Source organism: Streptomyces sp. NPDC050147 (genome assembly GCF_040660195.1).
In the GTDB taxonomy this organism is placed as follows: Bacteria; Actinomycetota; Actinomycetes; order Streptomycetales; family Streptomycetaceae; genus Streptomyces.
Genome location: NZ_JBFALJ010000004.1, coordinates 344,189 through 391,832, shown reverse-complemented (window position 1 = coordinate 391,832; position 47,644 = coordinate 344,189). Strand labels below are relative to the sequence as shown.

The following is a 47,644-nucleotide window of genomic DNA, read 5'->3' as shown; positions in this document are numbered from 1 at the left end:
GTCAGCCCACCCCCTTGCGGATACCTCATATGACCGGCCTACTGCGAAAACCAAGACTTGTCAGCCCTCGCGACATCACGCCAACAAGGTCAGTAACCCGGCAGGCGGGCCAGTGCCGCGGATGCCGCCGCCGCGAGGCGCGGGAAACCGCATGCCTGCGTCAGGACGGGCCGGGCTCGCGGATCCCCCAGCGCGCCGAGGCCCTCCACACAGGCAAGCGCGATTTTGCCGTACGGATCGTGCGGGGCGAGCCTGCGCCCCAGCGTGGTGATGAGGGCGGGCGCCGATTCGGGCGCGCGCAGCTCGGTGAGCAGACGCACGGGGTAGAGGGCGTAGGCGACGCGCAGCTCATTGGTGGCCAGGGCCGCTGCCGCCCGTGCCGTACGTGGATCACCCAGCCTGGCCAGCGCGTACGCGGCGGCCGCGCAGCGTGAGGGGTCCCGGTGGTTGAGGAGCAGCACGAGCGACTCGAAGGCGCGGCTGTCCCCCGCGGTGCCGAGCCGGACCGCCGCCAGCTCCCGCGCCCACAGTGGCTGACCCGCCGCGGCGAGCACCTCCGCGAGTTCCTCCACATCGCCGGTCGCGACCAGCCTCTCGTAGCTGTCCGAGACTCCCGCCTCGCGGCGTAAGCGTTCCGTCACCGTGCGCAACTCCACGTCCATGACGGGAGCCTATCCGCGATACAGATCACAAACCCTGGGGACTGGCGCGCTCGTTACTCGCCGGTTAATCTCATGTGAGCGGGGCACACTCCCCGTCAGCAGTATCTGAACCTCGCAGCGGCCTGGTGACGCAGCCGGTGCGAGCGAGTGTTTGTCGGTTCGGTGCTTCGAGCACCTCAGCTCCACCCAGTACGACGTGGCTCCGGGACAGAGCCGGTCGACTCCTCACGGGCGTGCGCGCTTCGCCGCCCGATCACGACACACAGCAGCTCACTTTCCGTACGTCGCGCCGCCGTTGCCGCGCACCGCGTGCGCCCCTCAGTCGTCACTCACTTCCTGGAGTCCACGCATGGACACTCCCTTGAACACCGTCGCCGTGATCGGTCTCGGCACGATGGGCACCGGCATCGCCGAGGTCCTGGCCCGCGCGGGACGCGAGGTCATCGGCATCGACATCAGCGAGGCCGCGGGCGCCCAGGCCGTCGCCGCCATCGAGTCGTCCACCGCGCGGGCCGTGCGCCGTGAGCAGCTCACCGAGGACGAGCGGCGTGACGCGCTCGCCCGTGTCCGCACCTTCACCGACCTGCAGGCCGCGGCCGACGCCGACCTGGTGATCGAGGTCGCCCCGGAGTCGTACGAGATCAAGCAGCAGATCATCCGTGAACTCGACGGCGTCGTGCGCCCCGAGACGATCATCGCGACCGGCACGAACGCGCTGTCCGTGACCCGTCTGGCCGCCGAATCGCAGCGTCCCGAGCGGGTCCTCGGGCTGCACTTCTTCAACCCGGCCCCGGCGATGAAGCTGGTCGAGGTGGTGTCGTCCGTCCTTACCGCGCCCGCGGCCGTCGCCTCCGTCACCGACCTGGCGTACGCGCTCGGCAAGGAACCCGTCGCGGTCGGCGACCGTCCCGGATTCATCGCCGACGGCCTGCTGTTCGGCTACCTCAACCAGGCCGCCGCGATGTACGAGGCGAAGTACGCCTCCCGGGAGGACATCGACGCGGCGATGCGTCTTGGCTGCGGCCTTCCGATGGGCCCCCTGGCCCTGCTCGACCTGATCGGCGTCGACACCGCCCGCACGGTCCTGGACGCGATGTACTCGGAGTCCCACGACCGCCTGCACGCACCCGCCCCGATCCTCAAGCAGCTCAGCGAGGCGGGCCTGACCGGACGCAAGGCGGGGCGCGGCTTCTACACGTACGACGAGGCAGCGGCGCCGGGCGGTTCGGTCGTCGTGCCGGACGCGCTGACCCCGCCGGAGGGCGGGCGGCAGGGCGGCGGGCGCACCGTCCGCTCGGTCGGTGTCGCGGGATCCGGGACCATGGCGTCCGGGATCGCCGAGGTCTTCGCGAAGGCCGGCTACGACGTGGTGCTCGCCGCGCGCAGCGAGGAGAAGGCGCAGAAGGCCAAGTCCCGTATCGCCAAGTCCCTTTCGCGCTCCGTCGACAAGGGCCGAATGACGGCGGAGACCGCGGCCAAGACGCTGGACCGGATCGTTCCGGCCGGTACGTACGACGCGTTCGCCGACGTCGATCTGGCCCTGGAGGCGGTCGCCGAGGATCTGGAGATCAAGCAGCAGCTGTTCGCGGCTTTCGACAAGGTCTGCAAGCCGGGCGCGATCCTGGCGACCACGACCTCGTCCCTGCCGGTCGTCGCCTGCGCCCGTGCCACCTCGCGTCCCGGTGACGTGATCGGCATGCACTTCTTCAACCCGGCGCCGGCGATGAAGCTGGTCGAGGTGGTCCGCACGGTCCTCACGGACGACGACGTGCACGCCACGGTGCGGCAGGTCTGCGCGACCATCAAGAAGCACCCGGTGGACTGCGGCGACCGCGCCGGTTTCATCGTGAACGCGCTCCTTTTCCCCTACCTCAACAACGCGATCAAGATGGTCCAGGAGCACTACGCGACGCTCGACGACATCGACGCCGCGATGAAGCTCGGCGGCGGTTACCCCATGGGCCCGTTCGAGCTCCTGGACGTGGTCGGCCTCGATGTCTCCCTCGCCATCGAGAAGGTCCTGCACCGCGAGTTCCGCGACCCGGGCCTCGCTCCAGCCCCTCTGCTCGAACACTTGGTGGCCGCGGGCTGCCTCGGCCGCAAGACCGGCCGCGGCTTCCGCGAATATGCCCGACGGTAGGCCGGAAGCGGACGGGGGCACGCCTGACGGCAGACCGCGCACCGACTGGGGCGGGCTGCTCGAACCGTCGGGCGGCCCCGTCCCGCAGGAGCACCTGGCTGCGCATATGCAGTACGTTCGGGTCATGCCCAAGGCCGCCAAGTCCTCACGTACGCCCGCTACGCCCGACGCTCCCGAGAGCGCGGCCGGCAGCCGCGCCGCCGCCCAACGCCTCAAGATGCGCAGGGAACTGGCGGCCGCCGCGATGGAGCTCTTCGCGTCCAAGGGGTACGAGGCGACGACGGTCGACGAGATCGCCGCGCAGGCCGGTGTCGCGCGGCGCACCTTCTTCCGGCACTTCCGCTCCAAGGAAGAGGCGATCTTCCCGGATCATGACGACACGCTGATCCGGGCGGAGGCGGTCCTGAACGCGGCGCCGCCGCACGAGCACCCGCTCGACACGGTGTGCCGGGGCATCAAGGAAGTCATGAAGATGTACGCGGCGTCGCCCGCCGTGTCCGTCGAGCGGTACCGCCTGACGCGCGAGGTCCCCACGCTGCGCGAGCGGGAGATCGCCTCGGTGGCTCGCTACGAACGGCTCTTCACGCGCTATCTCCTGGGCCACTTCGACGAGCAGGCGCACCACGACGGGAACGACGACCCGCTCCTGGCTGAGGTCGCCGCCTCGGCGGTGGTGACAGCCCACAACCACGTGCTGCGCCGGTGGCTCCGCGCGGGCGGCCAGGGCGACGTGGAGACCCAGCTTGACCACGCCTTCGCCATCGTCCGCAGGACCTTCGGTTCGGGCATCGGAGCGGGGCGTGACACCACCACCGCTCCGGCGGCCTCGGTGAGCACCGGAGGCGATGTCCTGGTCACCGTGGCCCGGACGGACGCACCGCTGGACGAAATCATGCGGACGATCGAGAAGGCGCTGCGGGAGCGGGACTCCTAGGACACTCGGGGGCTCGCTAGGCCCCCTTTTCCACCCTTTCGTCCTCGGCTTTTGAGGGGGCGCTACCCACCGGTAGCGCCCCCTTCTTCATGCCGTCACACCCTCTGACCTGCACTGATCGATCATCTATCAAAAATTGCTGGCACTCAGTGTCTTGCCGACTGGCACGCGGTGTCATACGTTGATGTTGTCCGGGCGGCCGGCGTGCAGAGAACTTCCGTACGCCGGCTGTCCCCACAAGCCACGGCTTGTGCGCCCGGACGCCTGCGTCACAGGCAACCTCCCGCGCCACACCAAGCGCTGCCGAGCATCACCCTTCGCCGAACCGACGGCACACCTCCACCACCTGCACCAGCAGCACCCGACGTAACCCTCAAGAGCGTGCTCCCCTCAAAGGGGGCATGAACTTCGCCGGAGGCATCACCGTGAAGGAAATCCTGGACGCGATCCAGTCGCCGGACACCTCGTCCGCCGACTTCGCCGCTCTTCCGCTCCCCGACTCGTACCGCGCGATCACCGTGCACAAGGACGAGACGGAGATGTTCGCCGGGCTCGAGACCCGCGACAAGGACCCCCGCAAGTCGATTCACCTGGACGACGTGCCGGTCCCCGAACTCGGCCCGGGTGAGGCCCTGGTGGCCGTGATGGCCTCCTCGGTCAACTACAACTCCGTGTGGACCTCGATCTTCGAGCCCGTGTCCACCTTCAGCTTCCTGGAGCGTTACGGCCGCCTGTCGGAGCTCACCAAGCGCCACGACCTGCCGTACCACATCATCGGCTCCGACCTCGCGGGCGTCGTGCTGCGCACCGGACCCGGCGTGAACGCGTGGAACCCGGGCGACGAGGTCGTCGCGCACTGCCTGAGCGTCGAGCTGGAGTCCTCCGACGGCCACAACGACACGATGCTCGACCCCGAGCAGCGCATCTGGGGCTTCGAGACCAACTTCGGCGGGCTCGCCGAGATCGCCCTGGTCAAGTCCAACCAGCTCATGCCCAAGCCGGACCACCTGAGCTGGGAGGAGGCCGCATCGCCCGGCCTGGTGAACTCCACCGCCTACCGCCAGCTGGTCTCGCGCAACGGCGCCGGCATGAAGCAGGGCGACAACGTCCTGATCTGGGGCGCGAGCGGCGGACTCGGTTCGTACGCCACCCAGTTCGCCCTGGCCGGCGGCGCCAACCCCATCTGTGTCGTCTCCAGCGACCAGAAGGCGGACATCTGCCGCGCGATGGGCGCCGAGGCGATCATCGACCGCAACGCCGAGGGCTACAAGTTCTGGAAGGACGAGCACAACCAGGACCCCAAGGAGTGGAAGCGCTTCGGCAAGCGCATCCGCGAGCTGACCGGCGGCGAGGACGTGGACATCGTCTTCGAGCACCCGGGCCGCGAGACCTTCGGCGCCTCGGTCTACGTCACCCGCAAGGGCGGCACCATCGTGACCTGCGCCTCGACCTCGGGTTACAACCACGAGTACGACAACCGCTACCTGTGGATGTCCCTGAAGCGGATCATCGGCTCGCACTTCGCCAACTACCGCGAGGCGTGGGAGGCCAACCGCCTCATCGCCAAGGGCAAGATCCACCCCACCCTCTCCCGCGTCTACTCGCTCGAGGACACCGGGCAGGCCGCCTACGACGTGCACCGCAACCTCCACCAGGGCAAGGTCGGCGTCCTCGCCCTCGCGCCCCAGGAGGGTCTCGGCGTGCGCGACCCGGAGATGCGGGCCAAGCACATCGACGCCATCAACCGCTTCCGGAACGTCTGAGGCTGAGGGTTCGCACATGACAGAGCGTCAGAAGGACCGGCCGTGGCTCATGCGTACCTATGCCGGTCACTCCACGGCCGAGGCGTCCAACGAGCTGTACCGGCGCAACCTGGCCAAGGGCCAGACGGGCCTGTCGGTCGCGTTCGACCTGCCCACGCAGACCGGCTACGACCCGGACCACATCCTCGCCCGCGGTGAGGTCGGCCGGGTAGGCGTCCCGGTCTCGCACGTCGGCGACATGCGGCGCCTGTTCCAGGACATCCCCCTGGACCAGATGAACACCTCGATGACGATCAACGCCACCGCCATGTGGCTTCTGGCGCTCTACCAGGTGGTCGCGGAGGAGCAGGGCGTGGACATCACGCAGCTCCAGGGGACGACGCAGAACGACATCGTCAAGGAGTACCTCTCGCGCGGGACGCACGTCTTCCCGCCGGTGCCCTCCCTCCGCCTCACCACCGACATGATCACGTACACGGTGGCGCACATCCCCAAGTGGAACCCGATCAACATCTGCAGCTACCACCTGCAGGAGGCCGGGGCCACTCCGGTGCAGGAGATCGCGTACGCGATGTCCACCGCTGTCGCCGTCCTGGACGCCGTGCGCGACTCGGGCCAGGTGCCCGAGGAGAAGTTCGGTGACGTCGTCGCCCGTATCTCCTTCTTCGTGAACGCGGGCGTCCGCTTCGTCGAGGAGATGTGCAAGATGCGGGCGTTCGGCCGCATCTGGGACCGGATCACGCGCGAGCGGTACGGCATCACCAACCCCAAGCAACGCCGGTTCCGCTACGGCGTGCAGGTCAACTCGCTCGGCCTGACCGAGGCGCAGCCCGAGAACAACGTCCAGCGCATCGTCCTTGAGATGCTGGCCGTCACGCTCTCCAAGGACGCACGCGCGCGTGCCGTGCAGCTTCCCGCCTGGAACGAGGCCCTGGGGCTGCCCCGGCCGTGGGACCAGCAGTGGTCGCTGCGCATCCAGCAGGTGCTCGCCCTGGAGAGCGATCTCCTGGAGTACGAGGACATCTTCGAGGGCTCGCACGTCATCGAGGCCAAGGTGGAGTCCCTCGTCGAGGAGTCGCTCGCCGAGATGGACCGCATCGAGCAGATGGGCGGCGCGATGGCCGCCGTCGAGTCCGGCTACCTGAAGTCGCAGCTGGTCTCGTCGCACGCCGAGCGCAGGGCGCGCATCGAGTCGGGTGAGGAGAAGATCGTCGGCGTCAACGCCTACGAGTCGACCGAGCCGAACCCGCTCACCGCGGACCTGGACACCGCGATCATGACGGTCGACCCGGCCGTCGAGAACCGCGTGGTGAACGCCCTCAAGCACTGGCGCGACACCCGCTACCAGCCGCCGTTCAACCACCCGCGCCCCTGCAAGGCCCTGGAGCGGCTCAAGGAGGTCGCCGCCGGCACGGGCAACCTCATGGAGGCCACCCTGGAGTGCGCACGCGCCGGTGTGACGACCGGGGAGTGGGCGGGTGCCCTGCGGGAGGTCTTCGGGGAGTTCCGGGCGCCCACGGGCGTCTCCAGCGCTCCGGTGACCGTCACCGCGGAGGCGGGCACGCCGCTGGCCCTGGTCCGCGACAAGGTCGCCAAGACCGCCGCCGACCTCGGCACCGGCAAGCTGCGCTTCCTGGTGGGCAAGCCGGGCCTGGACGGGCACTCCAACGGGGCCGAGCAGATCGCGGTGCGTGCGCGTGACGCCGGCTTCGAGGTGGTCTACCAGGGCATCAGGCTCACCCCGGAGGAGATCGTGGCCGCCGCGATCGCCGAGGACGTGCACGCCGTGGGCCTGTCGATCCTCTCCGGCTCGCACGCGCAGCTCGTACCGGACGTCCTCGTGCGCCTGCGCGAGGCGGGCGCGCCCGACATCCCCGTCATCGCGGGCGGCATCATCCCCAACAGCGACGCCGAGGACCTGAAGGCGGCGGGTGTGGCCGCTGTCTTCACCCCCAAGGACTTCGGCATCACCGAGATCATCGGCCGTATCGTCGACGAGATCCGGAAAGCGAACCAGCTCGACCCTCTGGAGGTCCCCGCATGACCGCGCCTATCAACCGTCTCCGCCCCCGTCGTTCCTGTCTGGCGGTCCCGGGGTCGAACCCGCGCTTCCTGGAGAAGGCCCAGGGCCTCCCCGCCGATCAGGTCTTCCTCGACCTGGAGGACGCCTGCGCGCCGCTCGCCAAGCCGGAGGCCCGGCACACCATCGTGAAGTTCCTCAACGAGGGCGACTGGACGGGCAAGACGCGGGTCGTGCGCGTCAACGACTGGACGACCGAGTGGACGTACCGCGACGTCGTCACGGTCGTCGAGGGCGCGGGCCAGAACCTCGACTGCATCATGCTGCCGAAGGTGCAGAGCGCCGACCAGGTCGTGGCGCTCGACTTCCTGCTCACCCAGATCGAGAAGACGATGGGCTTCGAGGTCGGCAAGATCGGCATCGAGGCTCAGATCGAGAACGCGCAGGGCCTCAACAACGTCAACGCGATCGCGCAGGCGTCCCCGCGCGTCGAGACGATCATCTTCGGCCCGGCCGACTTCATGGCATCGATCAACATGAAGTCCCTGGTCGTCGGCGAGCAGCCGCCCGGCTACCCGGCCGACGCCTACCACTTCATCCTGATGAAGATCCTGATGGCCGCCCGCGCCAACAACCTCCAGGCGATCGACGGTCCTTACCTCCAGATCAAGAACGTCGACGGTTACCGCGAGGTCGCGAACCGCGCCGCCGCGCTCGGCTTCGACGGCAAGTGGGTCCTGCACCCCGGCCAGGTCGACGCCGCCAACGAGGTCTTCTCTCCCTCCCAGGAGGACTACGACCACGCCGAGCTGATCCTGGACGCCTACGACTTCTACACCTCCGAGGCGGGCGGCAAGAAGGGCTCCGCGATGCTCGGCGACGAGATGATCGACGAGGCCAGCCGCAAGATGGCGCTCGTCATCTCCGGCAAGGGGCGCGCCGCCGGCATGACCCGTACCTCCAAGTTCGAGATCCCGGAGGCCTGAGATGCAGTTCGGCCGCACCTACGAAGAGTTCACCGTCGGGGACGTCTACAAGCACTGGCCCGGCAAGACGGTCACCGAGTACGACGACCACCTCTTCTGCCTCCTGACGATGAACCACCACCCCCTCCACATGGACAGCAACTATGCGGAGAAGACGACCGACTTCGGGAAGAACGTCGTCGTGGGCAACTACATCTACTCGCTGCTTCTGGGCATGTCCGTGCCGGACGTCTCGGGCAAGGCGATCGCCAACCTGGAGGTCGAGTCGCTCAAGCACGTGGCGCCGACCTTCCACGGCGACACGATCTACGGCGAGACCACGGTCCTGGACAAGACCCCGTCCAAGTCCAAGTCCGACCGCGGGATCGTCCACGTGGAGACCAAGGGCTACAAGCAGGACTCCACGCTGGTCTGCGTGTTCCGCCGCAAGGTGATGGTCCCCACCGAGACGTACATCAAGGAGCGCGGCGGCGAGCAGCCCGGCCGCCCGGAGCTCAAGTCCCAGGAGAAGTGAAGCCATGAGCCGACTCGCGCAGACCGCAGGTCTCACCGACATCCAGCAGGAGATCCTGGCCACGGTCCGGGACTTCGTCGACAAGGAGATCATTCCGGTCGCCACGGAGCTGGAGCACCGTGACGAGTACCCCCAGCAGATCGTGGACGGTCTCAAGGAGTTGGGCCTCTTCGGGCTCATGATCCCGGAGGAGTACGGCGGTCTGGGCGAGTCGCTGCTCACGTACGCCCTGTGCGTCGAGGAGATAGCGCGTGGCTGGATGTCGGTCTCCGGCATCATCAACACCCACTTCATCGTCGCCTACATGCTCAAGCAGCACGGGACGCAGGAGCAGAAGGACACCTTCCTGCCCCGGATGGCGGCCGGCGAGGTGCGCGGCGCGTTCTCCATGTCGGAGCCCGCACTCGGCTCCGACGTGTCGGCGATCACGTCCAAGGGCGTCAAGGAGGGCGACGAGTACGTCCTGAACGGTCAGAAGATGTGGCTGACGAACGGCGGAACGTCCCATCTCGTCGCCGTGCTGTGCCGGAGTGACGAAGGACACCCGGAGGGCACGGCGCCCCACAAGTCGATGACGACCTTCCTCGTCGAGAAGGAGCCCGGCTTCGGGGAGGTCCGGCCCGGCCTCACCATCCCGGGCAAGATCGACAAAATGGGATATAAGGGGGTGGACACCACCGAACTCATCATGGACGGACTGCGAATTCCAGCCAATCGCGTGCTCGGCGGGACCACCGGCCGAGGGTTTTACCAAATGATGGACGGTGTCGAAGTCGGCCGCGTGAATGTCGCGGCTCGTGGTTGCGGTGTCGCTCAACGTGCATTTGAGCTCGGCGTCTCTTACGCCCAGCAACGTCACACTTTCGGCAAGGCGATCGCCCAGCACCAGGCGATTCAGTTCAAGCTGGCCGAGATGGCTACCAAGGTCGAGGCCGCCCATGCGATGATGGTGAATGCGGCACGCAAAAAGGACTCCGGGGAGCGAAACGACCTCGAAGCAGGGATGGCGAAGTACCTCGCATCCGAATACTGCAAAGAAGTCGTAGAGGACGCGTTCCGGATTCATGGCGGTTACGGCTTCTCGAAGGAGTACGAGATCGAGCGTCTGTACCGTGAGGCTCCGATGCTGCTGATCGGCGAAGGTACCGCCGAGATCCAGAAAATGATCATTGGACGCCGACTGCTCGAAGAGTATCGATTCCAGGGCTAGATGCCCGTTTTGGGATGATTTCTTCGAGAAGAAGGTCACACCCTGTCAACACTCTTCGGCCGTCGACTCCGCTTCTTGGCTTGCCCAGTTGTGGCTCGCAACCGATACCATCCGGAAAAAGCCGCCGTCCCCCGTCAACTGCGCGGCATCATCCGCTACGAAGGTCATCCATGCCCCACAGCCAAACCTCTGCACCACGCGACAGCCTCGCTGGCGTACGCCTTGCGCGCGGAGCATCGCCGTGGCTCCTGCCGACTGTCGCCACCGCGGCACTCAGCCTGGTGCGTGCGCGTCGTGCTCCCAAGCCGGGGGTTGCCGCGGCCGTCGCCGTGCCCGCCACCGCTCTGGCGGCGGGCATGCTGTGGTTCTTCCGCGACCCCGAGCGCGACATCGCCCAGGGCCGGGTCATCTCCCCGGCCGACGGTGTGGTGCAGAGCATCATGCCGTGGAAGGACGGACGCACCCGCGTCGCGATCTTCATGAGCCCGCTGAACGTCCACGTCAACCGAGCGCCCCTCGCGGGCACGGTGACGTCCGTGGAGCACATCCCCGGCGGGTTCGTCCCGGCGTTCAACAAGGAGAGCGAGAACAACGAACGTGTTGTCTGGCACTTCGACACCGAGCTCGGTGACATCGAGATGATCCAGATCGCGGGCGCTGTCGCGCGGCGCATCGTTCCTTACGTGCCGCAGGGCACGAAGGTGGAGCAAGGCGAACGGATCGGCCTGATCCGCTTCGGCTCTCGCGTCGACATCTACCTCCCCGAGGGTGTCGACGTGGACGTCGAGGTCGGTCAGAAGACCGTGGCTGGGGTGACTCGCATTGACCGTGGTTGATCCCGAGACACAAGCGGGCTGGGTGCCCGAGGCGGCCGAGGACGAGGCCGACGAGGAGATGCCTCTCTCACTGCGCCTCTCGATAGCGGACACCCTCACGCTCGGTAACGCCACCTGCGGCTTCATGGCGGTGTACTTCACCACCACCGGCATCCTCATCCCGCACCTGCAGGGCAGCAACGAAAGCGGCATGGCGCGGCACTCCGCCGCGACCGCCGTGATCCTGATGCTCTGCGCGGCCGTCTTCGACCTCTTCGACGGGCTCGTGGCGCGCAAGCTGCGGTCCTCGCCGATGGGCGCGGAGCTCGACAACCTGTCGGACCTGATCAGCTTCGGTCTGGCCCCCGCGTACTTCGTGCTCGTCTACGGCATGGTCGCCGACGACGCGCACCAGAGAGTGGCCGCGGTCGGAGCGATCGTCGTGCTGTTGGCGGTGGTGCTACGGCTTGCGCGGTTCAGTTGCGTGACCGTGAAGGACGGCACCTTCCAGGGGATGCCCTCGCCCTTCGGCGCGCTCACGGTCGTCTCGATCGTGCTCCTGGAGCTGCCCTTCTGGGCGACGCTCCTGGCGATCACCGGCACGGCCTGGCTCATGGTCAGCCGCGTCGAGTACCCCAAGCCGCGGGGTCCGCTCGCGGTGGCCATGCTCGCGTGGATCGTCGCGGCCATGGGGCTGCTCGCGGCCTGGGCGTTCGACGCCCCGGGCGGTCTGCTGCTCCTGCAGACCGGCTGCGCGCTCCAGGTCGTTCTCGGTGCGGTGATCCCCCTCTTCGCCACGGCTCGGAGGGTGAACAACTTCCGGGACAATCGGCGTGAGGCACGGGCGGCGCAGTTGCCGTAGCGGTTTCTGTACGTTGCCAGAAGGGGCCCGAACCAATTGGTTCGGGCCCCTTCTGGTTGTTCGTTCGTTCAGGCACTTCTCAGGCGCCGGGTGTGTATCCCTCGGCCGCTGCCGCCGCTTCCGGCTCCCTGGCGACCTTCATGCCGCCCGTCACGCCCTTGTCGGGGCGCAGGATCACGCTCTCCTTGGAGGAGGGCGCCTTCGGGTCGCTGAAGTCCTGCTTGACGCCGAAGCCCGTGTCGTAGGCGTCGATCGTCAGGAGGGCCTTGTCCACGCCCTCACGGGTCAGGTCCTTGCTCTCGCACGCCTTCTTCAGGGCCTCGCCGAAGACGGACGCCGCGGTCCAGCCGGCCGTGACGCCGTTGTCCAGGGAGTCCTTGGGGTACGCCTTCTTGTAGTCGGCGACCAGCTTCTTCGCCGCGGGGGTTTCCGCGCCGATCGGGAGGGTCGGCGAGGCCACGTAGTAGTTCGCGGCCAGGGCCGGGCCCGCCTGGGTGCCCAGGAGCTGGGGGGAGAACGCCGAGTTGTTGCCGATGATCGGCACGTCGAACTTGCCCGCCGCCGCGACACCCACCAGCGAGGCCGCCTGCCGGGGGCCCGCGCTGAGCACCACGGCCTTGACCCCGGCCTTCTTCAGGGCGGCGACCTGCGCCGTCATGTCGTTGTCGGTGGCCTTGATCTTCTGCTCCACGACGGTGAGCCCCGACTCCTTCGCCATGTACTGCGAGCCCTTCAGGGCGTTCTCGCCGTAGTCGCCCTCGAAGTAGACATGGCCGAGCTTGTCGCCCTTCTTGAGGCCCTTCTCCTTCATCAGGAAGTCGATCGCGTTGATCGTCTCCAGGTCGTACGTCGAGCCGACGACCCGGACGTACGGGCTGCCGAGCAGGTTCGCCGACCAGGCCTGCGGCAGTACGAGCCCCTTGTTGGAGTCGACCCGCTGCTTGACCGCGGCGACGAACGGGGAGCCGATGAACTGGGCGAAGCCGAGGACGTCCGGCTCCAGCTCGGTGTACGCGGCGACCGCCTTCTGGGGGTCGTAGCCGTGGTCGCGGACGGTCAGCTTCAGCTTGCGGCCGCAGATGCCGCCGTCGGCGTTGGTCTGCTTGACGTAGAGCTGCTGGGCCTGTGTGACGCTCTTGCCGAGCGTCGCGTAGACGCCGGTCATGTCGGTGAGCACACCGAGGTTGATCGTCTTGGCGGAGACGCCGACACCGGACTTGACCCCGCCCGCATCCTCCTTGTCGCCCTTGTCGTCCCCCGCCTTGGAGCTGCAACCCGCGACCGCGAGCAGCGCGGCGAGCGCCGTCGCCGTCGCCGTGGTCCTTTTCAACCTGCGTGAACTCATTGTTCCTCCCCTGGAGTGTGGCCGGACTTCGGCCTGGAGCGCCGGGCGGTGATGCTGGCCAGACCGCCGGGCAGGAACAGCACCACCGCCACGACGGCGGCGCCGTACAGATACCGGGATGCCTCACCCGGTGTGATCCCGCCACTGCCGGGGGCCGCGACCAGGGGCAGCGCGTCGCTGTACCGGGTCAGGAGCTGCGGCAGCAGGGACACCACGGCGGCGCCGGCCACCGCGCCCGCGACCGAGCCGAGGCCGCCGATGACGATCATGGCGAGGAATTCGAGGGACAGCGTCATGCCGAAGTAGTCCGGCACGGTGCGCTGGAAGATCAGGGCGAGCAGGACGCCCGCGAGGCCCGCGTACATCGACGACAGGATGAAGACGCCGGCGCGGTAGCGGGCGACGGGCACTCCGATGACACCCGCGGCGATGCGGTGGTCGCGGATGGCGTTCATGGCGCGTCCGGGGCGGCCCCGCAGCACGCCGCGGGCGAAGAGGCCGCAGCCGAGCAGCAGGACGAGCCCCGCGTACCAGAGCTTCTCCGAGGCCCCGAACGGCACGGCGGCCACCACGAGCTCGCTGTCGTCGAAGGTGATGCCGAAGACGCTCAGCGGCGGCACGTCGCGTCCGTTGGAGCCGCCCGTCAGGTCGTGGGCGTTGAAGAGCACGTGCTGCCCGATGAAGATGAGCGCGAGGGTCGCGATGCCGAGGTAGGCGCCGCGCAGGCGTCCCGCGATGGGGCTGAAGAGCCCGCCCGCGATCCCCGCGACGACGACGGCCAGGGCGGCGGCGATCCAGGTGGGGAGCCCGAGGCCGCTCAGGCCGTCCTCCCCGTCCCCCGCGAAGACGCAGTATCCGTACGCGCCGATCGCGAGGAAGAAGGCGTGTCCCATGGAGAGCTGGCCGGTCGCGCCGGTGAGGAGGTTGAGGCCGATCGCGCCGATGGCGGCGGCCATGGCGAAGAGGCCCGCCTGGAGCCAGAACCGGTCGAGGTAGAAGGGCAGGGCGAGCAGGAGCACGGCGCCCGCGATCCAGACGTACGTGCGGTGACGGCTCAGCCTCGTACGGCCTCGGGAGCGCAGTCCCCGTCCACGGGCCAGGACTTCAGACACGGGCGAGCTCCTTCGTGCCGAAGAGTCCGGCGGGCCGGATGAGGAGGATGACGGTCATGACGAGGTAGGGCGCCAGGTCGCCGAGGCCCCGGCCGAGGAAGGTGAGTTCGCTCTGGTAACCGGTGGCGAGCGACTCCGTGACCCCGACCACGAGCCCGCCGACGAGCGCTCCCGTGGTGGAGTCGAGGCCGCCGAGGATCGCCGCGGGGAACGCCTTCAGCGCGGCCAGTGAGGTGGCCCGTTCGAGCCCCGGGGTCGGGAAGACGGTGAGGAAGAGCGCCGCCACCGCGGCGAGGCCGCCCGCCACCGCCCAGGCGCCGAGCGAGACCCGGCCCAGGCGCACGCCCATCAGGGCCGCGGTCTCGGGGCTCTCGGCGGCGGCCCGCATCGCCACGCCCCAGGAGGTGTAGCGGAAGGCGAGCAGGAAGACGGTGATCAGGAGCGCGGCGGCGACGAACGCGGCGATGCGCGTGTGCGCGATGGAGATCGACCCGAGGGTGAGCACCGAGTCGCCCCAGGGATCACCGAGCGCCAGCACATCGGTGCCCAGGCGCCGGGTGAGTTCGGTGATGAGCAGGATGTCGACGCCGATCGTGACGATGGCGAGAACGCTGTGGTCCGAGCCCCGGTAGCGCCGCATGACCAGGAAGTCGATGGCGGCGCCGACGACGGCGGCGCCCGCGATGCCGACGAGCAGCGCCGGCCAGAAGCCGATGTCGTCGTGGAGGGACGCGGTGACGTAGCCGCCGGCCAGGAGCAGTGAGGCGTGCGCGAAGTTCACGACTTCGGTGGCCCGGAAGATGACGACGAAGCCGAGTGCGATGAGGGCGTAGACGGACCCCATCGAGAGGCCGTTGAGGAGAAGCTCGACGAAGGTGGTCACGAGGCCGCCTCCTCTCCCAGGTAGGCGCGTACGACCGCGGGGTCGTTCTGTACGGCCGCCGGGCTGCCGTCCGCTATGCGCCGGCCGAAGTCGAGTACGGTCACCGCGTCAGCGAGCCGCATCACCACCCCCATGTCGTGTTCCACCAGGACGATCGAGATTCCGAGGCTGTCGCGGACGCCCGCGATGACGGCGGCCGTGCGTTGCCGCTCGTCCGCGGTCATGCCCGCGACGGGTTCGTCGAGCAGGAGCAGCCGGGGCTCCATGCACAAGGCGCGGGCGAGTTCGGCGAGTTTCTGCTGCCCGTACGGCAAGGAGCCGGCCGGGGCGTGCAGTTGATGTTCGATGCCGACGAACGCCGCTATCTCGCGGACCCGTTCGCGGTGGTCGCGCTCCTCGCGCGCCGCCGACGGCAGGCGTAGACCCGCGGCGAGGAAGCCGGTGCGGGTCAGCCGGTGGCGACCGAGCATCAGGCTGTCGGCGACCGTCGCGCGCGGCGGCAGGGCGAGGTTCTGGAAGATCCGGGCGACGCCGAGATCGGCGATGCGGTGCGGAGGCATCGTCGTCAGCTCGTGCTCGCCGAAGCGGACGCTGCCGCCGGTGGCGCGGTAGACGCCGGACAGGACGTTGAAGCAGGTGGACTTTCCCGCGCCGTTGGGGCCGATGATGGCATGCACGGTGCCTGGCCGTACGGTGAAACTGATGGCGTCGAGCGCGGTGAGGCCCGCGAAGCGGACGGTCAACTCCCTGACGTCCAGAGCGGGTACGTCGTCTTCTCGTGCTCGCGTCACATCTGCCGTCGGGTGGTTCTCGGTCATCGTCGGCCCGCCCATCGCTGTAGCACCGGCAGCGCGCTGACGCCGCGCGAGGCGTCGGCTGCGGCGGTCTCGTCGACCACGCCGAGGTAGCGGCGGCGTACCTCGTCGGATGCGGACAGCTCGTCCGCGGGGCCCGCGAGTGCCACTTCGCCCACGTCCAGGACGTACGCACGCGACGCGAGGCGCAGTGCGAGCGCGGCGTTCTGTTCGACGAGGAGGACCGAGGTGCCCTGGGCGTTGATCTCCTGGATGGTCTCGGCGATGCGTGCCGCCATCAAGGGGGCGAGCCCCAGGGAGGGTTCGTCCAGGAGCAGCAGTTTCGGTTCGGCCATCAGCGCCCTGCCCACGGCGAGCATCTGCTGCTCGCCGCCCGAGAGGAGCCCGGCCCGCTGGCCCGCGCGCTCGGCGAGCACCGGGAAGAGTTCATGGACACGGCCCAGGGCCCTGGCCTTCGCGGCCCGGCTTCCGGCGGAGCCGAGGGCGCCCGAGCGCAGGTTGTCGGCGACGGTCATTCGAGCGAAGACCCTTCTGCCTTCCGGCACTTGGGATACCCCGGCGGCGACCACCCGGTCCGCGTGCAGAGAGTCGATGCGCCGTCCGCCGAAGTGGATGGAGCCGGTGGTGAGCGCCCCCCGGTGAAAGGCGAGGGTGCGTGAAATGGCGCGCAGGAGCGTCGACTTGCCCGCGCCGTTGCCGCCGAGGACGGCGACGACGGCACCGTCCGGTACTTCGAGCGACACCTGGCGCAGTGCGCGCACCGGCCCGTATCCGACCGACGCGTCCTGTACGACCAGTCCGGAACCACCCACCTGGGACCCCCTGTCCTCTGCCTGCTCTGTTCGTGTCGCTTCGGCCCGCCCGTGCCGCTCGGCCCGCCGCGTGGCGCTCAGCCCAGCACCGCCGCGCCCGCCCGTCCACGGCCTGTGTCCGAATCGCTGCGGGTGACCAGCGGGACCGGCCACCGGTTGTGCACGGGCACAACACCCCGTGTCAGGGGCCTGCCAGGGGTGGCCGAGCGGTGGCATCCTCCGCAGGACAGAGGCAGGGCGGGCGGCGGCGATGGGGGGATCCATGAGCGGGCGCAGGCCACGAACGGGCCACGACTGGAAGGTGCTCGAGGAGGCGTGCGTGGCGCTGAAGCCCCGCATTCCCGAGCTGGTGGACGAACACTTGCGGCAACTCTTCGAACACTCTCCGGTGTACGCGCGGGTGCTGCCGTACGACCAGCAGTGGCGGGAGGCGGAGGAGGCGATGCGCATCGGCATCGAGACCATCTCGGCGCCGCGCGCGTCACCGCGCCGCGATCTGGAGTACGCGGAGGAGGCGGGCCGCCGCCGGGCCCAGCAGGGTCTTCCGCTCGATCTGGTGGTGCACTCGTACCGCAACGCGGGCTACCTGGTCTGGGACTCGCTGCTCGAAGGCACGGTGGGGCAGGACTCGGAGAAGCTCGCGGTCCTGATGCGGTCGGCGACGATGGTGTGGGCGGCGGTCGACGCGCAGGCGGCGGCCGCGTCCGACGCCTACCGGGCGACGGAGATGGAGCTTCGGCGCCGCACCGACGAGCAGTTGCAGGCGCTCCTCGACGCGCTCCTGGAGGGCCAGTCGGCGCCCGGACTCGCCGCGCGGGTGGCCGCGGGGCTCGATCTGCCGGAGCGCGGGCCGTACGCGGTGGTGGTGCTGCGGGCCGAGCGACGCGACGGACGTGCCGCGTTCCACCGGCAGATTCAGCGGGCCGGGTTCCGTTTCGTCTGGCGGATGCGGACGGACCGGGAGGTGGGCGTGGTGGCGCTCGGGGCCGAGGAGGGCCTTGACGAGCTGGCCGCGGCGCTGCAGGGGCGGTGCCCCGGGCCCGGTGGCATCAGCCCCGTGGTGGCGGGGCTCTCCGAACTCGGCCATGCGCGGCGCCTCGCCGAGCTGGCGCTGCGTACGTGCCCGCCGGACGCGACCGGGATCGTACGGCTCGACCAGCGGATGCCGACGGCTCTGGTGGTGAGCCAGCCGGAGCTGGCGGAGCGGCTCGTGTCGGACGTCTTCGGGGAGGTGCTCGCGCTGGAACCGGCCGACCGGGCGGTGCTCCTGGAGACGCTGGACGCGTGGCTGCTGTGCGAGGGGTCGGCGGGGCGGGCCGCGGGGCGGCTCTACTGCCACCGGAACACGGTGTTCAACCGCTTGCGGCGCCTTGAACAGCTGACCGCGCGATCGCTTGCGCGGCCACGGGACCTGATGGAGATGACGCTGGCCCTCGATGCGTATCGGCTGGCGCCGGGCTAGAGCGGGGTTCTCCCGCGCCCGGCGGCCGGGGGTCGCCGTTGGTCACCGGCTCCGCCGAGTTCGTCCTCAAACGCCGGACGGGCTGAAACTCCAGCCCGCCCGGCGGTGCGAGGGCGCCCGTCAGGGGCGCGGCCGGCTCCCGCCTGCGGGAGGCCGCAATCCGGGCGCCGCAAGGGGCGCGGGGAACTGCGCGGGCAACTCCCACCGGCGGGAGGCCGGAATCCGGGCCCCATAAGGGGCGCGGGGAACTGCGCGGGCAACTCCCACCGGCGCAAGGCGTTGGTCCCGCGCCCAGCCCCAGCCCCAGCACAGCGTCTAGCTCAGGAAGTCCCTCGCGATGTTCTCCGCCACCGTTTCCAGGATGGGGCCCGCCTCGGCGATGCAGCGGGCCACGTCCGGCTCCACGTCAGTGAGGGCGTACGCGCGGCGGATGCCCGCCTTTCCGAGGGCCTCCGCCGGGAGTGCCAGACGGCCGCAGACCGCCACGACCTCTACGCCCGCCGCGCGAGCCGCCGCCGCGACACCCGCGGGGGCCTTGCCGTGGAGGGTCTGCTCGTCCAGTGAGCCCTCCCCGGTGATCACCAGCGACGCCCGCGCGAGGGCGGGCGCGAAGCCGAGGACGTCCAGCATGACCTCGATCCCGGGGCGGAAGCTCGCGCCGAGCCCGACGAGGGCGCCGTAACCGATGCCGCCCGCCGCCCCGGCTCCGGGGGATTTCGCGTACTCCAGGGCGGAGGAGCCCACCGACTCGGCGAGCACCTGCGCGAAGTGCGCGAGAGCCGCGTCCAGCTCGGCGACGTCCTCCGGGGCCGCACCCTTCTGCGGTCCGTAGACCGCCGGAGCGCCCTTCGGTCCCGTCAGCGGGTTGTCCACGTCGCTGGCCAGGACCAGGTCGACCGAGGCGAAGCGCTTGTCGAGCCCGGAGAGGTCCGCCGTGGCCAGGGTGGACAGCGGGCCTCCTCCCGGCGCCACCGGCGCACCCGCCGCGTCCAGGAAGACCGCGCCGAGCGCGGCCAGCATGCCGGCCCCGCCGTCCGTCGTCGCACTGCCCCCGACGCCGAAGACGATGGTCCGCGCGCCCGCGTCGAGCGCGGCGCTCAGCAGCTCCCCGGAGCCGTACGTCGTGGACGTCAGCGGTGCGAAGACACCCTCGGGCAGCAGCTGGAGGCCGGACGCCTCCGCCATCTCCACCACCGCGGTCCCGTCCCGCAGCGCGTACGCCGCGGTGACCTCGTCGCCGAGCGGCCCCGTCACCCGCACCTCGCGGCGCTCGAAACCGGCCGCGACCGCCGCGGCGACCGTGCCGTCGCCGCCGTCGGCCACCGGCAGGGCCTCGACCTCCACCCGCGGGGCGACGCGGCGAAGCCCGGCCGTCACCCGCTCCGCGACCTGCACGGCCGTGAGTGAGCCCTTGAACTTGTCCGCGGCGATGAGCACATGCCCCGCCGTCCCAGCAGCGTCCGCCACCTTGCATCCCCTTGCTTTCCGGGCCTTGCTCGCGTCAAGGCAGTCGCGCCGCTGCGACCATAACCGCAGGAGGGGCCGCCTGCCCATGGCCGTCCGCATATCGGAGCCTCGGACCTCTCCCTTAAATACCCCTAAATCTGGAGATAGCGAGCCAATGCGTTCGCCGTAATGATCGATCAGTGCGCTTGGAGGGTCTGGGCCCGGCCCCCGAGGGACCTTCGAGAACCAGACAAACGTGTCACTCTCCGGGCCGAACCGCTCGCGTTGACCGGGCACGACCGCCCCGAATTCGGTAAACCGGACGCATGACCCCAGCGCGTACGGAACTCGCCGACCGTGTCCTCGGCGGCTGGATCGGGCGGATCGCGGGCAACATGCTCGGCAAACCCATCGAACGGGGCGACTACTGGACGCGGGAGCGCATCGAGAGCTATCTGCGACAGGCCGACGCGCTGCCGCTCACCGACTACCTGCCCGAACCTCCTTCCTGGGTCGAGGAGTTCCAGCTGCGGCCCGAGTGGCAGCAGTGCATGCGCGGCAGGGTGCACGGCAGCTGCCGTGACGACGACGTCGACTACGCGATCCTCGGACTGCACCTCCTGGAGACGCACGGGTTCACGTTCAGCACCGAACAGGTCGGCGAGCTGTGGCTGCTGCGCCTGCCCTATCTGCAGACGTTCACCGCGGAGCGCGCCGCGTACCGGAATCTCGCGAACGGGCTCAAGCCACCGCTCACCGCGACGTACGAGAACGCATATCAGGAGTGGATCGGCGCCCTCATCCGTGCCGACATCTTCGGCTGGACGAACCCCGGCGCACCGCGCCGCGCCGCCTCTCTCGCCCGCCGCGACGCCGTGCTCTCGCACACGGGCAACGGCGTCTACGGAGCGATGTGGGCGGCGGCGCTCGTCTCGGCCGCCTTCTCGGCCGCCACCGCGCGCGCCGCGCTCGACGCGGCGTTCGGCGTGATCCCGTCGAGCTGCCGGCTCGCCCGTACGGTGCGCCGGGTCGTCACGCTCCACGAGGCCGGGCTCAGCTGGGAGGAGACACTGGCCACCACCGAGTCGGAGACCTCCGGGCTCGGCTGGATCCATGCGGTGCCGAACTCGGCCGTCCTGACCGCCGGACTCCTGTACGGCGACGGTGACTTCACCCGCACCATCGCCCTGACGGTGCGCGGCGGCCTCGACACCGACTCCAACGGCGCGACCGCCGGGTCCGTCGCGGGAGTGCTGTGCGGGGCCAAGGCTGTTCCGGCGCAGTGGCGGGACCCTCTGGAGGACCGGGTGCGCAGCGCGGTGTTCGGTTTCGACGGGGCGCGGATCAGTGAACTGGCCGCGCGGACCGTGGCGCTGGTGGAGGAGTAGCGGTTCCGCGTCGCGTCTACCCTTTTCAGGTGACCATTCAGGATTACGCCACGTACATCGCGGGCCTCCCCCGCATCATCGCCGGAGCTGCCGCGCTCTTCCGGGACTCCGAGGGGCGGGTACTGCTCGTCGAGCCCAACTACCGTGACGGGTGGGCCCTGCCCGGCGGCACCATCGAGTCGGACGAGGGCGAGACACCGCGGCAGGGAGCGCGCCGCGAGACCGCCGAGGAGATCGGTCTCGACGTCGAGCTGGGGGCGCTGCTCGCGGTGGACTGGGTGCCGGGCACGACGCGGCCCCCGCTGGTCGCCTATCTGTACGACGGTGGAGTGCTCGGCGACGACCAGCTGAAGTCGATCAGGCTCCAGGAGGACGAGCTGCTCTCCTGGCGCCTGGTGGCCCGCGAGGATCTTCCCCGCTTCCTGCCGGGCGAGTTGGGGCTTCGGGTACGGGCCGGGCTCGACGCGCTTGACGCGGGGACGGGGACCGTGGAGCTGGAGAACGGGGTGCGGGTCGGCTGACTCGTCCGCACTGCGCGTCAGGGCCGACCCGGCGTCGGGATCAGAAGAGGGCTGCCTCCTTGTGTGGCGTTGTCGCGCCCTCGAAGACCAGCAGCCGCTGCTTGCGGTCGAGTCCGCCGCCGTAGCCGGTCAGGGAGCCGCCCGCACCGATCACCCGGTGGCACGGCACGATGACCCCGATCGGGTTCTTGCCGTTGGCCAGGCCGACGGCGCGTGAGGCATTGGGCTTGCCCAGAATGGCCGCGAGCTCCCCGTACGTACGGGTCTCGCCGTACGGAATCAGTTGCAGCTGCTGCCAGACGGTGCGCTGGAACGGCGTGCCGTCGAGGCGCATGTGAAGGTCGAACTCCTTCAACTCGCCCTCGAAGTAAGCCTCCAACTGGCTGATCGTCTCGCCGAACGGGCTCGCGTCGCGGTCGCCGAAGGTCTCCTCGGGTGGGCGGTGGCGTTGCTCTGTCATGTAGAGGCCGCTGAGGACCCCGTCGGTGGCCACGAGGGTCAGCGGGCCGTAGGGGCTGTCGATGAGGGTGTGCTGACGGTGCACGGGCTTGTCCTCTCAGGCCGGCTGTCAGGCCGGGATGTGGTTGATGGGGTGGGCGTCGGTGGCCCACAGGTACTGGACCGCGTACGCCCGCCAGGGACGCCAGGCAGCAGCCCGCCCGGTCAGCGCCGCCGGAGTGTGCGGGAGGCCGAGCTCCTGGGCCGCGCGGCGGATACCGAGGTCGGTGGGGAGGAACGCGTCCGGGTCGCCGAGCGCCCGCATCGCGATGACCTCGACGGTCCACGAGCCGAAGCCGGGCAGTTCGGTGAGCCGGGCACGAGCCTTCTGCCAGTCGCTCTCCACGCCGAGCCGCAGTGATCCGTCGGCGAGGTGACGTACGAGCGTGGTCAGGGTGGTGCGGCGGCTGCGCGGCAGCGCGAGCGCCTCCGGGTCGAGCGCGGCCAGGGCTTCTGGCGCCGGGAAGAGGTGGGTGAGGCCGCCCTCGGGATCGTCGACCGGCTCGCCGTGCGCGGTGACCAGGCGGGCGGCGTGGGTGCGTGCGGCGGCGGTGGACACCTGCTGGCCGAGTACCGCGCGTACGGCGAACTCCGCCTCGTCGACCGTGCGCGGCACGCGGCGGCCCGGCGCCTTGGCCACGAGGGGCGCGAGCAGCCGATCCGTGCTCAGCTGGGCGTCCACCGCGACCGGGTCCGCGTCCAGGTCGAGCATGCGGCGGCAGCGGCTGATGGCGATCGTGAGGTCGCGCATGTCGGTGAGGCCGAGGCGGCAGGCGATGTGGTCCGGGGCCGGGGTGAGGGCGACGACCCCGTGACCGTACGGGAGGCGGAGCGTGCGGCGGTACGCGCCGTCGCGCCACTCCTCGACGCCGGGTACCGCGGTGGCGATGAGGTGGCCGAAGAGGTTGTCGGGGTTGAGCGGGGCCCGGAAGGGGAGACGGAGCGAGAGCGCGCCGGGGGCGGCGACCCTGCTCGCGGACCTCGGGGCGCGGTCCCTCAGTTCGCCCGGGGCCAGGGCGAAGACCTCGCGGACGGTGTCGTTGAAGGTGCGGATCGAGGCGAAGCCCGCCGCGAAGGCGATCTCCGCCATGGGCAGGGTGGTCGTCTCGATGAGGAGGCGGGCGGTCTGGGCGCGCTGGGCCCTGGCCAGGGCGAGGGGTCCCGCGCCGAGTTCCGCGAGGAGTTGGCGCTCCACCTGGCGGGTGCTGTAGCCGAGGCGGGTGGCGAGGCCCGGGACTCCCTCGCGGTCCACCACGCCGTCCGCGATGAGGCGCATCGCGCGAGCCACGAGGTCGGCGCGCTGATTCCACTCGGGGGACCCCGGACTGCTGTCGGGGCGACACCGCTTGCAGGCCCGGAACCCTGCCTGCTGACAGGCCGCCGCGCTCGGATAGAAGCTCATGTTCTCGGGCTTCGGGGGGACCACGGGGCAGCTGGGGCGGCAGTAGATGCGGGTGGTGGTGACGGCGGTGTAGAACCAGCCGTCGAACCGGGCATCCTTCGACTGCACCGCACGTATGCAGCGTTCGGCGTCGGAATGCATCGCGGGAAGCGGCGGGGAGCTCGTGGTCATGCCTCAAGGATCGGGCACGGGGGCGGGGGTGGCTGGCGAGAATCCGACATCGAGGTGGAGGCAGAGGGTGGGGGTGTGGGCTGGGGCGGGGCGATCAGCGCGATAGCCCTGAGCGGAGCCTGCGCCAGACCGCCTTCGCCGCGTTGTGCCCCGACATGCCGTGCACACCGGGCCCGGGGGGCGTCGCGGACGAGCAGATGAACACGGACGGATGCGCGGTGCCGTACGGGAAGAGGGAGAGCTTGGGGCGCAGCAGCAGTTGGAGGCCGCTGGCGGCGCCGCAGGCGATGTCACCGCCCACGTAGTTGGCGTTGCGGGCGGCCACGGCGGGCGGGCCCGCGGTGGCGCGGGCGAGGACGCGGTCACGGAAGCCGGGCGCGAAACGCTCCAGTTGGCGCTCGATCGCGTCGGTGAGATCACCGTCCCAGCCGTTCGGCACATGGCCGTACGCCCAGAAGACCTGCTTGCCCGCGGGTGCGCGGGACGGGTCGACGAGGCTGGGCTGCACGGTGATCAGGAACGGCGGGTCGGGTGCGCGGTTCTCGCGCGACGCGGCGTCGAGCGCGGCGCCGATCTCGGCGCTGCTGCCGCCCACCTGCACGGTGCCCGCCGCCCTGGCCTCCTGCGCCGTCCACGGGACAGGGCCGTCGAGGGCGTAATCGATCTTGAAGACGCCCGCGCCATAGCGGTACTTCTCATAGCTGCGCCCCAGGCCCGCGATCCGGGCCAGCGCGGTGGGCGAGGTGTCGAAGACGTACGCGCGCGCCGGCGGCAGGTCGTCGAGCCGCTTGACCTCGTAGTCCGTGTGGACCGTGCCGCCGAGGTCCTTCAGATACGCGGTGAGCGCGTCCGAGATCGACTGTGAGCCGCCCCGGGCGACCGGCCAGCCGCGGGCGTGCGCGGACAGCGCGAAGACCATGCCGACGGCGCCGGTGGCGATCCCGCCCAGCGGCGCCATGACGTGGGCGACGAGCCCGGCGAACAGGGCGCGGGCCCGGTCGTCACGGAAGCGCCGCATCAGCCAGGTGGAGGGCGGCAGGCCCGTGAGGCCGAAGCGCGCGAGGGCCACGGGGTCGCGCGGCAAAGCGGTCGAGGGCAGCGCCATGAAGTCCCGCAGGAGGCCGTCCCACTTGCTGAGGAAGGGGTCGACGAGTCGTCTGTACGCTCCCGCGTCGCGCGGCCCGAACGAGGCGGCGGTCTCGGCGACGGAGCGGGACAGCACGGCCGCGCTGCCGTCCGTGAAGGGGTGCGCCATGGGCAGCTCGGGCTGGAGCCACTCAAGGCCGTACCGGTCGAGGGGCATGGTGCGGAACACGGGTGAGTTGATGCCCAGCGGGTGCGCGGCGGAACAGGGGTCGTGCCGGAACCCCGGGAGCGTCAGCTCCTCGGTCCTCGCACCGCCGCCGACGGTGTCCTTGGCCTCGAACACGGCCACCGAGAAGCCGCGGCGGGCCAGCTCGACGGCAGCGGTCAGACCGTTCGGTCCCGCCCCCACGATGACGGCATCAAGCATCGACGGCACCTTCGGACTCCTTTGTCAGCCGATGGCCTCTGCCGCCCAGGATAGGCCGGGCCGGCGACAGCGCCGTGGGCGCGGGTAGCCTCTGACGGGTGACGTACTGGTTCCGCCGTGCTGACGCGGGCTCCGACGACTGGTTCGAGACGGGGCACGACCGCGTCGCCGTGCGACAGGCGTCCTTCACCGACCCGCACGGCCCGGCTTCCGTGGCGGCCTCGCGCGACGAACTCGCCTGGGTACTCGGCCAGTTCGAGTCGCTGGGGGCTCAGCTGTACGAGGTGAGGTACGGCGCACTGGCGGGCGGCCCCGTCCGTACCGGTGAGCCGGTCTCCGAGGCGGAGTTCGAGGCCGCTTGGCAGCGGGCCCGCCACAGCCGGAACATGACGGCGTCGGAAACGGGCGGCCCACTCCCTCGGGGCACCCGCCTGACCGGCACGGTCAGCAAGCTGCCGTGGGGCCCGGGGCGGACCGGGCTCTTCGTCGACCTGGGGCTGCCGATCACCGGTTTCGTGGATCTGGGGCATCTTCTGTTCGACCCCGCGGACTGGCCGGACGTCGGCACCGTCACGGAGTTCGAGGTCACCACCGTGCGTTTCAATTTCCCGCCGTGCGGTGTCCCGCAGATCAGGCTGCGGCCGACAGCAGTTCCACCACCCGGTCGACCGTGGCGGCATCCCGCCCTGCGGTGAACGGCAGTGCGTTGCCGCCCTCTATTCGGAAGGGCTCACCCGAGACGGTCCGATTGCTGCCACCGGCCTCGGCCACGAGCAGCAGTCCCGCCGCGTGGTCCCAGGCGAGCTCCCAGGAGAAGGCGACCGCGTCCAGCTCACCCCTGGCGATGGCCAGATACTCGAGTCCGGCCGAGCCGCAGGGGCGCGGCGCCACACCCGCCACGCGCAGGCCCAGCAGTGCGTCCTTCTGCTCGGGCGTGGTGAAGTCCGGGTGCGAGGTCGCCACCTCCAGGACTTCCCCGGGCGAACCGGCCACGAGCCGCTCGCCGTCGAGCCAGGCGCCCCTGCCGCGCAGGGCGACCGCCATCTCGTCGAGCGCCGGGGCGTATGTCCAGGAGGCGATCACCTCGCCGCGCCACGCCAGCGCGATCAGCATGCAGAATCCGGGGTTGCCGTGCACGAACTGCCGTGTGCCGTCCACGGGGTCGACGATCCATACCGCCGCGTCGGTGCGTATCGCCTCGTACAGCGAGGGGTCCGCGTGCACCGCTTCTTCTCCTACGACCACGGAGCCGGGGAGCAGCGTGGTGAGTGCTTCCGTCAGCTGCTCCTCGGCGAGCCGGTCGGCCACCGTCACGAGGTCGTGCGGCCCGCTCTTCTGGACGACATCGCCCTCGGCGAGCTGCCGGAACCGCGGCATGACCTCGGCCGCCGCGGCCTTGCGGAGGGCTTCTTCGACATCGGGGACGCCACGTACGAGAAAGTCTTCGATCGCTTCGATCATGCATCCATGAGAGCACGCCGGACTGACAATCCGTACGGCCCAGGGGAAGGGGGCATGGATTCGAGATGAATCCCACGTGACCCGGGCCCTGGGCCTGTCTACGCCTCGCCCCTACGGCCCCACCTGCATGAACAGACCCTTCCCGCCCTAGTGGGACGACACCCGGGGCGACTCCCGGGTCTGGCCCCTGCAAACTGCGCCGCCGCAGCGAAAGCCTGCTCGCCCGTGCCACGCCTGGGGGAAATGCCATGGCCAGGGAACCGGCATAAGGTGCATTTCATGGCGTAAACCCCTCCCGGAGGGCTCCTCATCCGCCGCCCCGCCCCGAAAGGGTCATTCCATGCATCCCTCCCTCAATCCGGCCACACTGGCCGAGCTGCGCCGGCCGCGCCCCTACCCCGCCGTCACGGTCCTGCTGCCGACCCACCGCAGGGAGCCGGACAACGCCCAGGACCCCGTGCGGCTGCGGAACCTCGTCGCCGAGGCCAAGGAGCGCCTGAAGTCCGACCCGGCCGTGGCCAGGGAGCAGCGGATCGAGGTGGCCGCGCAGCTGGACCGGGCGGTGGCGGAGATCGACCTCGTGCACGCCGAGGACGGGCTCGCCCTCTTCGCCGCCCCGGGCGAGCACCAGGTGTGGTCGCTGGCCAGGACGGTGCCGTCGCGCGTGGTGCTCTCGGACACCTTCCTGACGCGCAACGTCGTCGCGGCCCAGGCCGCCGAACGTCCGTACTGGGTCCTCGCCGTCTCGGCCGCCCGGGTCTCGCTGTGGAGCGGCACCCCGGAGCGGGTCGTCGAGCACACGGCGGACGGTTTCCCGCTGACCCGGACCCTCGACGACCCCGACGCCGAGCGCAAGGAGCGGATCGGCGACCTGCCGAGCACCTTCCGCGACGAGCACACGCGCAAGTTCCTGCGCGAGGCCGACCAGACCGCGGCCGGTGTGCTCCACGCCCACCCACGCCCCCTGCTCGTGGCCGGGGAAGCCCAGGCGCTCTCCCTCCTCGACGACGTCGGCACGGTCATCAAGGCGGCCACTCGGCTGCCGCACGGCGGCCTCGCGCACGGCCCCGCGGACGCGGTGTGGCAGGCGGCACGCCCCTTCCTCGCCACCCGCGAGAAGGCCGACCTCGACTCCGTCGTCCATGAGTTGGACGCGGCGCAGGGGCGGCGCCAGTATGCCGCCGGTCTTGACGAGGTCTGGCAGAACGTGACGACGGACCGGGTGCGCCTCCTCGCCGTGGAGGACACCTACCAGGCGACCGTGCGCGACGACGGCGGGCATCTCGTACCGGCCGACGGCGATGACTTCGACGCGGTGGACGACGTGGTCGACGACATCGTCGAGCGTGCCCTGGACACCGGCGCGCAGGTCCGGTTCGTACCCGAGGGCACACTCACCGGCCGCGGCCGGATCGCCTGCGCGCTGCGGTACTGACGCAAGCCGCACGCAGAGCACACGGATTCAGGGAAAGGACCGCAGCGAATGAACCCTTTGCCACCCCACGGGAAGCGGCGCCCCACACACACCACCAGCCCCGCCGCACGCAAGCCCGCGGTGTCCGCCGTCCTCACGCTCGCCGCCACGGTGACGGCCGCCGCCGCGCTCGTCTCGTGCGGCACCGACAGCGACGCCCCGTCCTCCGAGGGCAGCGGGACGGTCAGCGAACGGCCGACCGCCCCCGATGAGTCCTCCTTCTCGGAGAAGACCGCGTCGCCGCTGAAGTCGCGGGCCTCGGAGGCCGCCGAGTCCGCGCGCGCCTCGGCCTCCGAGGCCGAGGCCTCCGCGTCCGAGCGCGCGGACGAGTTCGAGGCGTCCGTGTCCGCCGACACGGAACGGGCCAACCAGGCAGCCGAGGACGCCCTGAAGGGCGTCGACGGGCGGGGCAACGCGATGTCCGACGTCTCCATGACGGGCAAGCCGCGCTCCGAGACCGGTGGGGTGCTCGCCTCCGTGGTGACCTTCACCAACAGGAGCGACAAGACGGCGGACTTCGCCGTGCGGGTCGACTTCGTCGACTCCTCGGGCAAGGTCGCGGAGACCCGCTACGTCGGCACGGAGAACCTCGAACCGGGCAAGCGGGCCCAGCGGTACGCCATCAGCCACGAGCCCCCCGAGCCGAAGCTCTCCGCGAAGCTGGTCAAGGCCCAGAGGTACTGAGCGGTCCGGCGGCCGGTTCAGAAGTCCACGGCGTCGCGGACGAGCGGGCACGTCATGCAGTGTCCGCCGCCGCGACCGCGCCCGAGTTCGGCGCCGACGATGGTGATGACCTCGACGCCTGCCTTGCGCAGCAGCGTGTTGGTCTGGGTGTTGCGGTCGTAGGTGAAGACGACGCCCGGCTCGAGGGCGACGGCGTTGTTGCCGCTGTCCCACTGCTGCCGCTCGGAGGCGTACACGTCCCCGCCCGTCTCGATGACGCGCAGTCCGGGCAGGCCGAGTGACTTGGCGACCACGTCGACGAACGTACGCGAGCCCTCGTCCGTGATCTCGACGCCCGCCGCCTTGTCGCTGGGGCGCAGCGTGAAGGAGTGAACGGCGTCCATGATCTTCGGGTAGAGCGTGACGATGTCGCGGTCGGCGAAGGTGAAGACGGTGTCGAGGTGCATCGCGGAGCGCAGCTTGGGCATACCGGCGACGACGACCTGCTCGGCCGCGCCGTTCTCGAACAGCGAGGCGGCGACCTGCGTGATGGCCTGACGCGAGGTGCGCTCGCTCATGCCCATCAGGACGACGCCGTTGCCGACCGGCATGATGTCGCCGCCCTCGAACGTCGCCTGCCCCCAGTCGAGTTCCGGGTCGCCCCACCACACCGTGGCGCCGGTGAAGTCGGGGTGGAACCGGTAGACAGCCTTCATCAGGAGTGTCTCGTCGTGCCGGGCGGGCCAGTACAGCGGGTTGAGCGTGACGCCTCCGTACAGCCAGCACGTCGTGTCGCGGGTGTACAGGGTGTTCGGCAGCGGCGGCATCAGGTATTCGCGTACGCCGGTGGATTCACGCACGAGCGCGGCGTATCCGGAGCGAAACTCGTCCGGCAGGTCCGCGGTGGCCAGGCCGCCGATGAGGTACTCGGCGAGCTGCCGGGGCTCCAGCGTCTCCAGGAAGGCGCGGGTGTCGTCGATGAGCCCGATGCCGACCTCGTTCGCGGTGATCTTCCGGTCCAGGAGCCAGGTCCTGGCCTCGGGGATCGCCATGGTCCGGGCGAGCAGGTCGTGCAGTTCGACGACCTCGACGCCGCGCTGCTGCAGCTTGATGACGAAGTCGGCGTGGTCGCGCTGGGCGTTCTCCACCCACATGACGTCGTCGAAGAGCAGGTCGTCGGCGTTGGTGGGGGTCAGCCTGCGGTGGGCGAGCCCGGGTGCGCAGACCAGTACCTTGCGCAGCCTGCCGACCTCGGAGTGGACACCGAACGTCGGGGTGGCGGGGGTGTCGTGGCTGGTCACGGGGCGCCTTTCGGTCGGTGGCAACAGGGTCGGGGTCCGGTCAGAGCTCGATCCAGCCCACCGCGAGGGCGATCACGCCCACGACGGCGCCCACGATCGAGACGGCGCAGATGAGGGCCTCGCGAGGGGAGAACAGGCGCCGGTTCTGTTCCCGCCGTGCCTTGACGAAGAGGAACGTCGCGGGGGCGTAGAGGATGAAGGAGACCAGGACGAACTTGAGCCCGGCGGCGAACAGCAGGAACGCCGTGTACAGCGTGGCGATCACCGCGATCACGAGTTCCTTGCGGGTGCTGTGCCCGGCGACGTCCTCGCGGCCGTGCCCGAGGGCGATCCTGACGGCGAAACCGGCCGCGAGCAGGAAGGGAATCAGGCTCAGCGCACTGGTCAGGTCGAGCGCGAAGTTGAACGCGTCGTCGGAGAACATCGTGACGACCAGGACCACCTGGCTCAGAGCGGTGGTCATCAGGAGCGCGGGGACCGGCACGTCCTCGGAGGTGGCCTTCCGCAGGAAGCGGGGCATGTCGTCGTCCTTCGCGGCGACGAAGAGCACTTCCGCGGCCATCAGTGTCCAGGCGAGGTAGGCGCCGAGCACGGAGACGATGAGCCCTACGCTGACGAAGACCTTGCCCCAGGTGCCGACGGCCTCCTCGAGCACGCCTGCCATGGAGGGCTGGCGCAGCTCGGCGATCTCCGCCATCGGCATGATCCCGTACGAGACGATGGTGACGGAGGCGAAGACGGCGAAGACGCTGAGGAAGCCCAGGATCGTGGCACGGCCGACGTCCTCGCGGCGCTTGGCGTGCCGGGAGTAGACGCTCGCGCCCTCGACCCCGAGGAAGACGAAGACGGTGGCCAGCATGGTGCCGCGCACCTGGTTGAACAGCGATCCCGCGTAGTCGGCGCCGCCGAAGTTGTCCGCGAACACGGACGGCTCGAAGAAGACCAGCGCCAGGATCACGAAGACGAGGATGGGCACGATCTTGGCGACGGTGACGATTCTGTTGATCGCCGCCGCCTCCTTGACGCCACGGCGGATCAGCAGGAAGAACGCCCATAGTCCGACCGAGGAGAGGACCACGGCGAGCAGGGTGTCGCCGTCTCCGAGGGCCGGCCAGATGGCGCCCACGGTCGACATGATGAGCACCCAGTAGGTGACGTTGCCGACGCACGCGCTCGCCCAGTATCCGAACGCGGAGAAGAAGCCGAGGTACTCGCCGAACCCGGCCTTCGCATAGGCGTAGACACCGGCGTCCAGATCCGGTCTGCGGACGGCGAGGGTCTGGAAGACGAACGCGAGCATCAGCATGCCCGTACCGGCGATGGTCCAGGCGATCAGGGCACCGGCGACTCCGGTCTCCTGGGCGAACCGCCGTGGCAGCGAGAAGACTCCCGCGCCGACCATCGAGCCGACGACCATCATCGTCAGTGTCGCGAGGGTCAGTTTGACGGCCGGTGACGCCCCGGCGGTGGTCTGGTCGTTCGTCTCTGCGTGGCTCATGTATTCCTCGTCAGCTCCCGTCAGGGCCGGCGGTGCCGAGGGACGACTGACCACCCTGTGCGGGAATCTATCCCTAGTGGGCCGAGTTGTCCTGATATGAAATCGCAGGCTTACGGTGTCCGCGATTCCGGCCGGCGTTCACGATGCCGGTCTCCACGATTCGGCCAGGCCCGGAGGAAACAGAGTGCACGGTGAGTACAAAGTCCCCGGCGGCAAGCTCGTCGTCGTGGACCTGGAGGTCGAGGACGGCGTGCTGCGCCAGGTGCGGGTGGCGGGGGATTTCTTCCTGGAACCTGACGAGGCGTTCGACGCGCTGAGCCGCGCCCTGGAGGGCGCCCCCGCCGACACCGACGCGGCGGGCCTGGCCGCCCGCATCGACGCCGCGCTCCCCGAGAACGCCGTGCTGTACGGACTCACGTCGGAGGGGGTGGGGGTCGCGGTGCGCCGCGCCCTCGCGCATGCCACCGACTGGACCGACTACGACTGGCAGCTGATCCACGAGGCCCCGCAGTCCCCCGCCCTGCTCATGGCTCTGGACGAGGTGCTCACCGCAGAGGTCGCCGCCGGGCGCCGCCCGCCGACGCTCCGCGTGTGGGAGTGGGAGTCCCCGGCGGTCGTCATCGGCAGCTTCCAGTCGCTGCGCAACGAAGTGGACCCGGCGGGCGCCGACCGGCACGGCATCGAGGTCGTGCGCCGGATCAGTGGCGGTGGCGCCATGTTCTGCGAGCCGGGCAACGCCATCACGTACTCGCTCTCGGTCCCCGACTCCCTCGTACAGGGCCTGTCCTTCGCCGACAGTTACGCCTATCTGGACGACTGGGTGCTCGACGCCCTCGGAGACATGGGCATCAAGGCGTGGTACCAACCCCTCAACGACATCGCCACCGACGCGGGCAAGGTCGCGGGCGCCGCCCAGAAGCGCGTCGCCTCGGGGCACGGCGCCGTGCTGCACCACGTGACCATGTCGTACGACATCGACGCGGAGAAGATGGTCGAGGTGCTCCGCATCGGCCGCGAGAAGCTTTCGGACAAGGGCACGAAGAGCGCGAAGAAGCGTGTGGACCCGCTGCGCCGCCAGACGGGTCTGCCCCGCGAGGCCGTGATCGAACGAATGCTTGACTCCTTCCGCACGCGGTACGGCTTGACGGCCGGCAAAGCCACGGACGAGGAGATGGCCCGGGCGCGGGATCTCGCCCGGACGAAGTTCAGCTCGCCGGAGTGGACGGCACGGGTGCCGTAGGCCTGGTCCCGTCCGTCTCGTCCGCCGGGCTGCGCTGCCAGGCGGTCGTGCCGATGCGCCCGGTGTTGCCGAGGTCGATCCGGCCCTGGGGCGTCACGGTCCCGGGGCTGGTACCCGGGGCCGGGGAAACCTTCAGGTAGGTTCCGCTGACGGCGGTCGTCGTCGTGTCTGTGACGGTGTTGCGCCAGACGACCACGGTGTAGGCCGCCTCGCCCCGTTTGAGTGAGACGGAGTGGTTCGGGCCTGGGTCGTCGTCCCTCAGCATGATGGGCTCGGTGCCTTCGAGTACCTGTACGTCGAGGGGCTCACGGTGCTCGTCGAGGACCCGCAGCTTCGGGTACCCCTTCAGGCGGTAGGTGTCCTTGCCGCAGTTGGTCAGAGTCACGCTCATCGCGCGCAGCCCCATGGCGGGGCTGACCATGCCCGCCTCGATGCGGGCCCCGGATGCGGGGCAGGAGGGCGAGGGCACGTCGGGCACTTGCGGCGGCCCCGTCTCGACCGGGACCCCCGTAGGCGAGTCAGGACCGGTAGGGGCGGACAGACCGTCCTCCGCGGCGGACCGCCCACCCTCAGCCGGCGCCGTACGCCCGGGGTCCCTCTCCCGCTCCAACTCCTCCGAGAGCCCGCAACCGGAAGCGAGCAGAACCACGGCCGCGAGAACGGCGGCGTATCTGAACCGGACGACGTGCCTGCACGGTATGACGGTCACGCGGAGATCATGCCATGGGCAGAGATTTCCCCTTTCCGCTCTAGGAAGTCGCGTTTCGGGCCGCGACGAGCCCCGACTCATAGGCGAAGACCACCAGTTGGGCCCGGTCGCGCGCCCCGAGCTTCGTCATCGCCCTGCTCACATGCGTCTTCGCGGTGAACGGGCTGATCACCATGTGCGTGGCGATCTCCTCGTTCGTCAGCCCGCGCGCGGCCAGCGCGGTGACCTCCCGCTCCCGCCGGGTGAGGTTCTCCAGCCCCGGCGCGGTGGCCCGGTCCGGCGGCCGTGCGACGAACTCACCGATCAGCCTGCTGGTCACGGAGGGCGAGAGCAGGGAGTCCCCGCGCGCGACGATCTCGATGCCGTGCAGCAGATCGGCGGGCTCCGTGTCCTTCAGCAGGAATCCACTGGCCCCGGCACGCAGGGCGTCGAAGACGTACTCGTCGAGGCCGTAGTTGGTGAGGATCACGACGCGTACGCCGCTGAGGCGGGGGTCGGCGGCGATCCGACGCGTCGCCTCGATCCCGGTCATCACCGGCATCTGTACGTCTATGAGCGCCACGTCCGGCACGCACTCCCGCACCAGAGCGATCCCACGCTCCCCGTCGGCGGCCTCCCCCACCACCTCGATGCCGTCCTCGGCTTCGAGCAGCGCACGGAACCCGGCACGCATCAACGCTTGGTCATCAATGAGCACCACCCGGATCACACGCCCTCCCCCGCTCGCCCGGCATCAGCGGCCACCTTCGCCTCCGCAGACGCCCCCTCCCGCCCCTCGGCCCACGCACCGGCCGCCCCCTCAGGCGACCGGGACGGCAAAGCACCGAACTCCAGCGGCAGTTCAGCCCGCACCAGAAAGCCCCCCTCGACCCTCGGCCCCGCCCGCAACGTCCCGCCCAGGGAAGCGACCCGCTCCCGCATCCCCGTGAGCCCGGTCCCCTCCACCAGCGGCCGCCCCGCGTCGGCGACCCCGTCGTCCTCCACCCGCACCCCCAACACCCGCTCCCCATAGTCGAGCCCGACCGTCACCCGGGCGGAGCCCCCCGCATGGCGTGCCGCATTGGTGAGGCCCTCCTGCACGATGCGGTACGCGGTGCGCTCCAGCTCACCGGCCAGCCCCCGCTCCCGGCCCCGCACCATCAGCTCCACCGCGAGCCCGGCCGCCCGCGCACGCTCGACGAGCAGCGCCGGGCTCCCCGTCGGCTCGTCCGTGCGCAACACGGTGAGCGTGGAGCGCAGTTCACGCATCGCCTCCCCGCTCGCTTCCTGGATGGCGAGCAACGCGGGTGGTATCTCCTCGCCCCGCTTACGGGCGAGGTGGACCGCGACTCCCGCCTGGAGCTTGACGATCGAAATGCTGTGCGTCAGCGAGTCGTGCAGTTCGCGCGCGATCCGCAGCCGCTCCTCGCCCGCCCTGCGCAGCGCCGCCTCCTCACGGGTCCGCTCGGCCTCCAGGGCCCGCTGCTCGGTCTGGCGCAGATACGCCTGCCAGTTCTTGTCGGCGAGGCCCGTGACGAGGGCGCACAGGAACCAGCCGGCCAGCAGCAGCGTCCGCTGCACGACGTCGTCCGACGCCTCCCCCGCCACCGCGAAGCCCGCCAAGAACACCCCCGCGGCAACAGCGGCAAGACCCCGGTGGGCCGCTCGCGCGGCCGTGTGCACGGCCGCGACCACCGGGATCGCCGCGACACTGTTCGCGCCCCCGTACAACACCTCGACGAGCAGGCAGGCCGTGGTGACGGCGAGTACGGCACGCGGCGCTCGGCGATGCGCGGCGATGGCCAGCGAACCTGCCCCGATCAGGGCGTAGTCGAAGAAGCCCGCACCGCCGTCGTCCAGACCGACCGCGACCGCGACTATCACGCCCACCACGACCGCGAGCACCGCATCACCGACCCACGCCTGCCGCACCCGGTTCCGCACCCGCTCGCGCACGTTCACCTGATCCGCCGATCTCCCCGCCCGGTCCGCCGTCATCTGTGCCCCCGCACCCTCGCGCCCCACGCACCCCCGTCGCGGCGCATCCCCCGCCGTGTTCAGAACCTTAGAGGCCGCCGCCGACAACCGCGTCACCCCAGCAGACCGCTCTCGCACTACTCCCCGGGCAGTAGTCGAGGACCCGAACGGCCCCGATGACGTACTCCCAACTGCCTTCCGCCGGACGACGACCCGAGGCACCCGGCGCCCCGACCATCGGGGCATGGCAACTTACCGATACACCGATCCCGTACTCGCGAAGTCCGCGACCGGCAGGACCGCCGAGGCGTACACGCAGATGGCAGAGGACTTCGGCATCGCGGAGCCCGCTCCGCTCGTCGCCCTCAGCCCCGCGCCGGAACTGTTCACCGCGGCCTGGGCCTTGCTCCGCGAGTCCCTGCTGGCCGGCGGTGACGAGGCGTTCGGCAGCGGCGGCACGACCCGCACCGACCGCGAGCTGGTCGCCGTGGGCGTCTCGCTCGCCAACCGCTGCCCGTTCTGCGTGAGCGCGCACACGATGATGCTGCACGCCACCGGCGACCACCGCGTCGCCGAACGGGTGCTGCGCGGCGAGCAGCCCGAGGACCCGGCGCAGGCAAGGCTGCTCGCCTGGGGCAAGGCCACCCGGACGCCTCAGGCGCCGGAGCTCGGCCCGCCGCCGTTCCCGCGCGCCCATGCCCCCGCGCACATCGGCACGGCGCTCACTTTCCACTTCATCAACCGCGTCGCGTCGTCGCTGATCACCGAGAAGATACTGCCGTGCAACGCGCAGCGCTTCCGGGCGGTGCGCTCGATCGGCGGCCGCACCCTCCAGAAGACCGTGCGTCGCTCCTGCACCCCCGGCGACTCGCTCGCTCTGCTCGACGACCTCCAGCCCGGCCCTTCCTGGGCCGCCGGCACACCCATCGGTTCCGCCTATGCCGCGCTGCGGTCGGCGGCGGCGAGGGGCGCCGGCCTGCTGGACGACGTCGACCGGACGCTCGTGGAGGCGACGGTGGCCGCGTGGGACGGCGCGCATCCGCCGCTGTCCTGGCAAGCCCTGCCCCACCGTGCGTCCCGCCCGGGGGCACGACTCGCGCTGCTCGCCGCGCTCGCTCCGTACCGCATCACCGACGAGGACGTGGCGGCGTGGAAGAAGCCGCCGTTCAGCGACCACTGCCTCGTGCAGCTGATCTCGTTCGGCGCGTTCACGGCGGTCGACCGCATCGAGAGCGCCCTCTCGGCGCAGCACTCCGCCCACCACACCAGGGAGACCTCATGACCACGCAGGCGCCAGCGGACTCCAACTCCTGCCAGGCCAGGGCTTGGAACGGCCACCTGGGCGCCCATTGGGCCACGCACCACGAGCGCTACGACACCATGCTGTCCGGGGTGAACGACGCCCTCTTCGAAGCCGCGGCCATCGGCTCCGGCGACCGCGTCCTGGACATCGGCTGCGGCGCGGGCGTCACCACCCGCATCGCGGCCCGTCGCGCCGCGCAGGGTCACGCGGTAGGGGTGGACATCTCGGCGCCGCTCCTTGACCGCGCTCGGGCGAGCACCGCTTCTGACGGCATCACGAATGCGGCGTACGAACAGGCCGACGCCCAGATCCACCCCTTCCCGGCGGCCGGTTACGACGTCGCGATCAGCCGTGGCGGGGTGATGTTCTTCGCCGACCACACCGCCGCGTTCACAAACATCGCTCGTGCGCTGCGTCCCGGCGGGCGGCTGGTGTTCGTCTGTCCACAGCCCGTCGACCAGGAGACCGAGGAGTCCCGGACGCTCGGGCTCGTCGCCAAGCTCCTCGCGGAAGAGGAAGGCCTTGAGGCAAGCCCGGAGACCGCAGCACCCGACGCCCCCGCAGCCGCGGCCGACGCGACCGCCGCGCGCGCCGCCATGGCCTCCCTCTCGGACCCGGCCCGCATCTTTGAGGTGCTCACCGCCTACGGGGACGTGACGGTGACTCCCGTTCCGGTGGAGACGGTGTGGGGGCAAACCCCCTCCGATGCCGTCGACTTCATACTTTCGCGCACTCCGGGCAGGACGGTCTCCGCGGGGACGCGGGCCGCGCTGGAAGGGGCGTTCCGGACGCACGCGACCGAGTACGGCGTGCGGATGCGGGCGGGGGTGTGGCTGGTGACGGCAGTGCGCCCGGGTTAGGCCGCCCCCGATCGGCCTCCCACCGAGCCCGCAGGGTCCCCGGAGCCCCTGCGCCTCCCCGTCGCCATCAGTCCCACGTAGACGACCAGCGCCGAAGCGAGCCCGATCGCCCACCCGTAGTCCGCGAGCGGCTTCAGCACGGGGATCAGCCCGTCCTCCGGGAACGGCCCCTTCCCCGGCGCGGAATGCGAGCCGCCGACGGCGAGCACACCGCCGATCAAGAAGGCGGCGACGGCTCGTAGGTTCCACCCGCCCGTGTACCAGTAGCGCCCTTCGGGGCGGTACAGATCGGCAAGGTCGAGGGCCGTTCGGCGCACCACCCAGTAATCGGCGATCAGGATTCCCGCGACCGTGCCGAGCAGCCCGCCCACGACGCCGAGCCAGACGAAGATGTACAGCTCGGGCGTCTCGATCAGCTTCCACGGGAAGATGACCACCCCCACGACACCGGTGATCAGCGCGCCCGTACGGAAGTTGATGAGCTTGGGGGCGAGGTTCGCGAGGTCGTACGCGGGTGAGACGACGTTGGCCGCGATGTTCACGGAGACCGTGGCGACCAGGACGGTCACCAGTGCGTAGAGGAGCCCGAAGACGTTGTCGGCCTTGGCGGCCAGGTCGACGGGCTCCCAGATCGGCTCCCCGTACACCGCTTGCGAACCGGAGGTGACCAGGACCGACAGGAGCGCGAACGCGGTCATGGTGGTCGGAAGCCCGAGTGTCTGACCCCACACCTGCGCCCGCTGCCCCTTCCCGAACCGGGTGAAGTCGGGGATGTTCAGGGACAGCGTGGACCAGAAGCCGATCATGCCCATCAGTGCGGGGAAGAACACCGGCCAGAAGTCGCCGCCCCAGCCCAGTGTGGACGGCTGGTCCAGCAGCGGGCCAAAGCCGCCCGCCTTGTTCGCGATCCACACGAGCAGTACGACGGCGCCGACGAGCACAAAGGGCGCCGCCCAGTTCTCGAAGCGCCGCAGCGCTTCCATTCCCCGGTAGATGATGGCCAGTTGGAGGGCCCAGAACAGCACGAAGCAGAGCCACAACGGCCATGGATGGCCGCCGATCCGGGACTCGTCGCTCCACGCCCCGTCGAAGGCTTGGTTGAGCAGGACGTAGATCCCCTGGCCGCCGATCCAGGTCTGGATGCCGAACCAGCCGCAGGCCACGGCCGCCCTGATCAGGGCGGGCAGGTTCGCGCCGCGCAGGCCGAAGGAGGCGCGGGCCAGGACGGGGAAGGGGATGCCGTACTTCGGGCCCGCGTGGCCCGTCAGGAGCATCGGGAGGAGCACGATCACGTTGGCCGCCGCGATGGTGAAGACCGCTTGGCGCCAGTCCATGCCGAGCGCGACCAGGCCCGAGGCAAGGGTCCAGGAGGGGATGTTGTGAGCCATGCCGACCCATAGGGCGGCGAAGTTGTAGGTGCTCCAGTGGCGTTCGGCGAGGGGAATGGGCTTGAGGTCGTCGTTGGCGAAGCGGCTGTCTTCCGGAAAGGCTCCGGGGCGCAGCTCGACGCGGCCGTCGTCGGCGACGGTCTGGGAGGTGTCGCCCGGTTCCGCGGCGGTCGGCCCCGTGGGGACGGTGCCGGTCACGCGGCGGGCGAATCGGTCTGCGGCACACGTCCGAAATCCATGCCCAGGCTCCTTACTCGGGTCAACGCGGGTCCACGCGAGTCAACTCAGGTCAGGTACTGGTGGTGATGCTGGTACCGGCAGGTGTTTGAGCGCCTTCGGAGCTGGCTTCCCCGCCAGCTTCCCCGGACGGCGGTGCCGACAATCCTGCTCCCGGTCGACCGGATCGCGCCAGCTGCGTACCGCAACTACCTTGGCCCGAAAAATCAATCGTGGTTCGTCGCTGTGCCGCGCCCTCCCCGGGACCGACCGCGTCGTCCCGGCCGATACGTGAACCGGCATGAAAGACCTTTGATGATTGCCGGGTTACGGCAATGTGCGCCTCCTCCCCCGCATGCGACGATCACCACCTCACCTAGACATCCGGCAAGTTGAGGAGGTGCTCAGGTGACCGTCTTTCTGGGTCTTGGCATCGCGGGAATCGCACTGCTGGTCCTCTCTCTCGTCTTCGACGGGGTCCTTGAAGGGCTCTTCGACGGCATCGGAGTCCTCGACGGCTTCTTCGACGGGCTGCTGTCCCTTCCCGTGGTCGCCGGATTCGTGTCCATGCTCGGCTTCGGCGGTGCGATCGTGCTCGGCACGACCGGGCTCGGCGTCGGCGGTGCCACCGCCGTCGGCACGGCCGTCGGTGTGGGGGCCGGCTGGCTGACGTGGAAGTTCAGCCGCGCCCTGATGCGGGACCAGACCGCGACCACTCCGCGGGGCGACGACCTCGTGGGGACCGCGGGCGCCGTGGTCACCGGAATCCCGGTCGACGGGTACGGCGAAGTGCTGCTGCAACTGGGCGGCCAGCCGGTGAAGTTCGCCGCCAGGAGCGGCGAGGCCGTCACCCGCGGCACCGAGATCTGGGTGGAGGCGGCACTGTCACCGACCTCGGTCGCGGTCCGCCCCGTGCGGCGCTGACCAACCGCACACCCCCCACCCCCACGTCCACCTCCACGTCCGCCTTCACCTTCACCTCCGCGACCGCGACCGCGTACACCTGCGCGCCCACCTACACGTACACGTACAACATCACCGATCTGCCGTCCCCCCGGGGAGGCAGGGGGGAATTCACCATGAGTCCAGTCCTGACCGCTGTCATCGGAGTAGTCGTACTCCTCGTCCTGCTCGCGCTCGTCGTCGTGACCCGCTACAAGGTCGCCGGGCCGAGCGAGGCCTTCATCGTGACCGGGCGGCGCGGCAAGAAGTCCACCGACCCCGACACCGGTCTGATCTCCACCGACAACAGCGGCCAGAAGGTCGTGGTGGGCGGCGGCGTGTTCGTCGTGCCGTTCGTGCAGCAGAAGTTCACGCTCGACCTCTCCTCGCGGCACATCCCGATCGCGGTGCGTGGCGCGGTCACGCTGCGTGGCGTGAAGGCCAACCTGGAGGGCGTCGCGATCGTCAAGGTCGGCGGCACCGAGGACTCCATACGCGCCGCGGCGCAGCGTTTCCTCGCCCAGCAGGGCGGCATCGTCGGCTTCACCCAGGAGGTTCTCTCCGGCGCGCTGCGCTCCATCGTGGGCCGGATGTCGGTGGAGGACATCATTCGCGACCGTGCCGCGTTCGCCGGGCAGGTCGCCGAGGAGGCGGAGGCGAGTCTGTCCGGGCAGGGCCTGGTGCTCGACGCCTTCCAGATCCAGGACATCACCACCGAGGGCTCCTACCTGGAGGACCTCGGCCGCCCCGAAGCCGCTCGCGCCAAGCAGGAGGCCGACATCGCCGAGGCCGTGGCGCGCCGCGCCGCCGAGCAGGCCCGGCTGAAGGCCGAGGAGGAGATCGCGATCGCCCAGCGGACCTTCGCCCTCAAGCAGGCCGAGATCAAGGCCGAGACCGACGAGGCCTCCGCCCGCGCAGGGGCCGCGGGACCGCTCGCCGAGGCCGCCCGCCAGCAGGAGGTCCTCAGCGAGCAGGAGAAGGTCGCCCAGCGGCAGGCAGCCCTGACCGACCGCGAGCTGGACACCAAGATCCGCAAGCCCGCCGACGCCGCGCGCTACCAGGCCGAGCAGGAGGCCGAGGCCCGCCGTGTCTCCCTGGTCAAGCAGGCGGAGGGCGACGCGGAGCGGGCCCGTCTGACCGGTGAGGGCGAGAAGGCCCAGCGGGCGGCGCTCGCCGACGCCGTTCGTCTGGAGGGCGAGGCCGACGCCTCCGCGATCGGCGCCAAGGGAGCCGCCGAGGCGGAGGCGATGCGCAAGAAGGCCGACGCGTTCGCGCAGTACGGCGACGCGGCGGTGCTGCAGATGCTCGTCGAGGTCCTGCCCGTCGTGGTGGCCAAGGCGGCGGAACCGCTCGGCGCCATCGACAAGATGACCGTGATCTCCACCGACGGCGCGAGCAGTCTCTCCCGCACGGTCGCCGACAACGTCGCCCAAGGCATGGAACTCCTCAGCTCCACCACGGGAGTCGACATGGCCGGACTCCTCAAGGGCATCACCGGCGGCATGTCCCCCGCCCCCGCGGATTCGGTCCCCGCCAAGCTCAACGGCAAGATCGACGTCACGGACTGACCCGCCCGCGCCCATTCACGTCACAGGGCCTGCAGATGGCAAAGCCCGTCGGCAGGACCGGCCCGTCGCGGAGCCTGCCTGCCGGCGGAACCGGCCCGCCGCGGAACCTGCCTGCCGACGGGACCGGCCCGCCACGGGGCCTATAGAGGGCGGAACCTGCCGACTTGGTGATGGAGCAACCAGCCCCTCCGCAGGACACCTCGGCTCAGTTCAGCGCCTTGCCGTACGACGTCCAGGACCTGAGCTTCTCGGGGTTCCGTATCGCCCACAAGCGGGTGATCCGGTCGCCCGCGATGTCGAAGGCCAGCACCGACGTGGTGACGCCGTCGTGCTGGACCACCAGGCCGGGCTGGCCGTTGACCGTGCGCTCAAGGATCTTCTGGTCGAACGCCTGGCCGTCGATGACGACGGAGACGGCGACCAGGTAGCGCGCGATCTCCTCGCTTCCCACGAGGGGGCGGGGCGCGGCGTTGACCAGTCCTCCGCCGTCGGCAAGTGCCGTGGCATCGGGGTCGAGGAGACCGATCAGCGCGGCGATGTCCTTGGTCTCCCAGGCGTGCCTGAAGTCTTTGACGACGGTGGCGCGCCGGGCCGCCGGAGTCGCGGGTTCGTGCGCGGCACGTATGCGGCGGCGCGCCGATGAGGCCAGCTGGCGGCACGCCGCCGGGCTGCGCCCGACGATCTCGGCCACTTCCGCGAAGGAGTAGCGGAAGACGTCGTGCAGGACGAACGCGACGCGCTCGGCCGGGGTCATCGATTCGAGTACGACGAGGAAGGCCATGCTGACCGACTCGTCGAGAGTGACCCGGTCGGCCGGATCGGCGGTCGCGCCGCCCTGCCGCCCGTCGGCCCACTCCGTGCGATCGGGCAGCGGCTCCGGGATCCATTCCCCCACGTAACTCTCGCGCCTGGCCCGCGCCGAGCGGAGCTGGTCGAGGCAGATGCGGCCGGCGACCCTCGTCAGCCAGCCGCCGGGGGATTCGATGGCCTCCTGCTGGCGCGGGGACATCGCGTACCAGCGCACGTAGGCCTCTTGCACGACGTCCTCCGCGTCGGCCAGGGAGCCGAGGAGCCGGTACGCGAGATTGATCAGCTGTCGCCGCTCGCCCATGATCGCGCTCAGGCTCGGGTCGATCCGTCCGTCTCCGGGCTCGAACTGGGTTCTCATGGTGTCGCCACTCCCTTGCCGCGTCAGCCGCCCTCATCCGATGAGGCAGCCTCTCCGTCTTCCGACGAGACAGCCTCCACGTCTTCCGACGAGACGGCCTCTCCGTCCTACGACGAGACAGCCCCTCGAAATGTGACGTCGCCCCCGCGCCTCACATTTCGAGGGGCTGTCTCGTCGGTGCTGCTGGGACGAAGACGATCCCGCGAAGAGCCGTTCCGCCCGTCCGGTGGGCCGGCCAAGAGGCAAGAAAAGGGAGATCACCATGCAAGCCCGTATCGACTTCCTCGCCAACCCGGTCTCGGCCGGTGTCGTCAAGCACATCGCCACCGCGGGCAGGTCACTCCTGGAGTCGACGCTGCCGGCCGCGACGCGGGAGCTGGTCGAACTCCGCGTCAGCCAGATCAACGGCTGCGGATTCTGCATCGACATACACGCCAAGGAGGCCGTGCACGCCGGGGAGACCCCCCTGCGCCTCCACTTGGTCGCCGCGTGGCGCGAGGCCACGGTGTTCACCGATGCCGAGCGGGCCGCCCTGGAGCTGGCGGAGGAGGGCACCAGGATCGCGGACGCGGCCGGTGGTGTCCCGGACGAGGTGTGGGCGAACGCCGCCAAGCACTACGACGAGGACCAGCTCGCCGCCCTGGTGTCGACCATCGCTCTCATCAACGCCTTCAACCGCCTGAACGTCCTCACTCAGCGGCCCGCGGGCGACTACCAGGTCGGCCAGTTCGGCTAGCCGATATCCCCGACGGCTGGTGCCCCGGCCGCAGGGCCGGGCCCAGCCGTCCACGCGCACCGACCAGAAAGGCAGGAAAGACCATGCCGACCACGATCGGCCTCGACGAGCTGACCGGCGCCTATGTCCTCGACACCGCCCACTCCCGGATCGGATTCGTCGGCCGGCACACTCTGTCCACCAAGGTCCGCGGGGAGTTCGAGGAGTACGAGGGCAGCGCTTATCTGTTCGGCGACCAACCGTCGAAGTCCAGCGCACGCCTCTCGATCCGGGCGGCGAGTCTCCAGACCCACCAGCGGCAGCGCGACGCCCAGTTGCGCGGCACGTTTCTGGACACGGACAACCACCCCGTCATCACCTTCGATTCGACCGAGGTGGAGCCGGTCGACGAGACGACCTACGACGTCACCGGCGATCTGACGATGCGCGGGGTGACCAAACCGGTCACCCTCCGCGTCGAGCTGACCGCCGCCGAGACGGATTCGCGGGGCGAGCTGCGGGTCAACTTCCTGGGCAGCGTCACGGTCAACCGCGAGGACTGGGGTGTGAACTGGAACGCCGCGACCTCCGTTCTCGTGAGCCCGAAGGTGACGCTGGAGTTCGACGTCATCGCCGTCCGGCAGCCGTGAGCGCCCGACGGCACGGCAGCACCCGCGAGGAAGCACCACCGCAAGCGACCGGGGAGAGGAACTCGATGGCGGCAGGACTGCGCGTCGTGACGCTGAACGTCTGGAACGGCCGCGGCGACGCCGTCGCGCGTGCGGCGCTGATCAACGCCGAACTGCGGCGGCTCGCGCCGGATCTCGTCGCCTTCCAGGAGGTCCTGCCGGACCAGCTGCCCGGTCTGATCGAGGGGACGGGCCTGCACGGCACCCACCAGTCGCAGACCACCGCGACGGCCCCGCCCTACGCGGATCGGTACGGCGGGACGGCCATCGCGACGCGGTGGCCGCACCGCATCGTCGAAGTCCTGGACCAGCGCGGAGCGGGCGCGCCCGACGTCCCCTGGCTCACCCCGGCCGCCCACGTGCCGCTGCCCGGCCTTGGCGACGTGCTGTTCATCGCGCCCACGACGTCCTTCCGCCTCGACGCCGAAGCGCAACGGGAGCGTCAGGTGCTGGCCTTGAGCGACCTGGACGCCCGGCATCGCACGGCCCTGCCGACGATCATGGCCGGTGACTTCAACGCGGACCCCGACTCCGCCGGCATCCGCTATCTGACCGGCCGGCAATCGCTCTCGGGGCGAAGCACCCACTTTCACGACGTGTGGGAAATCGCGGGCTCCGGCCCCGGACACACCTGGACCGCCGACAACCCTCACGCCGCCGAGGACATCGAGCTCTTGGTGCGTCAGCCCGGGCACCACCGCCGGATCGACTACGTCTTCGTCGGCTCACCGCACGCGCACCCGAACGCCTACGCTCGCGTGCGCAGTGCCGACCTCGCCTTCGGCAAACCGGCCGACGGCCTCTGGCCCAGTGATCATTACGGGGTCGTCGCCGACCTGGAGGTGGGTCTGCTCACGACAGGGCGGGGATGACCGTGGCGCCGTAGCCGTCGATGACGCTCTCGCGGGCGTCATGCATCGCGTACAGGGCGAACTGGTCGACTCCCAGCCGCTTCAACTCCTCCAGTCTGGCGATGTGTTGCCGCGCCGTACCGATGACGCAGAAGCGGTCCACGATGTCGTCGGGGACGAAGGCCGTGTCGGGGTTGTCGGCGCGGCCGTGATGGGAGTAGTCGTAGCCTTCGCGGGCCTTGATGTACTCCGTGAGGGCCTCGGGGACCAGGTTCGAGTGCGCGCCGTACTTGGCCACCAGGTCGGCCACGTGGTTGCCGACCATCCCGCCGAACCAGCGGCACTGCTCGCGCGCGTGGGCCAGCGCGGCGGGCGAGTCGTCCTGGGTGAGATAGGCGGGCGCGGCGACGCAGATCGTCACCGAGGACGGATCGCGGCCCGCCGCCGCCGCGGCGTCGCGGACCGCCTTCACCATCGACTCCGTCAGATACGGGTCGGCCAGCTGGAGGATGAACCCGTCCGCCTCCTCGCCCGCCATCTTCAGCGCCTTGGGCCCGTACGCGGCCATCCACACCGGGAGGCGGGCGTCCGGCCCGATCCAGGGGAAGCGGATCGTGGTGCCGCCCAGGTCCGCCTCCTCGCCCGAGGCGAGCGCGCGGATGACCTTCATCGCCTCGCTGATCCGGGCGAGGGTGTTCGGGGTGCGCCCGGCGACGCGCATCGCGGAGTCTCCCCGCCCGATGCCGCAGACGGTGCGGTTGCCGTACATGTCGTTGAGCGTGGCGAACGTGGAGGCCGTCACCTCCCAGGTGCGGGTGCCCGGGTTGGTGACCATCGGGCCGACGATCAGCCGGTCCGTGTTCGCCAGGATCTGGCTGTAGATGACGAAGGGTTCCTGCCACAGCACGGCCGAGTCGAAGGTCCAGCCGTAGCGGAAGCCGCTCCGCTCGGCGCGTTTCATCAGGCTGATGACCTGCGCGGCCGGCGGATCGGTCTGCAGGACGAGTCCGAAGTCCATGGTCGCGTCTCCTAGCCGAGGTACTGGGTGGTGCCGCGCGGGACGTACGAGCCGTATCCGGCATGGCCGGTGAACTTCCGGTGGTCGATGACGACTTCGCCGCGGGACAGGACCGTCTCCACCTGGCCCATGACGTGCTTTCCCTCGTACGCGGAGTAGTCCACGTTCATGTGGTGCGTGTCCGCCGACATGACCTGCTCGGCGGCCGGGTCGTAGATGACGACGTCCGCGTCCGCGCCCGGCGCGATCGTGCCCTTCTTGCCGTACAGGCCGAACATCCTGGCCGGGCTCGCGCAGGCGATCTCGATCCAGCGACGGCGGCTGATGTGCCCGTCCACCACGGCCTGGTGGAGGAGGTCCATGCGGTTCTCGACGCCCGGGAGACCGTTCGGGATCTTGGAGAAGTCCCCGCGGCCCAGCTCCTTCTGACCCACGAAGCAGAACGGGCAGTGGTCGGTGGAGACCACCTGGAGGTCGTTCGTGCGCAGACCGCGCCAGAGGGCGGCCTGGTGCTCGCGAGGCCGCAGCGGCGTCGAGCAGACGTACTTGGAGCCCTCGAAGTCGGGCTCCGCGAGGTTGTCCGTGGAGAGGAACAGATACTGCGGGCAGGTCTCCCCGAACACCGGCAGGCCCTCGTCGCGGGCCCTGGCCAGTTCCGCCACCGCCTCCTGGGCCGACACGTGCACCACGTACACCGGCGCACCCGCCACCTGGGCGAGCTTGATCACGCGGTGTGTCGCCTCCGCCTCCAGGAGCGACTTGCGCACCTCGCCGTGGTAGCGCGGATCCGTCTCGCCGCGCGCCAGGGCCTGCTCCACCAGGACGTCGATGGCGAGGCCGTTCTCCGCGTGCGTCATGATCAGCCCGCCGTTGACGGCGGCCCGCTGCATCGCCCGCAGGATCTGGCCGTCGTCGCTGAAGAAGACGCCGGGGTAAGCGGTGAAGAGCTTGAAGGAGCTGACGCCTTCCTCGATGAGGTGGTCCATCTCCTTCAGGGTCCTCTCGTTGACGTCCGAGAGGATCATGTGGAAGCCGTAGTCGATCGCGCACTTGCCGTCCGCCTTGGCGTACCAGGCGTCGAGGCCCGCGCGCAGCGCCTGTCCCTTGGTCTGCACCGCGAAGTCCACGATGGTCGTGGTGCCGCCCCAGGCCGCGGCCCGGGTGCCCGTCTCGAAGTCGTCGGACGAGAAGGTGCCGCCGAACGGGAAGTCCATGTGGGTGTGCGCGTCGACTCCGCCCGGGATCACGTACTTGTGGGAGGCGTCGATGACGCGGTCGGCGGTCCACTCCTGGGTCCCGGTGGAAGCCAGGGCCGCGATGCGACCGTCCTCGATCAGAACGTCGGCGTGG

Annotated in this window: 43 protein-coding genes (1 of these 43 only partly in view); 23 read left to right on the top strand and 20 right to left on the bottom strand. The window is 70.2% G+C overall.

All coding sequences use genetic code 11. The annotated features are described in order from the left end of the window. Window positions 1–89: 89 nt before the first annotated feature. The gene (locus tag AB0I94_RS10260) at window positions 90–662 is read right to left on the bottom strand and encodes an adenylosuccinate lyase (protein ID WP_363309022.1); all 573 of its coding nucleotides are present in this window, start codon (window positions 660–662) and stop codon (window positions 90–92) included. A 349-nt stretch (window positions 663–1,011) separates the two neighbouring features. On the opposite strand from AB0I94_RS10260, the gene AB0I94_RS10255 reads away from it, so the two are divergent. The 9 genes from AB0I94_RS10255 (at window position 1,012) to pssA (ending at window position 11,906) form a co-directional block, all read left to right on the top strand. Further along, window positions 1,012–2,802 (top strand): 3-hydroxyacyl-CoA dehydrogenase family protein, encoded by a 1,791-nt coding sequence (locus tag AB0I94_RS10255; protein WP_363309021.1) that lies wholly within the window; start codon window positions 1,012–1,014, stop codon window positions 2,800–2,802. A gap of 106 nt (window positions 2,803–2,908) precedes the next feature. Continuing rightward, window positions 2,909–3,736: a TetR family transcriptional regulator gene (locus AB0I94_RS10250; RefSeq protein WP_361044330.1), complete on the top strand. Its 828-nt coding sequence runs from the start codon at window positions 2,909–2,911 to the stop codon at window positions 3,734–3,736. Between the two features lie 425 nt (window positions 3,737–4,161). Beyond that, window positions 4,162–5,499 carry a crotonyl-CoA carboxylase/reductase gene (gene ccrA, locus AB0I94_RS10245; protein WP_363309041.1) on the top strand — a complete coding sequence of 446 codons (1,338 nt, stop codon included), beginning with the start codon at window positions 4,162–4,164 and terminating at the stop codon, window positions 5,497–5,499. Between the two features lie 16 nt (window positions 5,500–5,515). Then, window positions 5,516–7,543 carry a methylmalonyl-CoA mutase family protein gene (locus AB0I94_RS10240; RefSeq protein ID WP_363309020.1) on the top strand — a complete coding sequence of 676 codons (2,028 nt, stop codon included), beginning with the start codon at window positions 5,516–5,518 and terminating at the stop codon, window positions 7,541–7,543. Next, window positions 7,540–8,505: a CoA ester lyase gene (locus AB0I94_RS10235; protein WP_363309019.1), complete on the top strand. Its 966-nt coding sequence runs from the start codon at window positions 7,540–7,542 to the stop codon at window positions 8,503–8,505. Before AB0I94_RS10240 ends, AB0I94_RS10235 begins: the two co-directional genes overlap by 4 nt. 1 nt (window position 8,506) lies before the next feature. Next, window positions 8,507–9,019: a MaoC family dehydratase gene (locus tag AB0I94_RS10230; protein WP_363309018.1), complete on the top strand. Its 513-nt coding sequence runs from the start codon at window positions 8,507–8,509 to the stop codon at window positions 9,017–9,019. A gap of 4 nt (window positions 9,020–9,023) precedes the next feature. Further along, on the top strand, window positions 9,024–10,229 hold the full coding sequence (locus tag AB0I94_RS10225) for an acyl-CoA dehydrogenase family protein (protein ID WP_363309017.1): 1,206 nt from the start codon (window positions 9,024–9,026) through the stop codon (window positions 10,227–10,229). 170 nt (window positions 10,230–10,399) lie between these two features. Beyond that, on the top strand, window positions 10,400–11,065 hold the full coding sequence (locus tag AB0I94_RS10220) for a phosphatidylserine decarboxylase (RefSeq protein WP_363309016.1): 666 nt from the start codon (window positions 10,400–10,402) through the stop codon (window positions 11,063–11,065). Continuing rightward, complete coding sequence (gene pssA / locus AB0I94_RS10215; protein ID WP_160508244.1) at window positions 11,052–11,906, top strand: CDP-diacylglycerol--serine O-phosphatidyltransferase; 855 nt, start codon at window positions 11,052–11,054, stop codon at window positions 11,904–11,906. The genes AB0I94_RS10220 and pssA overlap by 14 nt, the downstream gene beginning before the upstream one ends. Window positions 11,907–11,985: 79 nt before the next feature. Here pssA and AB0I94_RS10210 read toward each other — a convergent pair whose 3' ends face one another. From AB0I94_RS10210 to AB0I94_RS10190, 5 genes are read right to left on the bottom strand one after another with little or no spacing between them, the layout of a single operon-like run. After that, entirely contained in the window at window positions 11,986–13,251 is a 1,266-nt protein-coding gene (locus AB0I94_RS10210; RefSeq protein ID WP_363309015.1) for an ABC transporter substrate-binding protein, read from the bottom strand. Continuing rightward, the gene (locus AB0I94_RS10205) at window positions 13,248–14,309 is read right to left on the bottom strand and encodes a branched-chain amino acid ABC transporter permease (protein ID WP_363309040.1); all 1,062 of its coding nucleotides are present in this window, start codon (window positions 14,307–14,309) and stop codon (window positions 13,248–13,250) included. Before AB0I94_RS10205 ends, AB0I94_RS10210 begins: the two co-directional genes overlap by 4 nt. Before the next feature lie 46 nt (window positions 14,310–14,355). After that, on the bottom strand, window positions 14,356–15,246 hold the full coding sequence (locus AB0I94_RS10200; RefSeq protein ID WP_363309014.1) for a branched-chain amino acid ABC transporter permease: 891 nt from the start codon (window positions 15,244–15,246) through the stop codon (window positions 14,356–14,358). Beyond that, window positions 15,243–16,064 (bottom strand): ABC transporter ATP-binding protein, encoded by an 822-nt coding sequence (locus tag AB0I94_RS10195; protein ID WP_363309013.1) that lies wholly within the window; start codon window positions 16,062–16,064, stop codon window positions 15,243–15,245. Before AB0I94_RS10195 ends, AB0I94_RS10200 begins: the two co-directional genes overlap by 4 nt. Continuing rightward, window positions 16,061–16,873 (bottom strand): ABC transporter ATP-binding protein, encoded by an 813-nt coding sequence (locus tag AB0I94_RS10190; RefSeq protein WP_363309012.1) that lies wholly within the window; start codon window positions 16,871–16,873, stop codon window positions 16,061–16,063. Before AB0I94_RS10190 ends, AB0I94_RS10195 begins: the two co-directional genes overlap by 4 nt. A 262-nt stretch (window positions 16,874–17,135) precedes the next feature. Between AB0I94_RS10190 and AB0I94_RS10185 the strand changes: the two genes are divergently transcribed. Next, window positions 17,136–18,335 (top strand): helix-turn-helix domain-containing protein, encoded by a 1,200-nt coding sequence (locus tag AB0I94_RS10185; RefSeq protein WP_363309011.1) that lies wholly within the window; start codon window positions 17,136–17,138, stop codon window positions 18,333–18,335. 315 nt (window positions 18,336–18,650) lie between these two features. Here the strand turns inward: AB0I94_RS10185 and AB0I94_RS10180 are convergent, their stop codons facing one another. Beyond that, on the bottom strand, window positions 18,651–19,772 hold the full coding sequence (locus AB0I94_RS10180) for a glycerate kinase (RefSeq protein ID WP_363309039.1): 1,122 nt from the start codon (window positions 19,770–19,772) through the stop codon (window positions 18,651–18,653). Between the two features lie 335 nt (window positions 19,773–20,107). On the opposite strand from AB0I94_RS10180, the gene AB0I94_RS10175 reads away from it, so the two are divergent. Both AB0I94_RS10175 and AB0I94_RS10170 read left to right on the top strand, forming a co-directional pair. After that, window positions 20,108–21,169 carry an ADP-ribosylglycohydrolase family protein gene (locus AB0I94_RS10175; RefSeq protein WP_363309010.1) on the top strand — a complete coding sequence of 354 codons (1,062 nt, stop codon included), beginning with the start codon at window positions 20,108–20,110 and terminating at the stop codon, window positions 21,167–21,169. A 29-nt stretch (window positions 21,170–21,198) separates the two neighbouring features. Further along, window positions 21,199–21,690 (top strand): NUDIX hydrolase, encoded by a 492-nt coding sequence (locus AB0I94_RS10170; RefSeq protein WP_363309009.1) that lies wholly within the window; start codon window positions 21,199–21,201, stop codon window positions 21,688–21,690. A 40-nt stretch (window positions 21,691–21,730) separates the two neighbouring features. On the opposite strand, the gene AB0I94_RS10165 is transcribed toward AB0I94_RS10170, so the two are convergent. From AB0I94_RS10165 to AB0I94_RS10155, 3 genes are all read right to left on the bottom strand, one after another. Then, window positions 21,731–22,234 carry a methylated-DNA--[protein]-cysteine S-methyltransferase gene (locus AB0I94_RS10165; protein WP_363309008.1) on the bottom strand — a complete coding sequence of 168 codons (504 nt, stop codon included), beginning with the start codon at window positions 22,232–22,234 and terminating at the stop codon, window positions 21,731–21,733. A 24-nt stretch (window positions 22,235–22,258) separates the two neighbouring features. Next, window positions 22,259–23,731 carry an AlkA N-terminal domain-containing protein gene (locus AB0I94_RS10160; RefSeq protein ID WP_363309038.1) on the bottom strand — a complete coding sequence of 491 codons (1,473 nt, stop codon included), beginning with the start codon at window positions 23,729–23,731 and terminating at the stop codon, window positions 22,259–22,261. A 124-nt stretch (window positions 23,732–23,855) separates the two neighbouring features. After that, window positions 23,856–25,274 (bottom strand): NAD(P)/FAD-dependent oxidoreductase, encoded by a 1,419-nt coding sequence (locus AB0I94_RS10155; protein WP_363309007.1) that lies wholly within the window; start codon window positions 25,272–25,274, stop codon window positions 23,856–23,858. 98 nt (window positions 25,275–25,372) lie between these two features. Here AB0I94_RS10155 and AB0I94_RS10150 point away from each other — a divergent pair, with 98 nt between their 5' ends. Further along, window positions 25,373–25,969, top strand: coding sequence for a hypothetical protein (locus AB0I94_RS10150; protein WP_363309006.1), 597 nt, complete (start codon window positions 25,373–25,375; stop codon window positions 25,967–25,969). Here AB0I94_RS10150 and AB0I94_RS10145 read toward each other — a convergent pair. Then, complete coding sequence (locus AB0I94_RS10145) at window positions 25,905–26,735, bottom strand: inositol monophosphatase family protein (RefSeq protein ID WP_363309005.1); 831 nt, start codon at window positions 26,733–26,735, stop codon at window positions 25,905–25,907. The two genes, AB0I94_RS10150 and AB0I94_RS10145, sit on opposite strands and share 65 nt — an antisense overlap. A gap of 340 nt (window positions 26,736–27,075) precedes the next feature. Between AB0I94_RS10145 and AB0I94_RS10140 the strand changes: the two genes are divergently transcribed. Further along, window positions 27,076–28,170 carry a chemotaxis protein gene (locus tag AB0I94_RS10140; protein ID WP_363309004.1) on the top strand — a complete coding sequence of 365 codons (1,095 nt, stop codon included), beginning with the start codon at window positions 27,076–27,078 and terminating at the stop codon, window positions 28,168–28,170. 48 nt (window positions 28,171–28,218) lie between these two features. After that, window positions 28,219–28,893, top strand: a complete 675-nt coding sequence (locus AB0I94_RS10135) for a hypothetical protein (protein ID WP_363309003.1) — start codon at window positions 28,219–28,221, stop codon at window positions 28,891–28,893. A 17-nt stretch (window positions 28,894–28,910) separates the two neighbouring features. Here the strand turns inward: AB0I94_RS10135 and AB0I94_RS10130 are convergent, their stop codons facing one another. Together AB0I94_RS10130 and AB0I94_RS10125 are read right to left on the bottom strand one after the other, a co-directional pair. After that, window positions 28,911–30,173, bottom strand: a complete 1,263-nt coding sequence (locus AB0I94_RS10130) for an arginine deiminase (protein WP_363309002.1) — start codon at window positions 30,171–30,173, stop codon at window positions 28,911–28,913. A gap of 40 nt (window positions 30,174–30,213) precedes the next feature. Beyond that, window positions 30,214–31,671, bottom strand: coding sequence for a basic amino acid/polyamine antiporter (locus AB0I94_RS10125; RefSeq protein ID WP_363309001.1), 1,458 nt, complete (start codon window positions 31,669–31,671; stop codon window positions 30,214–30,216). A 184-nt stretch (window positions 31,672–31,855) separates the two neighbouring features. On the opposite strand from AB0I94_RS10125, the gene AB0I94_RS10120 reads away from it, so the two are divergent. Then, window positions 31,856–32,911 carry a biotin/lipoate A/B protein ligase family protein gene (locus AB0I94_RS10120; RefSeq protein WP_363309000.1) on the top strand — a complete coding sequence of 352 codons (1,056 nt, stop codon included), beginning with the start codon at window positions 31,856–31,858 and terminating at the stop codon, window positions 32,909–32,911. On the opposite strand, the gene AB0I94_RS10115 is transcribed toward AB0I94_RS10120, so the two are convergent. The 3 genes from AB0I94_RS10115 to AB0I94_RS10105 are packed head-to-tail and all read right to left on the bottom strand — an operon-like array spanning window position 32,877 to window position 35,597. After that, on the bottom strand, window positions 32,877–33,620 hold the full coding sequence (locus AB0I94_RS10115) for a DUF4232 domain-containing protein (RefSeq protein ID WP_363308999.1): 744 nt from the start codon (window positions 33,618–33,620) through the stop codon (window positions 32,877–32,879). The genes AB0I94_RS10120 and AB0I94_RS10115 overlap by 35 nt on opposite strands. Before the next feature lie 40 nt (window positions 33,621–33,660). Next, window positions 33,661–34,329 (bottom strand): response regulator transcription factor, encoded by a 669-nt coding sequence (locus AB0I94_RS10110; protein ID WP_363308998.1) that lies wholly within the window; start codon window positions 34,327–34,329, stop codon window positions 33,661–33,663. Next, on the bottom strand, window positions 34,326–35,597 hold the full coding sequence (locus tag AB0I94_RS10105; RefSeq protein WP_363308997.1) for a histidine kinase: 1,272 nt from the start codon (window positions 35,595–35,597) through the stop codon (window positions 34,326–34,328). Before AB0I94_RS10105 ends, AB0I94_RS10110 begins: the two co-directional genes overlap by 4 nt. 223 nt (window positions 35,598–35,820) lie before the next feature. On the opposite strand from AB0I94_RS10105, the gene AB0I94_RS10100 reads away from it, so the two are divergent. Both AB0I94_RS10100 and AB0I94_RS10095 read left to right on the top strand, forming a co-directional pair. After that, window positions 35,821–36,858 (top strand): carboxymuconolactone decarboxylase family protein, encoded by a 1,038-nt coding sequence (locus AB0I94_RS10100; RefSeq protein ID WP_363308996.1) that lies wholly within the window; start codon window positions 35,821–35,823, stop codon window positions 36,856–36,858. Further along, window positions 36,855–37,739: a class I SAM-dependent methyltransferase gene (locus tag AB0I94_RS10095; RefSeq protein ID WP_363308995.1), complete on the top strand. Its 885-nt coding sequence runs from the start codon at window positions 36,855–36,857 to the stop codon at window positions 37,737–37,739. The genes AB0I94_RS10100 and AB0I94_RS10095 overlap by 4 nt, the downstream gene beginning before the upstream one ends. Here the strand turns inward: AB0I94_RS10095 and AB0I94_RS10090 are convergent. Continuing rightward, window positions 37,736–39,325: an NCS1 family nucleobase:cation symporter-1 gene (locus AB0I94_RS10090; RefSeq protein ID WP_363308994.1), complete on the bottom strand. Its 1,590-nt coding sequence runs from the start codon at window positions 39,323–39,325 to the stop codon at window positions 37,736–37,738. The genes AB0I94_RS10095 and AB0I94_RS10090 overlap by 4 nt on opposite strands. 426 nt (window positions 39,326–39,751) lie before the next feature. Between AB0I94_RS10090 and AB0I94_RS10085 the strand changes: the two genes are divergently transcribed. Both AB0I94_RS10085 and AB0I94_RS10080 read left to right on the top strand, forming a co-directional pair. Further along, window positions 39,752–40,267: a hypothetical protein gene (locus AB0I94_RS10085; protein WP_363308993.1), complete on the top strand. Its 516-nt coding sequence runs from the start codon at window positions 39,752–39,754 to the stop codon at window positions 40,265–40,267. Between the two features lie 155 nt (window positions 40,268–40,422). Then, window positions 40,423–41,853 carry an SPFH domain-containing protein gene (locus AB0I94_RS10080; RefSeq protein ID WP_363308992.1) on the top strand — a complete coding sequence of 477 codons (1,431 nt, stop codon included), beginning with the start codon at window positions 40,423–40,425 and terminating at the stop codon, window positions 41,851–41,853. A 205-nt stretch (window positions 41,854–42,058) separates the two neighbouring features. On the opposite strand, the gene sigJ is transcribed toward AB0I94_RS10080, so the two are convergent. Beyond that, window positions 42,059–43,021, bottom strand: a complete 963-nt coding sequence (gene sigJ, locus AB0I94_RS10075) for an RNA polymerase sigma factor SigJ (RefSeq protein WP_363308991.1) — start codon at window positions 43,019–43,021, stop codon at window positions 42,059–42,061. 262 nt (window positions 43,022–43,283) lie between these two features. Between sigJ and AB0I94_RS10070 the strand changes: the two genes are divergently transcribed. From AB0I94_RS10070 to AB0I94_RS10060, 3 genes are all read left to right on the top strand, one after another. Further along, window positions 43,284–43,757 (top strand): carboxymuconolactone decarboxylase family protein, encoded by a 474-nt coding sequence (locus AB0I94_RS10070; protein ID WP_363308990.1) that lies wholly within the window; start codon window positions 43,284–43,286, stop codon window positions 43,755–43,757. 83 nt (window positions 43,758–43,840) lie between these two features. Beyond that, window positions 43,841–44,386 carry a YceI family protein gene (locus AB0I94_RS10065; protein WP_363308989.1) on the top strand — a complete coding sequence of 182 codons (546 nt, stop codon included), beginning with the start codon at window positions 43,841–43,843 and terminating at the stop codon, window positions 44,384–44,386. Window positions 44,387–44,451: 65 nt separating this feature from the next. Continuing rightward, a complete protein-coding gene (locus AB0I94_RS10060; RefSeq protein ID WP_363308988.1) occupies window positions 44,452–45,297 on the top strand; it encodes an endonuclease/exonuclease/phosphatase family protein in 846 nt (281 codons plus the stop codon). On the opposite strand, the gene AB0I94_RS10055 is transcribed toward AB0I94_RS10060, so the two are convergent. Both AB0I94_RS10055 and hydA read right to left on the bottom strand, forming a co-directional pair. Then, window positions 45,278–46,294: a TIGR03842 family LLM class F420-dependent oxidoreductase gene (locus AB0I94_RS10055; RefSeq protein WP_363308987.1), complete on the bottom strand. Its 1,017-nt coding sequence runs from the start codon at window positions 46,292–46,294 to the stop codon at window positions 45,278–45,280. The two genes, AB0I94_RS10060 and AB0I94_RS10055, sit on opposite strands and share 20 nt — an antisense overlap. A gap of 11 nt (window positions 46,295–46,305) precedes the next feature. Next, a protein-coding gene (gene hydA / locus AB0I94_RS10050; RefSeq protein WP_363308986.1) for a dihydropyrimidinase crosses the window boundary here: on the bottom strand, window positions 46,306–47,644 show its 3' portion. 56 nt of this gene lie beyond the right edge of the window; 1,339 of the gene's 1,395 nt are visible here — the last part of the coding sequence; the start codon falls outside the window, past its right edge — the gene reads right to left on this strand; its stop codon occupies window positions 46,306–46,308.

Bases quoted from the DNA above. Each gene is read 5' to 3' on its own strand.
- AB0I94_RS10260 (WP_363309022.1), bottom strand. From the start codon at position 662: ATGGACGTGGAGTTGCGCACGGTGACGGAACGCTTACGCCGCGAGGCG.
- AB0I94_RS10255 (WP_363309021.1), top strand. From the start codon at position 1,012: ATGGACACTCCCTTGAACACCGTCGCCGTGATCGGTCTCGGCACGATG.
- AB0I94_RS10250 (WP_361044330.1), top strand. From the start codon at position 2,909: ATGCAGTACGTTCGGGTCATGCCCAAGGCCGCCAAGTCCTCACGTACG.
- AB0I94_RS10240 (WP_363309020.1), top strand. From the start codon at position 5,516: ATGACAGAGCGTCAGAAGGACCGGCCGTGGCTCATGCGTACCTATGCC.
- AB0I94_RS10235 (WP_363309019.1), top strand. From the start codon at position 7,540: ATGACCGCGCCTATCAACCGTCTCCGCCCCCGTCGTTCCTGTCTGGCG.
- AB0I94_RS10230 (WP_363309018.1), top strand. From the start codon at position 8,507: ATGCAGTTCGGCCGCACCTACGAAGAGTTCACCGTCGGGGACGTCTAC.
- AB0I94_RS10225 (WP_363309017.1), top strand. From the start codon at position 9,024: ATGAGCCGACTCGCGCAGACCGCAGGTCTCACCGACATCCAGCAGGAG.
- AB0I94_RS10220 (WP_363309016.1), top strand. From the start codon at position 10,400: ATGCCCCACAGCCAAACCTCTGCACCACGCGACAGCCTCGCTGGCGTA.
- AB0I94_RS10210 (WP_363309015.1), bottom strand. From the start codon at position 13,251: ATGAGTTCACGCAGGTTGAAAAGGACCACGGCGACGGCGACGGCGCTC.
- AB0I94_RS10195 (WP_363309013.1), bottom strand. From the start codon at position 16,064: ATGACCGAGAACCACCCGACGGCAGATGTGACGCGAGCACGAGAAGAC.
- AB0I94_RS10185 (WP_363309011.1), top strand. From the start codon at position 17,136: ATGAGCGGGCGCAGGCCACGAACGGGCCACGACTGGAAGGTGCTCGAG.
- AB0I94_RS10175 (WP_363309010.1), top strand. From the start codon at position 20,108: ATGACCCCAGCGCGTACGGAACTCGCCGACCGTGTCCTCGGCGGCTGG.
- AB0I94_RS10160 (WP_363309038.1), bottom strand. From the start codon at position 23,731: ATGCATTCCGACGCCGAACGCTGCATACGTGCGGTGCAGTCGAAGGAT.
- AB0I94_RS10155 (WP_363309007.1), bottom strand. From the start codon at position 25,274: ATGCTTGATGCCGTCATCGTGGGGGCGGGACCGAACGGTCTGACCGCT.
- AB0I94_RS10145 (WP_363309005.1), bottom strand. From the start codon at position 26,735: ATGATCGAAGCGATCGAAGACTTTCTCGTACGTGGCGTCCCCGATGTC.
- AB0I94_RS10140 (WP_363309004.1), top strand. From the start codon at position 27,076: ATGCATCCCTCCCTCAATCCGGCCACACTGGCCGAGCTGCGCCGGCCG.
- AB0I94_RS10135 (WP_363309003.1), top strand. From the start codon at position 28,219: ATGAACCCTTTGCCACCCCACGGGAAGCGGCGCCCCACACACACCACC.
- AB0I94_RS10125 (WP_363309001.1), bottom strand. From the start codon at position 31,671: ATGAGCCACGCAGAGACGAACGACCAGACCACCGCCGGGGCGTCACCG.
- AB0I94_RS10105 (WP_363308997.1), bottom strand. From the start codon at position 35,597: ATGACGGCGGACCGGGCGGGGAGATCGGCGGATCAGGTGAACGTGCGC.
- AB0I94_RS10100 (WP_363308996.1), top strand. From the start codon at position 35,821: ATGGCAACTTACCGATACACCGATCCCGTACTCGCGAAGTCCGCGACC.
- AB0I94_RS10095 (WP_363308995.1), top strand. From the start codon at position 36,855: ATGACCACGCAGGCGCCAGCGGACTCCAACTCCTGCCAGGCCAGGGCT.
- AB0I94_RS10080 (WP_363308992.1), top strand. From the start codon at position 40,423: ATGAGTCCAGTCCTGACCGCTGTCATCGGAGTAGTCGTACTCCTCGTC.
- sigJ (WP_363308991.1), bottom strand. From the start codon at position 43,021: ATGAGAACCCAGTTCGAGCCCGGAGACGGACGGATCGACCCGAGCCTG.
- AB0I94_RS10070 (WP_363308990.1), top strand. From the start codon at position 43,284: ATGCAAGCCCGTATCGACTTCCTCGCCAACCCGGTCTCGGCCGGTGTC.
- AB0I94_RS10065 (WP_363308989.1), top strand. From the start codon at position 43,841: ATGCCGACCACGATCGGCCTCGACGAGCTGACCGGCGCCTATGTCCTC.
- AB0I94_RS10060 (WP_363308988.1), top strand. From the start codon at position 44,452: ATGGCGGCAGGACTGCGCGTCGTGACGCTGAACGTCTGGAACGGCCGC.
- AB0I94_RS10055 (WP_363308987.1), bottom strand. From the start codon at position 46,294: ATGGACTTCGGACTCGTCCTGCAGACCGATCCGCCGGCCGCGCAGGTC.